This window comes from Vibrio sp. MarTm2, from assembly GCF_027587055.1.
GTDB lineage: Bacteria > Pseudomonadota > Gammaproteobacteria > Enterobacterales > Vibrionaceae > Vibrio > Vibrio sinaloensis_D.
The window spans coordinates 115,344-173,014 of sequence record NZ_JAPPTK010000009.1; the positions used below are offsets into that span (position 1 = coordinate 115,344).

General features: G+C 46.9%; 55 protein-coding genes (2 of these 55 cut by a window edge). 20 read left to right on the forward strand and 35 right to left on the reverse strand.

The features are described from left to right. The 10 genes from OH458_RS16340 to queA form a co-directional block, all read right to left on the reverse strand. On the reverse strand, nt 1–857 hold the 5' portion of the coding sequence (locus OH458_RS16340) for a cytochrome d ubiquinol oxidase subunit II (RefSeq protein ID WP_038139902.1). 136 nt of this gene lie to the left of the window's left edge; only the first 857 of its 993 coding nucleotides appear in the window; its start codon is at nt 855–857; the stop codon falls past the left edge of the window. A 2-nt stretch (nt 858–859) separates the two neighbouring features. Next, entirely contained in the window at nt 860–2,191 is a 1,332-nt protein-coding gene (locus OH458_RS16345; RefSeq protein WP_269979136.1) for a cytochrome ubiquinol oxidase subunit I, read from the reverse strand. Nucleotides 2,192–2,513: 322 nt separating this feature from the next. Beyond that, entirely contained in the window at nt 2,514–3,371 is an 858-nt protein-coding gene (gene mepA, locus OH458_RS16350; RefSeq protein WP_269979137.1) for a penicillin-insensitive murein endopeptidase, read from the reverse strand. Nucleotides 3,372–3,419: 48 nt separating this feature from the next. Beyond that, nucleotides 3,420–3,752, reverse strand: a complete 333-nt coding sequence (locus OH458_RS16355; protein WP_269979138.1) for a DUF1904 domain-containing protein — start codon at nt 3,750–3,752, stop codon at nt 3,420–3,422. A 106-nt stretch (nt 3,753–3,858) separates the two neighbouring features. Next, on the reverse strand, nt 3,859–4,350 hold the full coding sequence (locus OH458_RS16360) for a hypothetical protein (protein ID WP_269979139.1): 492 nt from the start codon (nt 4,348–4,350) through the stop codon (nt 3,859–3,861). A gap of 65 nt (nt 4,351–4,415) precedes the next feature. Continuing rightward, entirely contained in the window at nt 4,416–5,363 is a 948-nt protein-coding gene (gene secF / locus OH458_RS16365; RefSeq protein WP_269979140.1) for a protein translocase subunit SecF, read from the reverse strand. 14 nt (nt 5,364–5,377) lie between these two features. Beyond that, nucleotides 5,378–7,234, reverse strand: coding sequence for a protein translocase subunit SecD (gene secD / locus OH458_RS16370; protein ID WP_269979141.1), 1,857 nt, complete (start codon nt 7,232–7,234; stop codon nt 5,378–5,380). A gap of 20 nt (nt 7,235–7,254) precedes the next feature. Next, nucleotides 7,255–7,584: a preprotein translocase subunit YajC gene (gene yajC / locus OH458_RS16375; protein ID WP_004747918.1), complete on the reverse strand. Its 330-nt coding sequence runs from the start codon at nt 7,582–7,584 to the stop codon at nt 7,255–7,257. A gap of 175 nt (nt 7,585–7,759) precedes the next feature. Beyond that, nucleotides 7,760–8,896, reverse strand: a complete 1,137-nt coding sequence (gene tgt / locus OH458_RS16380) for a tRNA guanosine(34) transglycosylase Tgt (protein ID WP_005471490.1) — start codon at nt 8,894–8,896, stop codon at nt 7,760–7,762. Nucleotides 8,897–9,062: 166 nt separating this feature from the next. Next, complete coding sequence (gene queA, locus OH458_RS16385; protein WP_269979142.1) at nt 9,063–10,115, reverse strand: tRNA preQ1(34) S-adenosylmethionine ribosyltransferase-isomerase QueA; 1,053 nt, start codon at nt 10,113–10,115, stop codon at nt 9,063–9,065. A gap of 308 nt (nt 10,116–10,423) precedes the next feature. Between queA and OH458_RS16390 the strand changes: the two genes are divergently transcribed. Together OH458_RS16390 and OH458_RS16395 are read left to right on the forward strand one after the other, a co-directional pair. Next, the gene (locus OH458_RS16390) at nt 10,424–10,864 is read left to right on the forward strand and encodes a CBS domain-containing protein (protein WP_005471529.1); all 441 of its coding nucleotides are present in this window, start codon (nt 10,424–10,426) and stop codon (nt 10,862–10,864) included. Between the two features lie 316 nt (nt 10,865–11,180). Continuing rightward, nucleotides 11,181–13,121, forward strand: a complete 1,941-nt coding sequence (locus OH458_RS16395) for a HAMP domain-containing methyl-accepting chemotaxis protein (protein WP_269979143.1) — start codon at nt 11,181–11,183, stop codon at nt 13,119–13,121. A gap of 133 nt (nt 13,122–13,254) precedes the next feature. Here OH458_RS16395 and aceA read toward each other — a convergent pair whose 3' ends face one another. From aceA to OH458_RS16410, 3 genes are all read right to left on the reverse strand, one after another. Continuing rightward, nucleotides 13,255–14,568, reverse strand: a complete 1,314-nt coding sequence (aceA, locus tag OH458_RS16400; protein WP_005471528.1) for an isocitrate lyase — start codon at nt 14,566–14,568, stop codon at nt 13,255–13,257. 120 nt (nt 14,569–14,688) lie between these two features. Continuing rightward, the gene (gene aceB / locus OH458_RS16405; protein WP_039624071.1) at nt 14,689–16,335 is read right to left on the reverse strand and encodes a malate synthase A; all 1,647 of its coding nucleotides are present in this window, start codon (nt 16,333–16,335) and stop codon (nt 14,689–14,691) included. Nucleotides 16,336–16,955: 620 nt separating this feature from the next. Then, nucleotides 16,956–17,861, reverse strand: a complete 906-nt coding sequence (locus tag OH458_RS16410) for a hydrogen peroxide-inducible genes activator (protein WP_005471575.1) — start codon at nt 17,859–17,861, stop codon at nt 16,956–16,958. Nucleotides 17,862–18,060: 199 nt separating this feature from the next. Here OH458_RS16410 and OH458_RS16415 point away from each other — a divergent pair, with 199 nt between their 5' ends. Together OH458_RS16415 and dapD are read left to right on the forward strand one after the other, a co-directional pair. Beyond that, nucleotides 18,061–18,669 (forward strand): peroxiredoxin C, encoded by a 609-nt coding sequence (locus OH458_RS16415; protein ID WP_004413049.1) that lies wholly within the window; start codon nt 18,061–18,063, stop codon nt 18,667–18,669. A gap of 330 nt (nt 18,670–18,999) precedes the next feature. Further along, a complete protein-coding gene (gene dapD / locus OH458_RS16420) occupies nt 19,000–20,031 on the forward strand; it encodes a 2,3,4,5-tetrahydropyridine-2,6-dicarboxylate N-succinyltransferase (RefSeq protein ID WP_005471438.1) in 1,032 nt (343 codons plus the stop codon). 114 nt (nt 20,032–20,145) lie between these two features. Here dapD and glpT read toward each other — a convergent pair whose 3' ends face one another. Both glpT and OH458_RS16430 read right to left on the reverse strand, forming a co-directional pair. Then, complete coding sequence (gene glpT / locus OH458_RS16425; protein ID WP_269979144.1) at nt 20,146–21,510, reverse strand: glycerol-3-phosphate transporter; 1,365 nt, start codon at nt 21,508–21,510, stop codon at nt 20,146–20,148. A gap of 357 nt (nt 21,511–21,867) precedes the next feature. Next, nucleotides 21,868–22,377 carry a DUF2867 domain-containing protein gene (locus tag OH458_RS16430; RefSeq protein ID WP_269979145.1) on the reverse strand — a complete coding sequence of 170 codons (510 nt, stop codon included), beginning with the start codon at nt 22,375–22,377 and terminating at the stop codon, nt 21,868–21,870. A gap of 308 nt (nt 22,378–22,685) precedes the next feature. Here OH458_RS16430 and OH458_RS16440 point away from each other — a divergent pair, with 308 nt between their 5' ends. The 5 genes from OH458_RS16440 to glpD all read left to right on the forward strand — a co-directional run bounded on the left by OH458_RS16440 (nt 22,686) and on the right by glpD (nt 28,735). Further along, on the forward strand, nt 22,686–23,210 hold the full coding sequence (locus tag OH458_RS16440; RefSeq protein WP_038215435.1) for a TetR/AcrR family transcriptional regulator: 525 nt from the start codon (nt 22,686–22,688) through the stop codon (nt 23,208–23,210). A gap of 424 nt (nt 23,211–23,634) precedes the next feature. Beyond that, nucleotides 23,635–24,486 (forward strand): MIP/aquaporin family protein, encoded by an 852-nt coding sequence (locus OH458_RS16445; RefSeq protein WP_269979146.1) that lies wholly within the window; start codon nt 23,635–23,637, stop codon nt 24,484–24,486. A gap of 56 nt (nt 24,487–24,542) precedes the next feature. After that, nucleotides 24,543–26,063 (forward strand): glycerol kinase GlpK, encoded by a 1,521-nt coding sequence (glpK, locus tag OH458_RS16450; protein ID WP_269979147.1) that lies wholly within the window; start codon nt 24,543–24,545, stop codon nt 26,061–26,063. 164 nt (nt 26,064–26,227) lie between these two features. Next, a complete protein-coding gene (locus tag OH458_RS16455; protein ID WP_269979148.1) occupies nt 26,228–26,995 on the forward strand; it encodes a DeoR/GlpR family transcriptional regulator in 768 nt (255 codons plus the stop codon). 186 nt (nt 26,996–27,181) lie between these two features. Continuing rightward, nucleotides 27,182–28,735 carry a glycerol-3-phosphate dehydrogenase gene (glpD, locus tag OH458_RS16460; RefSeq protein WP_269979149.1) on the forward strand — a complete coding sequence of 518 codons (1,554 nt, stop codon included), beginning with the start codon at nt 27,182–27,184 and terminating at the stop codon, nt 28,733–28,735. 70 nt (nt 28,736–28,805) lie between these two features. On the opposite strand, the gene OH458_RS16465 is transcribed toward glpD, so the two are convergent. Next, complete coding sequence (locus OH458_RS16465; RefSeq protein ID WP_269979150.1) at nt 28,806–29,990, reverse strand: NnrS family protein; 1,185 nt, start codon at nt 29,988–29,990, stop codon at nt 28,806–28,808. A gap of 251 nt (nt 29,991–30,241) precedes the next feature. Here OH458_RS16465 and OH458_RS16470 point away from each other — a divergent pair, with 251 nt between their 5' ends. Further along, nucleotides 30,242–30,802 (forward strand): gamma-glutamylcyclotransferase family protein, encoded by a 561-nt coding sequence (locus OH458_RS16470; protein WP_269979151.1) that lies wholly within the window; start codon nt 30,242–30,244, stop codon nt 30,800–30,802. 88 nt (nt 30,803–30,890) lie between these two features. Here OH458_RS16470 and OH458_RS16475 read toward each other — a convergent pair whose 3' ends face one another. After that, entirely contained in the window at nt 30,891–31,772 is an 882-nt protein-coding gene (locus tag OH458_RS16475) for an aldo/keto reductase (protein ID WP_269979152.1), read from the reverse strand. A gap of 193 nt (nt 31,773–31,965) precedes the next feature. Here OH458_RS16475 and OH458_RS16480 point away from each other — a divergent pair, with 193 nt between their 5' ends. From OH458_RS16480 to OH458_RS16500, 5 genes are all read left to right on the forward strand, one after another. Continuing rightward, nucleotides 31,966–32,904, forward strand: coding sequence for a LysR family transcriptional regulator (locus tag OH458_RS16480; RefSeq protein WP_269979153.1), 939 nt, complete (start codon nt 31,966–31,968; stop codon nt 32,902–32,904). Nucleotides 32,905–32,907: 3 nt separating this feature from the next. Beyond that, nucleotides 32,908–33,252, forward strand: coding sequence for a ribosome recycling factor family protein (locus OH458_RS16485; protein ID WP_269979154.1), 345 nt, complete (start codon nt 32,908–32,910; stop codon nt 33,250–33,252). Nucleotides 33,253–33,320: 68 nt separating this feature from the next. Beyond that, nucleotides 33,321–34,163, forward strand: a complete 843-nt coding sequence (locus tag OH458_RS16490) for an SGNH/GDSL hydrolase family protein (RefSeq protein WP_269979155.1) — start codon at nt 33,321–33,323, stop codon at nt 34,161–34,163. A gap of 254 nt (nt 34,164–34,417) precedes the next feature. After that, nucleotides 34,418–35,761, forward strand: coding sequence for an MATE family efflux transporter (locus tag OH458_RS16495; RefSeq protein WP_038215244.1), 1,344 nt, complete (start codon nt 34,418–34,420; stop codon nt 35,759–35,761). Between the two features lie 79 nt (nt 35,762–35,840). Continuing rightward, nucleotides 35,841–36,923 carry a phosphatase PAP2 family protein gene (locus OH458_RS16500; RefSeq protein WP_269979156.1) on the forward strand — a complete coding sequence of 361 codons (1,083 nt, stop codon included), beginning with the start codon at nt 35,841–35,843 and terminating at the stop codon, nt 36,921–36,923. On the opposite strand, the gene OH458_RS16505 is transcribed toward OH458_RS16500, so the two are convergent. Continuing rightward, nucleotides 36,920–37,828, reverse strand: a complete 909-nt coding sequence (locus tag OH458_RS16505) for a LysR family transcriptional regulator (RefSeq protein ID WP_269979157.1) — start codon at nt 37,826–37,828, stop codon at nt 36,920–36,922. The two genes, OH458_RS16500 and OH458_RS16505, sit on opposite strands and share 4 nt — an antisense overlap. Nucleotides 37,829–37,932: 104 nt before the next feature. Here OH458_RS16505 and chrA point away from each other — a divergent pair, with 104 nt between their 5' ends. Beyond that, nucleotides 37,933–39,078: a chromate efflux transporter gene (gene chrA / locus OH458_RS16510; RefSeq protein ID WP_269979158.1), complete on the forward strand. Its 1,146-nt coding sequence runs from the start codon at nt 37,933–37,935 to the stop codon at nt 39,076–39,078. Between the two features lie 38 nt (nt 39,079–39,116). Here the strand turns inward: chrA and OH458_RS16515 are convergent, their stop codons facing one another. From OH458_RS16515 to OH458_RS16585, 15 genes are all read right to left on the reverse strand, one after another. Further along, complete coding sequence (locus OH458_RS16515) at nt 39,117–40,127, reverse strand: tetratricopeptide repeat protein (protein ID WP_269979159.1); 1,011 nt, start codon at nt 40,125–40,127, stop codon at nt 39,117–39,119. Nucleotides 40,128–40,129: 2 nt separating this feature from the next. After that, nucleotides 40,130–41,074 carry a type II secretion system F family protein gene (locus OH458_RS16520; RefSeq protein WP_038189687.1) on the reverse strand — a complete coding sequence of 315 codons (945 nt, stop codon included), beginning with the start codon at nt 41,072–41,074 and terminating at the stop codon, nt 40,130–40,132. Nucleotide 41,075: 1 nt separating this feature from the next. After that, the gene (locus tag OH458_RS16525) at nt 41,076–42,044 is read right to left on the reverse strand and encodes a type II secretion system F family protein (RefSeq protein WP_269979160.1); all 969 of its coding nucleotides are present in this window, start codon (nt 42,042–42,044) and stop codon (nt 41,076–41,078) included. A 12-nt stretch (nt 42,045–42,056) separates the two neighbouring features. Beyond that, entirely contained in the window at nt 42,057–43,526 is a 1,470-nt protein-coding gene (locus tag OH458_RS16530) for a CpaF family protein (protein ID WP_269979161.1), read from the reverse strand. Between the two features lie 26 nt (nt 43,527–43,552). Next, nucleotides 43,553–44,779, reverse strand: coding sequence for an AAA family ATPase (locus OH458_RS16535; RefSeq protein ID WP_269979162.1), 1,227 nt, complete (start codon nt 44,777–44,779; stop codon nt 43,553–43,555). Nucleotides 44,780–44,788: 9 nt separating this feature from the next. Then, nucleotides 44,789–45,274, reverse strand: a complete 486-nt coding sequence (locus tag OH458_RS16540) for a TadE/TadG family type IV pilus assembly protein (RefSeq protein ID WP_269979163.1) — start codon at nt 45,272–45,274, stop codon at nt 44,789–44,791. Further along, a complete protein-coding gene (locus tag OH458_RS16545; protein ID WP_039482788.1) occupies nt 45,271–45,702 on the reverse strand; it encodes a TadE/TadG family type IV pilus assembly protein in 432 nt (143 codons plus the stop codon). The genes OH458_RS16540 and OH458_RS16545 overlap by 4 nt, the downstream gene beginning before the upstream one ends. Further along, complete coding sequence (locus OH458_RS16550; protein WP_269979164.1) at nt 45,699–46,916, reverse strand: Tad domain-containing protein; 1,218 nt, start codon at nt 46,914–46,916, stop codon at nt 45,699–45,701. Before OH458_RS16550 ends, OH458_RS16545 begins: the two co-directional genes overlap by 4 nt. A 16-nt stretch (nt 46,917–46,932) precedes the next feature. Further along, on the reverse strand, nt 46,933–47,199 hold the full coding sequence (locus OH458_RS16555) for a hypothetical protein (RefSeq protein ID WP_038189673.1): 267 nt from the start codon (nt 47,197–47,199) through the stop codon (nt 46,933–46,935). Nucleotides 47,200–47,207: 8 nt separating this feature from the next. Further along, on the reverse strand, nt 47,208–48,671 hold the full coding sequence (locus OH458_RS16560; RefSeq protein ID WP_269979165.1) for a type II and III secretion system protein family protein: 1,464 nt from the start codon (nt 48,669–48,671) through the stop codon (nt 47,208–47,210). Between the two features lie 8 nt (nt 48,672–48,679). Continuing rightward, nucleotides 48,680–49,423 carry a Flp pilus assembly protein CpaB gene (gene cpaB, locus OH458_RS16565; protein ID WP_038189671.1) on the reverse strand — a complete coding sequence of 248 codons (744 nt, stop codon included), beginning with the start codon at nt 49,421–49,423 and terminating at the stop codon, nt 48,680–48,682. Beyond that, a complete protein-coding gene (locus OH458_RS16570; protein WP_038139864.1) occupies nt 49,420–50,766 on the reverse strand; it encodes an ATP-binding protein in 1,347 nt (448 codons plus the stop codon). The genes cpaB and OH458_RS16570 overlap by 4 nt, the downstream gene beginning before the upstream one ends. Before the next feature lie 25 nt (nt 50,767–50,791). Then, nucleotides 50,792–51,298 (reverse strand): A24 family peptidase, encoded by a 507-nt coding sequence (locus OH458_RS16575; protein ID WP_269979166.1) that lies wholly within the window; start codon nt 51,296–51,298, stop codon nt 50,792–50,794. A 22-nt stretch (nt 51,299–51,320) separates the two neighbouring features. After that, complete coding sequence (locus tag OH458_RS16580) at nt 51,321–51,485, reverse strand: Flp family type IVb pilin (protein ID WP_179944629.1); 165 nt, start codon at nt 51,483–51,485, stop codon at nt 51,321–51,323. A gap of 121 nt (nt 51,486–51,606) precedes the next feature. Continuing rightward, nucleotides 51,607–51,771, reverse strand: a complete 165-nt coding sequence (locus OH458_RS16585) for a Flp family type IVb pilin (protein WP_005471504.1) — start codon at nt 51,769–51,771, stop codon at nt 51,607–51,609. Nucleotides 51,772–52,241: 470 nt separating this feature from the next. Between OH458_RS16585 and OH458_RS16590 the strand changes: the two genes are divergently transcribed. From OH458_RS16590 to OH458_RS16600, 3 genes are all read left to right on the forward strand, one after another. Continuing rightward, nucleotides 52,242–52,979: a helix-turn-helix domain-containing protein gene (locus tag OH458_RS16590; RefSeq protein ID WP_269979167.1), complete on the forward strand. Its 738-nt coding sequence runs from the start codon at nt 52,242–52,244 to the stop codon at nt 52,977–52,979. 128 nt (nt 52,980–53,107) lie between these two features. Continuing rightward, nucleotides 53,108–54,793, forward strand: a complete 1,686-nt coding sequence (locus tag OH458_RS16595; RefSeq protein ID WP_269979168.1) for an AMP-binding protein — start codon at nt 53,108–53,110, stop codon at nt 54,791–54,793. 94 nt (nt 54,794–54,887) lie between these two features. Further along, the gene (locus OH458_RS16600) at nt 54,888–55,787 is read left to right on the forward strand and encodes a LysR substrate-binding domain-containing protein (protein WP_269979169.1); all 900 of its coding nucleotides are present in this window, start codon (nt 54,888–54,890) and stop codon (nt 55,785–55,787) included. Nucleotides 55,788–55,805: 18 nt separating this feature from the next. Here the strand turns inward: OH458_RS16600 and OH458_RS16605 are convergent, their stop codons facing one another. Continuing rightward, nucleotides 55,806–56,009 (reverse strand): DUF1127 domain-containing protein, encoded by a 204-nt coding sequence (locus OH458_RS16605; RefSeq protein WP_269979170.1) that lies wholly within the window; start codon nt 56,007–56,009, stop codon nt 55,806–55,808. A 97-nt stretch (nt 56,010–56,106) separates the two neighbouring features. Between OH458_RS16605 and OH458_RS16610 the strand changes: the two genes are divergently transcribed. Next, nucleotides 56,107–57,039, forward strand: coding sequence for a LysR substrate-binding domain-containing protein (locus tag OH458_RS16610; RefSeq protein ID WP_269979171.1), 933 nt, complete (start codon nt 56,107–56,109; stop codon nt 57,037–57,039). A 163-nt stretch (nt 57,040–57,202) separates the two neighbouring features. On the opposite strand, the gene fusA is transcribed toward OH458_RS16610, so the two are convergent. Continuing rightward, nucleotides 57,203–57,671, reverse strand: partial view of an elongation factor G gene (gene fusA, locus OH458_RS16615; RefSeq protein ID WP_269979172.1) — the final stretch only. 1,619 nt of this gene lie beyond the right edge of the window; only the last 469 of its 2,088 coding nucleotides appear in the window; its start codon lies off the right edge, out of view; the stop codon is at nt 57,203–57,205.

The following is a 57,671-nucleotide window of genomic DNA, read 5'->3' on the forward strand; positions in this document are numbered from 1 at the left end:
TTTGCTGACATGGTGCCCGGTACCACCTCAGGGAAAAAACTGTACGCTAAGCCAAGGAAGCTGAGCGCAAAAATCAGAGTAACGCCAAAGAATGGCCAGCGGACACCGAGGTCATTGACCATAGGGACTTGACGCAAATAACGGTCGACTAGAAATATCGTCGCCAGCACCACAAGTGGTACAGGGGTTAATAGCAAGATTTCTGGGAAGCTGAACCAGCGAAGAGCAACCTGCTCGTTGACGATAGGGTTAATCACACTCACAGCCAGAATGCCCAAAGCAGCAAGCCAACCCGCACGCCTTGACCATCGCGCTGAACGGACCTGTAAATCCCCTTCCGTTTTGAGTACCAGCCAAGCACCACCAATGTAGACATACGCAGCAGCAACACATAAAGCACTTAACCAAGCAAAACCAAACGCCTCACTGCTGTGCTCAAAGCCCATGATGTATCGGCCAACCATGTAACCTTGAGTCAGCGCGGTCACCAAGGATCCAATCCTAAAACACCAATCCCAGCGCGGTTTGTGGTCAGCGTTTGCTTTGGCTCGGAAATCAAACGCAACCCCACGCATGATCAGCGCAATCAGCATAATCGCCGTTGGCAAATAAAGCTCGGTAAGGATCAAACTGTGTGCGGTAGGAAAAGCGATTAACAAAATACCCACTGCGAGTACCAACCAGGTTTCATTGGCATCCCAAAATGGTCCGATCGAGGCAATCATCCTATCGCGTTGAACTTCATTATCACTAGGCAACAAGATCCCCACGCCCAAATCGTAGCCGTCAAGTACTGCATACATAAAGACCGAAAAGCCAAGCAGCAAAAGATAAATTTCTGGTAAATAGTCGAGCATGATTAGGCCTCTTGTTGCTCTAGAGTAACTTGATGCGCTACCACGTCTTTACGTGCCAAATAGAACAGTGTGTGAATGTACGCCACCAGCAAAATCGCATAGATCACTAAATACATAACCAGCGAAATCATGACTTGGCTGCTCGCAACTGGGGTCACGGCTTCAGAGGTTCTCAGAACTCCACTCACAAGCCACGGCTGCCTACCTATCTCTGTCACGTACCATCCCGCCAATGTTGCTACCCAGCCGGAAAACGTCATCGCCAACACGGTATAAAGATATGGCTTCGGCAGTGCTTTTTTGCGAGCCAACCTAACCGCCCCAAACCAACTGACTAGTAACATCAACACACCGACCCCAACCATGACTCTGAAACCAAAGAAAAGCGGCTTAACCGGAGGGTGATCCGGCGCAAACTCATTTAACCCCGCAATCTCCCCGTTAAGGTCATGCGTCAATATCAGACTCGCGAGCTTAGGAATACCAACAGCAAAATCGTTGCTTCGCGTCTCTTCGTTCGGCATTGCAAACAACAGCAAAGGTGCTCCTTGCTCCGTTTCCCAAACCCCTTCCATCGCAGCGATTTTGGCAGGTTGATGCTCTAGGGTATTCAATCCATGCAAATCTCCAACTAATATCTGCAGCGGTATAAATCCTGCCGCCGCAAATAGAGAGACTTTCAAGCCCAATTTAGCGGCTCGATGATTCGGCTGCTTGATCACTTGATAAGCTGAGATACCGGCGATTAAGAAACTTGCCGTCAAGGCGGAGGCGAGCAAAGTATGAGCAAAGCGGTAAGGCAGCGATGGGTTGAGAATCACTTCTTTCCAACTGGTGACGTGCACGATGCCATCGACCACTTCGTAGCCACTTGGGGTATGCATCCAACTGTTGAGTACTAAGATCCAAAACGCTGACATGGTTGTCCCCACCGCAACCAACACAGTCGCAAGGGTATGAAACCAATCAGGGACGCGGCCTCGACCAAACAACATCACCCCAAGGAAAGTCGCTTCCATAAAGAATGCGGTCATCACCTCATAGCCCAATAGCGGTCCTGCGACATTGCCGACTCGTTCCATAAAACCAGGCCAATTGGTACCAAATTGAAAACTCATCGTAATGCCCGACACGACGCCCAAAGCAAATGTCAGGGCGAAAATTTTAACCCAGAAATAATAAACATCGAGCCACACAGGTGCTTGAGTGCGATTGTAGCGCCACTTAAAAAAGACCAGCATCCAAGCCAAAGCGATGGTGATGGTCGGAAAAAGAATGTGAAAGCTGATATTGGCCGCGAACTGAATCCGCGACAGCATGAGGGTATCTAACATCTCGGTTCCTCAATAACGTGTCGTGCTTAAAACGTAGTTAACTGTAATTTATTTACGAAAAAAGAGACCGTTTGGATTTATGGTCAGAGAAAATCAGGTGATCTGGTTCTCTACAGCCATGATTTATATCAACTCAAGTGATAAAAAGAGCCGCAAAAATCGTCACAAAAGACGTGAAAGCGTAGCTAAAATTAAAAAAGAGAAAAGAAATGTAACTAGATAGAGACGAAAAATCAGAGTTCGAATTATTCGTACTTAGAGTTCGGAATATATGAAATTAAATTACAAAAACAAGAGTAACTGTGTGGCTATTATGCATTTATCAACGACCATTTACAGCCAGAAGTTGTCGACACTGTTCGGGCATCACTTTTGGTGATTTCTTCTTCGCTTTTACAGAAGCAGCTTTTGGGGCTGCAGGCTTAGGCTGTGGTTTCCAACTCGCCAACTCAGCACCACAACCATCACCTTGCGGTGGCGCTGCTTGTGGCTTACAGTGACGGCTATCTTGCGGGCACTTTAACCTCACGTGCATATGGTAGTGATGACCCCACCACGGACGCACTTTGCGTAACCAAGCCCGATCACTCGCTTGTTCACTGGCACATAACTTCTCTTTAATCACAGGGTGAACAAAAATTCGCGCCACCTGTTCATCGCTTGCGGCCAGTTTAACCAGCTCAAAATGTCGCGGGTTCCAATTGTTTTTCAGCAGTTGGTATTGCTCGATGTTAACGACACTAAGCGGTTTAGGCTCTGCCAACTGAGCCTGTGACAACGGCTCATCGGCCAGTTTTAACCAAATATCAATATCTAAGCCGGTTTGATGGCTGGAATGCCCAGAAGAGAATCGCCCGCCTTGAGGCAGTGACATATCGCCAATCAAAATATGTGTAGAGAGCTGCTGCTGAGACAAGGCACCAAGACGCTGGATAAAGCCAATTGCGTCAGGGTGACCATAGTAACGAGCCCGCTGACTTCGAATCACTTGATAACCATCGCCACTTAACGGTAGAGAGGCACCACCAGCAAGACACCCATTAGCATAACTGCCGATTGACTGAGGCGCTTGTGATGAAGGCTGTGTGACTTGCTCCCAAGGGCTGGCGTGTGCTGGTGAGAATACTAAAATAAGCAACAGAGCCCAAAAGCCTTTTCGATAACCGAACGTGATTTTCATTCCCTTGAGCTCCCTTGCTTGCGCCGATTGCAACCGCTCTTATCGGCTCTAGTAGTGTGATCCGTTGTCGTAATAACCTTGTGCATTCAACGCCGTAAAGATAACCGCAACATCGACATCTTCACCGATAATCCCACGAACTTGAGAAGTAATGATCTTAGCCACGGCATCTTGCGTCTCTTGGCCGCGGTCAAACCAAAGCACTTCGACAAATGGGTATGCTGCGCTAACTTCCCCTTCATGGAAAAAGGTACTGTAGATATACTCAAAGGTAAAATCCTCTCTTGGGCAATCCATATGAGGCTGCAACCCGTCAATGAGAGATTGAGAAAGAGCTTGAACCGTTTGTGGTTCGACTGCACGAAAACGTAAATGTGGCATGACTTGCTTCCTATTTATTATTTTCAACCATCATAACAAGTTATGACTTAAAGTTTGTAGCCAATAAGAAAAGTGTGCGGCATCTAGAGAAGTTTATTTTTGCGTTTCACCGCGGAATTAAACTCAGCGAAATGAGCTCGCCATCACTCACCAACTTGGCTTTCCATAATCGGCTTTGCCAAGTTAAAACTCTTGGCTGCGCAGCTGGAAAAGCATTAATGAACTCAATGAGCGCTTTATCGGCCTCTTCAGCCCCTTTAACGATTAACTGCTGGTTCACATCAAACTGTTCCCCAGCGATATCAACGTGGATCAAGGAAAACCCATCACTACGCAGATTCAATTGAAGATCTGAGAATCGATGGTTCGAATACTCACTGAACAACTCCAGCACCCACTGCTCATGAATGCGTTCAGCTTGCCCATAGTAGTCATGGCGATAATAAGTTAACGCGTCCTGACACCAGACTTGCTCCTCACATTGCACCCAAGACGATTGCACGTCAGAGACAAACTCTTGGATAGGTGTTTTGAGCAGCAAAGTCGTCGCCGATGCGTGACATGACAGCAAACCAAGCCATAAGACGAGTATGCGCATTCTCTGCCCTCCAAAAACAACAAAGCCGCTGACAAGCAGCGGCTTTACACTCTTAATCGAGATGATTATGGCATCTCGTCGAACTCTGCGCCCTCTTTTTCTACTTGAGGAGGCATTAGGTGTTCTTTGGTAATCCCCAGTTTCAATGCTAGTGCTGATGCTACATAGATTGATGAGTAAGTACCGACCGTGATACCCAGTAGAAGTGCGGTTGCGAAGCCATGAATCATAGCCCCGCCCTGCGTAAACAGTGCAATAACTACAAACAAGGTAGTACCAGAAGTAATCAAAGTACGGCTCAATGTTTGAGTGATTGAGCTGTTCATGATGTCTGCTGGTTCGCCTTTACGCATCTTACGGAAGTTCTCACGGATACGGTCGAAGACAACGATGGTATCGTTGAGCGAGTAACCGACCACCGTCAATAACGCCGCTACGATAGTCAGGTCCACTTCAATTTGCATCAAAGAGAAGATACCAAGCGTAATGATAACGTCGTGAGCAAGCGCCAATACCGCACCCGCTGCCAAACGCCATTCGAATCGCACCGATACGTAGATCAAGATACAGATAAGCGAAACAAGGATCGCAAGACCACCCGCTTCTGTTAGCTCGTCACCCACGTTGGGGCCTACGAACTCGATTCGACGCATTTCTACGCTTTCACCTGTACCATCTTTGATAGCGTTTAGGATCTGGTTGCCCAGCGTTTCACCCGCAACATCATCACGTGGACGAAGACGCACCATCACGTCACGAGCACTACCAAAGTTCTGTACCGTTGCATCGCCAAAGCCTTTTGCATCTAGCGCGCTACGAATGTCTTCAAGGTTTGCTGGCTGCTCGAAACCCACTTCGATTAGCGTACCGCCTGTAAAATCTAGACCCCAGTTCAACCACTTGGTTGAGAGAGTAAAGATAGACGCACCAATCATTAGGATTGAAAACACAAATGCCAGCTTCGACCAACGCATAAAGTCGATCGTATTTTCTGCTTTTAGAATCTGAAACATACTAATTCCTAGCCTTAGATCGACAGTTTGTTGATTCGCTTACCACCGTATGCAAGGTTCACGATACAACGTGTACCCACAATGGCTGTAAACATAGACGTTAAGATACCGATAGATAGCGTGACCGCGAAACCTTTGATCGCGCCCGTACCCACTGCAAACAGGATGATTGCTGTGATTAGGGTCGTGATGTTCGCATCGGCAATGGTACTGAATGCGTTCGCATAGCCTTGGTGAATCGCTTGCTGAGGGCTGCGGCCATCACGAAGCTCTTCACGAATACGCTCAAAGATCAGTACGTTCGCATCGACGGCCATACCGACGGTAAGAACGATACCCGCAATACCCGGTAGCGTCATGGTTGCACCAGGAATCATCGACATCACACCAATGATCAACACTAGGTTCGCCATTAGCGCGACGTTAGCAATCAAGCCAAACTTGCGGTAGTAAACCAAGGTAAACAGCATTACCGCAACCATACCCCAAATCATCGCTTGGATACCCATATCGATGTTTTGCTGACCCATAGATGGACCAATGGTACGCTCTTCAACAATCGAGATAGGCGCAATCAGAGCACCTGCGCGAAGTAGAAGTGCTAGGTTGTGGGCTTCTGCCGCAGAATCAATACCTGTAATACGGAAGTTACGACCTAGCGCAGATTGAATCGTTGCTTGGTTGATCACTTCTTCGTGCTTGTTCAGAATCACACGGCCTTCAGGAGTTCGGCGACCGCTGTCTTTGTACTCCGCAAACACGGTTGCCATTAGCTTGCCGATGTTTTGCTTAGAGAACGCCGACATCTTGTTACCACCCTCGCTGTCTAGCGAGATGTTCACTTGAGGGCGACCATATTCATCAACACTTGAACTTGCGTCAGTAATGCTTTGACCGCCTAGAATGACACGCTTCTTAAGCACAACTGGGCGACCATCACGGTCTTGCTTGATTTCGCTGCCAGCTGGCGCGCGGCCATTAGCAGCTGCAGCAAGATCCGCTTGAGAGTCCACTTCACGGAACTCAAGCGTAGCGGTTGCACCAAGAATTTCTTTCGCACGTGCGGTGTCTTGAACACCAGGTAACTCAACTACAATTCGGCTTGCACCTTGACGCTGAACAAGAGGCTCAGCAACACCCAGCTCGTTTACACGGTTACGCAGAATAGTAATGTTCTGCTCTACCGCATAGTTGCGAATTTCAGTGAGGCGTTGCTCAGTAAAGGTTGCGGTCAATGCAAAGCGACCATTGGAATCTGAATCAACAAAGATCATATCCGGATGGTTTTTCTCAAGTAGTGCTTCGGCCTCAGCGAGTTGCTCGGCGTTGCGAAGTAAAACTTCTACGCCGTCTTTACCTGCAGGGCGAATAGCACGGTAACGAAGTTTCGCTTCACGTAACTCACTGCGGAACGCTTCCTCTTGCTGACCAACCAGTTTTTCCATTGCAGCGTCCATGTCGACTTCCATCAGGAAGTGAACACCACCACGTAGGTCAAGACCAAGCTTCATTGGATTTGCACCAATAGACTCAAGCCAGTCAGGGGTTGCAGGAGCAAGGTTCAGAGCAACAATCTTGTCTTTGCCAAGCGCTTCATTGATCACGTCACGAGCACTAATTTGTGTATCAGTGTCGTTAAAACGTACGAGAATAGATCCATTTTCTAAAGCAATGGATTTATGAGATAAGCCCTGTTTATCAAGAGCTTGTGTGACAGAATCCAGCGTTGACATATCAACAGAGGCGCCACGCGCCCCTGTAACTTGAATAGCCGGATCTTCACCGTAAATATTTGGAAGTGCGTACAAGGCCGCAACGGCGATGGTTAACACCACCATCAGATACTTCCATAATGGATAGCGGTTTAGCACAGCGGAGATCCTTTAGCTGTTTATAGAGACTTAAGCGTACCTTTTGGTAGCACTGCAGTAACGAAATCTTTCTTGATAACAACTTCGTTATTGGTGTTTAGCTCGATTGAGATGTAGTCGTTGTCTTCTGCGATTTTAGTGATTTTACCCACTAGACCACCGCTTGTTAGCACTTCATCACCTTTACCCATCGAGCTCATTAGGCTCTTGTGCTCTTTTACACGCTTAGCTTGTGGACGGTAGATCATGAAGTAGAAGATCACCGCGAACATACCTAACATGATTAGCATTTCGAAACCGCCGCCTGCTGGTGCGCCTTCTGCTGCTGCGTGAGCTTGAGAAATAAACATTAAAACATCCTCTAGTATTTTTTATTAATGTCCAAGTTGGGCTTTCGCAATTTAGTTTCAAGTCTGAGAGTGACTAATAGAGATCGCTCTCTCAAAAATAGCTTGCGTTTGCCTACTTTATTAGCAGAAGCCTCTGGCAAAATGCCAAAGGCTTTGAATCTTTATATCGTGTCAATTACTGCTCTTTCGATAGTGGCGGTACTTCACGGCCACGACGCTCGTAAAACTCTTTCACGAACTCATCGAAACGATCTTCGTCAATCGCCGTACGGATACTTTCCATTAGGCGTTGGTAGTAACGAAGGTTATGGATCGTATTTAGACGAGCACCCAAGATTTCGTTACAACGCTCTAAGTGGTGCAAGTACGACTTCGAGTAGTTTTGACAAGTGTAACAGTCACAGTGCGGATCCAAAGGGCTTGTATCCGTTTTGTGTTTCGCATTACGGATCTTGATCACACCACCAGTCACAAACAGGTGACCATTACGAGCATTACGCGTTGGCATTACACAGTCAAACATGTCGATACCACGGCGAACGCCTTCAACCAAGTCTTCAGGTTTGCCCACACCCATTAGGTAACGAGGCTTGTCTTCTGGTAGCTGAGGACATGTGTGCTCAAGGATGCGGTGCATGTCTTCTTTAGGCTCACCCACTGCAAGACCACCGACAGCGTAGCCATCAAAACCGATTTCAGTTAGGCCTTTCACAGACACATCACGCAGGTCTTCGTAAACACCACCTTGAACAATACCAAAAAGGTTGTTCGGGTTTTCTAGCTTATCGAAGTGATCACGAGAACGCTGTGCCCAACGCAGTGACATTTCCATCGACTTCTTCGCTTCATCGTGCGTCGCTGGGTATGGCGTACACTCGTCGAAGATCATTACGATATCCGAACCTAGATCTTTCTGGATTTCCATCGACTTTTCAGCGTCCATGAAGATCTTGTCACCGTTTACAGGGTTGCGGAAATGTACGCCTTCCTCGGTGATAGTGCGCATTTTACCTAGGCTGAAAACTTGGAAGCCGCCTGAATCCGTAAGAATAGGACCGTGCCAGTTCATGAAATCGTGCAGGTCGCCGTGCATTTTCATGATTTCTTGACCAGGACGCAGCCATAGGTGGAATGTGTTACCAAGCAGGATTTCAGCACCAGTGCCTTTTACTTCTTCAGGAGTCATACCTTTAACGGTACCGTAAGTACCTACTGGCATGAATGCTGGCGTTTGAACTGTGCCACGTTCGAAGGTCAGTTGACCACGACGTGCAACACCGTCTTTTTTCTTAAGATCGAATTTTAACTTCACGAAGCCTCCGGTTGTCAGAGAAACAGTCTGACGATATTTTCGGGATTATCCCATTGTAGGAGCGGTCGCCTTCCGTGCGAGATACCAACCAGCCTTCTGGTCAGCCTCCTAGCATACTGCTAGCACTCGTAAATCATAAATGGTGAAAAAGCTAACTAGCGCAAGGCTAGTCAGTTTTTTTCTTGATGAACATCGAGTCACCATAAGAGAAGAAACGGTACTTGTTCTCTACAGCGTGTTTGTATGCGTTCATCGTGTTTTCATAACCTGCGAATGCGCTGACCAACATGATCAGTGTCGATTCTGGCAGGTGGAAGTTAGTGATTAGACAATCAACTAACTGATATTCGTAACCTGGGAAGATGAAGATCTCGGTATCACCAAAGAAAGGAGCCAACTCAGTGCCCTTTTTGATGGCATCTTGCGCAGCACTTTCTAGGGAGCGTACAGACGTAGTACCCACGGCAATAATACGGCCGCCACGTGCTTTGGTTGCGTTAATTGCATCCACCACTTTTTGTGGTACTTCAACGTACTCAGCATGCATGTGGTGTTCATTGATATTGTCGACTTTCACAGGTTGGAACGTACCTGCACCCACATGCAAGGTGACGTAGGCAAACTCAACGCCTTTTGCTTTGATCTTTTCAAGCAAAGGTTCATCAAAGTGAAGACCTGCCGTTGGCGCCGCAACCGCACCCGGTTTTTCATTGTACACCGTTTGGTAGCGCTCTTTATCTGAATCTTCATCAGGGCGGTCAATATACGGAGGAAGTGGCATGTGGCCGATTTCTTCCAATACCGCCAATACATTTTGTTCTGCGTTAAACTTCAGTTCAAACAGTGCATCATGACGTGCCACCATTTCCGCTGAGTATTCATCGTTTTCACCAATGAAAATCGTCGTTCCCGGCTTTGGAGATTTAGAGCAGCGAACATGCGCGAGAATGCTTTTCTCATCCAGCACACGTTCTACAAGCACTTCCAACTTACCGCCCGACTCTTTTCGACCGAACATACGTGCAGGAATCACTCGCGTGTTGTTAAACACCACCAAGTCGCCTGGCTGGACTTGCTCTAAAACATCGGTAAATGTGCCATCAACCAGTTCGCCGGTATTGCCATCCATTTGCAATAAACGGCTCGCAGTGCGTTCTGGCTGTGGGTAACGAGCAATAAGCTCATCCGGTAAGTCAAAATGAAAATCAGATACTTGCATGTTACTAAATCTTTTGTCGTGGTTTTTCATGTGAGTCGAACTGATTCTGTCACAAACAGACGACGAGTTTTTCGCAGCCGACTAGTATATTCTGCGTGCTCGCAATATCAAGGAAAGAGATGTGAATTATTGTAATCATTTGCCCCATTTAACCCTTCATTCACCTCCCACTCTCGCCGAGTGAACTCACCATTGATTTACCGCAAAAAAGTTACGGTTATCGAGACAAAAACGCGTTCAGCTCTCAAACTCAAGTGAAGAAAATCACTATATTTAAAGAGCAAAAAAGAATAAATCAGGAGGCAGCCATGATTAAGGTAGAAGATATGATGACGCGTAACCCGCATACGCTTCTTCGCTCCCACAATCTCGCCGATGCCAAAAACATGATGGAAGCGCTCGACATCCGTCATGTTCCTATCATCGATGCGGATAGAAAGTTATTGGGCGTCGTCTCACAGCGTGATGTACTCGCCGCTCAAGAATCAAGCCTACAAAAACTCCCCGAAAGTCAGTCCTATACTCTCAATACGCCGCTTTATGAAGTGATGAAAACCAGCATTATGTCCGTCGCGCCACAAGCAGGGTTAAAAGAGAGCGCAATCTACATGCAGAAACACAAAGTGGGCTGTTTACCTGTGGTAGATAAAGGCCATTTGGTTGGCATTATTACCGACAGCGACTTTGTTTCAATCGCCATCAATTTACTTGAACTGCAAGAAGAAGCTGAACCAGAAGAAATGGAGTAGATACGAACGTCTACATAGCAATGGAAGCGCGCGATATCGCTAGCGCTTCCATCACCCTCGACCTCGTAATTTGCAATGACACCGACAAGCTATTGTCGCCGCTAGAGAATATTACTCTCACCGTCGGATATATACCGATTCCCCTCTACAAAGCCACCAGCAACAAGGCATTTTTGCCTAAAGGTCACTCCATCAGATTATTTCTCTGAAAAATATCTAATCAGCCATTATAATTTAGTTACAAAACTATAAACAAAGATACATACCCACGTCAGTACACACCAATTGAAAAAGTCAGCTTAACAGGAACATTGGTATGAGCCTTAAAAAATTATTAACCCTTGGTTTCGGGGTAATCTTAGGCCTAATTTTGGTCATCTCCGTTGTCGCTTCATTTCGATTCTATCAATCCAGTGGTGGGTTCAATACATACCGTGGACTGGCATTGACCAGTGTCTCTACGGGGCGTGTTCAAGCCAATATTCTTGAGGCGCGCCTCGCGGCCTTAAAGTACATTCAGAACCACAATCCAGAAAACATCGCTGCGCTAAATGAGCGCATCAACACCGCTATCTCTCTGATAGAAGAGGTTCTCGACTCTCATATTAATGAAGGTCACAAGTCAGAGTTTGTCTCGATTGAAAATCAGCTAAAACAGTATAAGCAAGGCTTCAACCAAGTGATAGAACTGGTCAATCAGCGCAATCAGTTGGTCAAAGAGCAGTTAGATCCAGCCGGTCTCAATATGAGAAAGTCAGTAACAAATATCATGAATCAGGCAGCCACTGAGGATGATTTAGATGTGGCAGTCAGTGCGGGGACCCTCCAGCAACATTTATTGTTGTCACGCCTGTATGCTTCTAAATTCCTGACCAGTAACGCACAAAGTGATGCGCAGCGCGCTAACGAAGAGTTTGCCAAAGTGACGCAAATCGCAGAGCAGGTTGAATCTCAGTTGATGACATCAGAGCAAATTTCCCACCTCAATGCGTTTCAAGCGGCGTTTAAACAGTACCGCGAGGCGTTCGCAAACGTGGTGACAACGATCAATTCCCGTAACCAAGTGATTTCTGGCACGCTAGACGTCATGGGCGCGTCTGCAGCAAAAAACATTGAGGAAATAAAACTAACAACGCAAGAAAGCCAAGACAGCGTTGGCCCTGAAATGGTCGAGCGCTTTTCAAATGCTCAGTGGACCATTTTTGTACTTTCTGCAATCGTGATCATTATTGCGCTGGGCATTGCCATTGCGATTTATCGTAGCGTGCTAAAAGTGGTCGGTGGCGAACCAAGTGACATTGAAAAAATTGTTGCAGACGTATCCAAGGGCGACTTATCTAACCATATCCAAACGACAGGTAACGAAACCGGGATTTACGCCAACATCTTGCAAATGCGCACTGAGCTTCGCAGAATCATTGATGGCTTCCACCAGATCTCAGACAACGTCTCATCCGCTTCAGTTGAGCTGTCGGCGGTAATGGGTGAAACGGAAAACAATGCTCGCCAAGAGCTGAGTCAAATGGAGCAAATCGCAACGGCGATCAATGAACTTTCGAGCACCGCAAGTGAAGTGAGCCAAAATGCCGCGAACGCTGAAAACGCAGCATCTGAAGCGTCTACCAATGTGCAAAATGGCGGTAACTCTCTCGACTCTTCTGACCAAATTGCAAGCAAAGTGGACAGCTCGATTGGCGAAACGTCGAAAATTGTTAACCAACTTCAAGAGTACTCTGTCGAGATTGGCACGGTCGTGGAAGTGATTAACTCTATTTCAGAGCAAACTAATTTGCTGGCATTGAACGCAGCGATCGAGGCAGCTCGTGCTGGGGAGCAAGGACGTGGATTTGCTGTTGTTGCTGATGAAGTCCGCTCTCTTGCAGCGAAAACTCAGCAATCAACCGTCGATATTCAAGAAATCATCTCGCGCTTACAGGCTCAAGCAAAAGATGCCAATCAGTTTATGCAATCTAACTTAGCGCTCGCTGAAGAGTCACGTAAATACAGTGACGAACTCAGATCGGCATTTACCTCGATTACTGAGTCGGTTGGTTTGATTTCTGATATGAACACTCAGGTTGCAACCGCATCTGAAGAGCAGTCTGGCGTGACACAAGACATTTCACAAAACGTCTCTCTTACCTTCGACCTGGTTAACCAAAACGTGTCCGGTATTGAGCAAAGTAAGAGCGCCAGTGAAGAGCTTGCCTCTTTGGCGGTTAAACAAAAAGACCTGTTAAGCTTTTTCAAACTTTAAGGCATAAAAAAAGAGCGGCCTGCGCCGCTCAAAGCATGTCAAAATTTATGCCTAAACAGAATATCTGTACCTAAAATCGAGAGAGTTAACGCCTGACTATTAACTCTCTCGAGCGGTACGAATGGCTAAGGGATTAAAATTGGTCCTCTTCGGTAGAGCCAGTTAGCGCCGTCACTGAAGAGTTACCACCTTGAATGGTGTTGGTCATCTTATCGAAGTAACCGGTACCCACTTCTTGTTGGTGCGCAACGAATGTGTAGCCTTTCTCTGCCGCTTGGAACTCAGGGCGTTGTACTTTCTCAACGTAGTGACGCATACCCTCACCTTTCGCATAGTCATGCGCAAGTTCGAACATGTTGAACCACATATTGTGGATACCCGCCAGCGTGATGAACTGGTACTTGTAACCCATGTCAGAAAGCTCTTGTTGGAACTTCGCAATAGTTTCTGCGTCTAGGTTTTTCTCCCAGTTGAACGATGGAGAACAGTTGTAAGCAAGCAGTTGGTCTGGGTATTCCGCGTGAATCGCTTCTGCGAACTTACGCGCTTCCTCTAGACAAGGCGTTGCTGTCTCACACCAAATCAAATCAGCGTATGGTGCGTAAGCCAGACCGCGAGAGATTGCTTGGTCGATACCAGCACGTACACGGTAGAAACCTTCTTGAGTACGCTCACCAACGATGAAGTCTTTATCGTATGGGTCACAGTCTGATGTTAGTAGGTCAGCGGCGTTTGCATCCGTACGAGCAATTACCAGCGTTGTCGTACCTGCAACGTCTGCTGCTAGGCGCGCAGCAACCAATTTTTGCACCGCTTCTTGCGTAGGAACCAGTACTTTACCGCCCATGTGACCACATTTTTTCACTGAGGCAAGTTGGTCTTCGAAGTGAACACCCGCTGCGCCCGCGTCAATCATCGACTTCATTAGCTCGTAAGCGTTTAGTACACCACCAAAGCCTGCTTCCGCATCCGCAACGATAGGTAGGAAGTAATCAATGCCGCCTTCATCCGCTGGAGACTTACCCGCTGACCATTGAATTTGGTCGGCGCGACGGAATGAGTTGTTAATACGCTTAACCACAGACGGTACTGAATCAACTGGGTATAGCGATTGGTCAGGGTACATGGTTGACGCTGTGTTGTTATCAGCGGCTACTTGCCAACCTGAAAGGTAAATCGCTTCAATGCCTGCTTTTGCCTGCTGCACTGCTTGTCCACCCGTCAGCGCGCCCAGACAGTTTACGTAGCCTTTCTTTGCATCACCGTTGACTAGTGACCACAATTTATCCGCACCACGCTGTGCAATAGTGTTGGCAGGAACCATTGAACCACGAAGTTCAACAACTTCTTCAGCAGTATATGGACGCTTTACCTGTTTCCAACGTGGGTTGGTTGCCCAGTCTTTTTCCAGAGCTTCAATTTGTTGGCGGCGAGTTAAGTTAGTCATCGGTCTATCCCTCTTTGATGAGCGCTTCTATTTGTATCAACACGAGCGCTGTTATTGCATTTCGTTGGCGGTACTTCCTGCTCCGCCGCAGACATTCACGTTATTGTTTCGTTGTTTGTTCTAGTCCAAGTAGTCATAACCTGGAATAGTAAGGAAATTGGTAAGTTCATCACTGGTGGTCAGCTTCGCCATTAAATCAGCAGCTTCTTCAAAGCGCCCTGATTGATAACGTTCGTTGCCCACTTCTTGCTTCACAACCTCGATCTCTTCTGTCAGATATTGTTCAAATAGCGCTTTAGTCACGGTTTGCCCGTTGTCTAAAGATTTGCCATGTTGAATCCACTGCCAAATCGAAGCACGAGAGATTTCAGCGGTCGCCGCGTCTTCCATCAGGCCATAAATAGGTACACAGCCATTGCCTGAGATCCAAGCCTCGATGTATTGCAGCGCAACTCGAATGTTGTGGCGCATCCCCTGCTCTGTGATGCCTCCATCACACGGGGCGAGCAGGTCTTCTGCCGTCACAGGCGCATCTTGCTCACGAGAAACATTCAGCTGGTTGCTTCGCTGACCTAACGCTTGGTCAAACACAGCCAGTGCCGTATCGGCAAGTCCTGGATGCGCGACCCAAGTGCCGTCATGGCCGTTGCTTGCTTCGAGTGATTTGTCGTTGTAAACCTTATCAAGCACCTGTTGATTGGTTTGCGGGTCTTTCGCTGGGATAAAGGCGGCCATCCCTCCCATTGCGAAAGCGCCTCGCTTGTGACAAGTACGAACAAGTAAACGCGAATACGCATTTAGGAACGGCTTGTCCATTGTCACTACCTGGCGATCCGGCAGCACGCGATCGGGGTGTTTTTTCAAGGTTTTAATGTAGCTAAAGATGTAATCCCAGCGGCCACAGTTAAGACCAACGATGTGCTCTTTGAGTGAGAACAAAATCTCATCCATCTCAAACACTGCGGGCAAGGTTTCAATTAATACAGTGGCTTTGATGGTGCCAGTATCCAAGCCGAAATATTCTTCGGTGAAGTGGAATACCTGGCTCCACCACTGCGCTTCTTTGTGCGATTGCAGCTTCGGAATATAAAAGTAAGGGCCGCTGCCTTTTTTCAACAACGATTTGTGGTTGTTGTAAAAGTAAAGCGCAAAGTCAAACAGCGCCCCTGGAATGATCTGTCCGTTGAAAGTTACGTGTTTTTCTTTTAGATGTAAGCCACGCACGCGGCAGATCAAAACGGCTGGGTCGTCATCCAGCGCATAGTGCTTGCCATTGACCGGATTGGTGTAACTGATGGTGCCTTCAACCGCATCGCGCAAGTTGATTTGTCCATCGAGCACTTTATCCCAAGCGGGTGCCATCGAATCTTCAAAATCCGCCATGAATACTTTTACATTGGCATTCAATGCGTTGATAACCATTTTTCGGTCAGTTGGACCGGTAATCTCAACGCGGCGATCTTGTAGGTCGTGTGGTATCCCTTGGATCTTCCAGCTCCCTTCACGAATATCTTGCGTATCCTCTAGGAAGTCCGGCAACTCACCATCATCGATGCGCGCTTGCTTCTCTTCTCGAGCAGCAAGCAACTCATCGACCTGACTAGCGAATTTGTCACACAGCAGAGATAAAAAGGTTTGGGCTTCAACAGGGAAAATCGCTTGATGGTCTGGTGAAAGGGTACCAATCACATCAAGCATGCCTTCTTTACGTAGGGTTTCTTGGGCTTCTACTGTTGTTTTGTCTCTATCTGGTGTATTGGCAAGCATAATTCGTTCCTTCCAAAGCTCGTTTTATCCGGATTACATTTGTAACTATCAAACAACAAGACCACATCCTCACTCTTTGTTATTTGATTCCGGTTTTTCTGTTTTGTGGCTCTACTTTCGCCAACCTTGGATAGGTTTGCAATCTAGACATAAGTCTTACTAGGCCTGCATTTAAGCTATACCAACATGCGTTAGAGTAAAAGACCTAAAGTAAACAAAACGTTAAATTCAAAGTTTTGTTCCGCTCAATGCAAGTTGTTGATTTTGATCACCAAACCGCAACCAGTTACGTAATTTAATTACAGTAAAATTGGCAATGTAAAATCGTTTCAAACAAGCGTTTAACTTTAGAGAGGAGAGGAGTAAGCCTTATTGAGCAAGGCTGAAGGGCGATATGCAACCATTGGGTTAAACAGGCTGTTTTTTTACAGCTGTAAAATTCACATTGTGAAATTTCACAATTTAATGAAATCTTCATCAAAATTTCGTTGTGAAATTTTACAAGTCAAAGTTTACCAACAGAATAAAATGCTAAAAAGCACACTAAAACTAGTGTGCTTTTTGAGGTGATATTGGGGCTCTCGGCTAATACTAAGCGCTAAAACCGGATGAAATAAATATCAAAGCAGTTCAGAAACGACATCTGCAAGCTGATTAAAGGTACTGACTCGAGAAGAACTCGGACGCCAAACCAAGCCAATATGTCGATGTGCTTGCTGCCCAGGTGCATCAACAACCACTAGGTTTTGGTTATCAATCAAACCATGATCGATCGCCATTTGCGGAATAAAGGTGGTGCCCATCCCGTTCGCCACCATTTGCACTAAGGTATGAAGGCTCGTCGCTGAAAACGGATTGATCTTCTCTTTATCAGTCAATTGACAGGCAGAGACGGCATGTTCAGTCAAACAGTGCTCTTTCTCTAATAAGAAAACAAATTCATTCGGCAAGTCTGCATACTTTATGGGCGTTTGAATCGCGTCAGCTTGATTTTGACTGATGATCATTCGAAACGGGTCATTACCCACAATTCGACTGTCCATGCCATCGATATCAACCGGCAATGCCAATATAAGAACATCCAACTCACCATGACGCAGTGCTTCAAGAAGATTCGTTGTCGTGTCTTCTCTTAGTAGTAGGTTTAATTGAGGAAAGCGCTGATTCACCTCTTGTACGAGGTCACAGAGTAAGAAAGGCGCAATGGTCGGTATACAACCCACTCGCAACTGGCCTTCCATCTCGCCGCCTTGGCACAAACGGCCAAGCTCGACTAAGTCTTGACCTTTGGCCAATAAATCGCGACCGCTTTGGACAACGAGCTCGCCAGCTTGAGTAAATACCAGTGGGCTTTTCTTGTCTTTTTTCTCATAGAGAGGACAGCCAATCAGTTCTTCTAGATTTTGAATGCCTTTACTTAAGGTCGATTGACTCACGAAGCACTTTTCCGCCGCTTCGCTAAAATGACGCGTTTCATGCAGGGTGATCAGGTAATGTAACTGTTTAAGACTAGGCCACTTATTCATAGAACTATTTATAACTAACAGGTAGAAGTTGACCAAGTTAATGAATTCGAACTTATCGCTTTTTTCGATTAACTTAATCTATTTAATTCGCTTTTTCCCATACTACAATCTGTACTATAGTTTGTCGCGTACAAACACGGACTGAGTTGATAAAACTGACATCAATTCGGAACTAACCATACTTTTTAGGAGCAAAAAAATGGTACTAGTAGGTCGTCAAGCCCCAGATTTTACTGCTGCAGCTGTTCTAGGTAACGGTGAGATCGTTGATAACTTCAACTTCGCAGAGTTCACTAAAGGTAAGAAAGCAGTTGTTTTCTTCTACCCACTAGACTTCACTTTCGTTTGCCCATCAGAGCTAATCGCTTTTGACAACCGTCTAGCTGATTTCCAAGCTAAAGGCGTTGAAGTAATCGGTGTTTCTATCGATTCTCAATTCTCTCACAACGCATGGCGTAACACTGCTATCGAAGATGGCGGTATCGGTCAAGTTAAGTACCCACTAGTTGCTGACGTTAAGCACGAAATCTGTAAAGCATACGACGTTGAGCACCCAGAAGCAGGCGTTGCTTTCCGTGGTTCTTTTCTAATCGACGAAGACGGTCTAGTTCGTCACCAAGTAGTTAACGACCTACCACTAGGCCGTAACATCGACGAAATGCTACGCATGGTTGACGCTCTTAACTTCCACCAGAAGCACGGCGAAGTATGTCCTGCACAATGGGAAGAAGGTAAAGCAGGTATGGACGCATCGCCAAAAGGTGTTGCAGCGTTCCTATCTGAGCACGCAGAAGACCTAAGCAAGTAATTGCTTAAACACACCTAAGCTCAAAGGGTGTGATGGTTGGACGATATAAAGCTATAAGCACTAAGCGCGAAAAGCGCAACGCCAATCAGTTATAAGTAAAGTCTTAATCGAAAACCCGAAGCCATGCTTCGGGTTTTTTTATACCCATTTACGGGCCTATACCTATATAGGCAGAAAGACAACATATCGCTAAAGAGACAAAAAATATCGGCTTAAAGACTTTCTCGATTTCAGCCCTTTAAAGTCCCGATAGCTCTCTTTATGATGACTCTAACTTAATTTGAGAGAGCAACGACGCCCTCTAAGCAAATACAAACACGGAGATTCAACATGGCTTACTTTTCTCTTGCTTTTGGTACCGCGACTAAAAACCGCGACGGCAAAATCATTGAAGCATTTTTCCCAAACCCAGTACTAAACCCTGCAGATGCACTTGTTGACGCAGTAGCAAAAGTGGCAGGTTACGAGCAAGGCAACCAGGCGATCGAAATCTCTGCAGCGCAAAGTGCTGAACTTGCCGCAGCGTTTGAAGCAAATGGTGATAGCGCAAACGCGTCATTCGCAGCGAAAGCCGCAGAATCGGCTCAACCACTTGTGCTTGTGGTTCTTGCAACTGATGAAAAGCCAGCATCAGTTGCTGAAGGCTTCCTAAAACTACAACTTATTTCTAACCGTCTAGTGCAGCCACACGGCACAGTACTGGATGGTATTTTTGGTCTACTGCACAACATCGCATGGACGAACGAAGGCCCAATCGACTTACCTGAACTTGCTGATCGTCAAATCGAAGCTCGCCTAGCGGGTCGCGCACTGTCTGTAGACTGTGTCGACAAGTTCCCTAAAATGGTTGATTACGTGGTACCAGCTGGCGTTCGTATTGCGGACACGTCTCGCGTTCGTCTTGGCGCACATGTGGGTGAAGGTACAACGGTAATGCACGAAGGCTTCATCAACTTCAATGCGGGTACCACTGGCGTAAGCATGGTTGAAGGTCGTATTTCTGCGGGTGTTGTCGTTGGTAACGGCTCAGATATCGGTGGCGGCGCATCTATCATGGGCACACTATCTGGCGGTGGTACCGTGGTTGTGTCTATCGGAGAAAACTCACTGCTAGGCGCAAACGCAGGTCTTGGTTTCCCTCTAGGCGACCGTTGTACGGTTGAATCTGGTCTATACGTAACTGCAGGCTCAAAAGTGCGCATGCTAGACTCATCTGGCCAAGAAGTGGAAGTGGTTAAAGCGCGCGACCTAGCTGGCGTGTCTGATCTTCTATTCCGCCGCAACTCTGTGACGGGTCAAATTGAATGTCTTGCAAACAAATCAGCAGTTGAACTGAACAGTGAGCTTCACAGCAACAACTAATTCAGCATATCAGCTCTAAAAAATCCCCCTTCAGTGATCTGTTGGGGGATTTTTTGCTTAAGCCTCACGCTATGACGATAAGCGCAATTGCCGATGACATTGTTTTATCTTCCATTAGGCTAATGCGGCTTTCTCGCGAGCTTTTTGCTCATGGTGAGCACGCTCGCCTAAAAACGCATACGTCAGACACACAATCGAGGTAATACAAGAGCCGACTAGAATGATAAACCCACCATCCCAACCAAAGTGATCAACCGTGTAACCCAAAATGGCGTTCGCCGCTACCGCACCACCAAGATAACCAAACAGCCCCGTTAAACCTGCCGCTGTCCCAGCTGCTTTTTTCGGTGCAAGCTCAAGCGCATAAAGACCAATCAGCATCACTGGCCCATAAATTAAGAAACCAATCGCCACCAATGCCATCATATCAACAGCCGGGTTGCCTGCTGGGTTAAACCAGTAAACCAAGACAGCAAACGTCACTAACACCATAAACAAAATACCTGCAGGTGCACGACGGCCTTTGAATAGTTTGTCTGAGATCCAACCACAAAGAAGTGTGCCAGGAATCCCCGCCCATTCGTACAAGAAGTAGGCCCAAGATGATTTATCGACCGAGAAATCTTTCGCCTCTTTTAGGTAAACAGGCGCCCAGTCCAAGACACCGTAGCGAATCAAATAGACAAACGCATTGGCAATCGCGATCGACCACAGTAATTTGTTAGAGAATACGTATTTGAAGAAGATCTCTTTTGCCGTCATCTCCGTCTCATGTGACTTATCGTAGTCATCTGGATAATCATTTTTATGCTCTTCAATAGGAGGAAGTCCGCAAGACTGAGGTGTATCGCGAACCGTGAGCCAGATAAAGACGGCAACGAGAGTGGCAAAGAAGGCGGGAACATAGAAAGCAGTACGCCAATCATCGTTAAAGGCCCAAAGACCAAGAATAAACAGTGGACCAATCAAACCACCACCAACGTTATGAGCAACGTTCCAAACCGATACAATCTCGCCCCGCTCTTTACGTGACCACCAGTGAACCATGGTTCGTCCACATGCAGGCCACCCCATGCCTTGCACCCAGCCGTTGATAAAAAGCAGAATGAACATCGCAGTAATGCTGCCCGTCGCCCATGGCATAAAGCCAAAGCAGAACATAACCAAGGCCGACATTAACAAGCCACCACTCAAGAAGTAACGTGGATTCGAGCGATCAGACACGCTACCCATTAAGAATTTTGACAAGCCATAAGCAATAGAAACAGCCGCCAGAGCCACACCAAGATCGCCGCGGCTAAACCCTTGTTCAATAAGATACGGCATCGCCAAGCTAAAGTTCTTCCGTACTAGATAATAGCCTGCATAACCGACAAAAATGCCGATAAACAGTTGCCAACGTAGGCGCGAGTAAGCGCTATCGATCTTGTCAGCGGGCAAGCGATCGATATGCGCCTTAGGTCTAAAGATTCCAAACATAAAGGCCTCATTATAATTTTGAGCGATGGTAGGAGATTAAAACTCGAACGAGCAAAGAAAACTTTCGTTCGAAAACATGCGCATTCTATTTGAAAATCAATCGCTTTCTGTGACAAATGTTGCATAACAATTAAATTTAAGTAAAAACAGAATGTTAAGTACCTCTTTTAAGGGCAGCATTCCACTTCTAACAGAATTCGTTACTATCTTTACTCATCGAAAGCGAGCAAACGAATCCTTTCCCTGCGAATCATCATCAATAATGCGCATCCAAAGCACACGTAAGAAAGCAAGAAAGGCCTCATGATATTGAGACCTTTCACTTGCAGCTTGCGGTTTAATTCGCTTTATTGGGCGCTAATCTATCGATTCTAAACGTGAAAGCGCTCCTCTCACACTGGCTAAAGCTATCACCTTATGAAAGGGAATGATCGCCATTAAGTAGACGCGACCAACCAAACTGTTCGTGTTGACTAATGTAGTTAGGGTGAAGTGCCCAGCTTCAGTTTTCAGCAGCGATAGACTCACCTGCATATGTTTGTCTTCACTGGTGCAAATCACCTCCTCTTCAGACAACCACTCAACGCGGTGTAAGCCATTCGTGCATTGCTGCTCAAGCATCTCGACAGTGAGCGTTTCCGAGCGTGGTGAAACCGCAAAACCCAACGGCTTGACCAACTGGTTTCTTAACGCCATCAAGGTTTCAACAAATTGAGGAAGACGACCAAAAATATCGACATAAACCTCGGCAGGGCTGCGATCTTGGTCGGTGAGCGTAAAACTCAAACTATCGCTAAAGCCATGTTTTTTCCGCCGCCCGAAGAGACGACTTTTACTTGGAATATCTCCTGAAACGATACAACTCATACGCTGTCCTTAACCATTTTCATGATCGCAGATCGTACTTCTGGGCCACCAATAATGGCCAAAAACATCAGAGCCCCCGGAATCAGCACCAACATAAGTAAAGGACGTAAAAGATAAGAAAAACAAAAAAGCCCAGGGATAAAGATCAGCCACCGACACAACAAAATGGCAAACGTTCGAAGCATACTTTCCATGAATCACCTCAACAAAAAATGAGCACGCTCAATTTTATAAATGAGCGAGCTCAGTTTGTCAATAACCAGCACAAAGCGTATGATTCGAGCAAACGAATTAATCCTGAGATCATGATGAGCAAACGCGAGCAAACGAGACAAAAAATTCTTACATCAGCATGGCAACTGTTTGAGCAGCAAGGCTATCAGGAGACGTCTACCCGACAAATTGCTCGGCACGCAGGGGTGGCAGATGGCACTGTGTTCAGCCACTTTGAGACCAAATTGGCGATTTTACGTGAAGGGATGGTCAATCAACTTGCTGCCCTATCGCACCAAGCGCTACCTTTGCCGAGTCAAGATCCGATTGAGTTAGGAATGCAGTTTGCGAAAGCCTATTACAGCTACTATTTTGCCAACATTAATCTCAGCAAAGCACTGCTCAAAGAAGTGATTTGGGACATGGACTACTATCAATCATTTAATCAAGCGCTGTTTGACCAAGCAGAGCTTCCTGAATCTGTCCAAAGCAAGATCCCACTTATCCTCGATTGTTATTTTATGACCTTGATAAAGCACTTGAGTAAGCCAGCACCAAATGTGGAGATGGCACTCAACGAACTTCGCACTAAATATCAGCAGTTGATTGATTATCGCTAAGCCTCCTCCCCTTCGCTTTCTATTACGCTCGATTGCACTCTCTTTGGTATGACCAGTTATCACCACTTTCTGGTCAAACTTTTCCCAAACGGCTTTTGTTCTTGTAACCAAGGTCACAAGCAAGCAACAGTTTCTCCCACTTAAGGTTAGAAAAATGTAACATATACAGCATGTTACATCTAAACCACTCGTTAAGCGCACCCAAGCCAAAGCCTAACCGCATTGACTTACCGGTCAATTTACTGCTCGAACGTAAAATGTTCGAAAACACAAACTTCATTAACAAAAAAACCACTTTAATTTATCAAAATGATGTTCGAACGCTCATTTTTGAAGATTGTTTATTTTCGAATTGTTCTAAATGTGCAGAATGTGCGTTGTGCCAATCGATTACGCACACAAATGGAACAAAAGGACTCTTACTATGAATAATAAACAACCCTCTCTATTTGGAGAGTGCCTGTCCGAGTTTATCGGCACAGGATTACTGATCTTTTTTGGCGTTGGCTGTGTTGCTGCTCTGGTTCTAACCGGCGCACAATTCGGTCAATGGGAAATAAGCATTGTATGGGGCTTTGGTGTTGCCATTGCGATTTACTGTACAGCGGGCGTCTCTGGAGCTCATATCAACCCAGCGGTCACCATCGCACTTGCTGCCTTTCATGGCTTTGATAAGGCGAAAGTCGTGCCTTATATCATTTCACAACTGCTAGGCGCATTTTGCTCAGCGGCATTGGTCTACGCTCTCTACAGCAACCTGTTCACCGACTATGAAGTAGCGCATGGCTTCGCACGAAGCAGCCAAGAAGCGCTCTCTACCGCAGGCATTTTCTCGACATACCCACACGCTTCACTCTCTTTCTTTGGCGCTTTTGCTGTGGAATTTGTCATCACTGCTGTTCTTATGTTCGTGATTCTTGCGTTGGGCGACGAAAGCAATGGCGCTTCACGTGGTGCGATGAACCCGTTACTAATTGGTATCCTCATCGCGGTGATTGGCGGCTCGCTTGGTCCACTGACTGGCTTCGCCATGAACCCAGCTCGTGACTTTGCTCCGAAGTTATTTGCCTACTTCGCTGGTTGGGATTACGCACTATCAGGTGCGAAGGACATTCCATACTTTATTATCCCTATCCTTGCTCCTATCGCGGGTGCCTGTTTTGGTGGTTGGTTGTATCCAAAAGCAATCGCGGCGTACCTTCCTCAAGAAGGCCATGGCTGTACCATTCCAAACCAATGTGACACAGAAGAAGACGCACAAGAAGCTCGCGCGTAACCTATCTGCCCTGTATTAACTAAAATAGAAATAATGAAACAAAAAGGATTCTTACCATGACCGAGCAAAAGTACATTGTCGCCCTAGACCAAGGCACAACAAGCTCTCGCGCCGTAATCCTAGATCACGATGCGAACATTGTCAGCGTCGCGCAGCGTGAATTCACACAGATCTACCCAAAAGCAGGCTGGGTAGAACATGACCCTCTTGAGATTTGGGCAACCCAAAGCTCTACCTTAGTCGAAGCACTGGCTAAAACGGGCATCCGCTCAGATCAACTCGCAGGTATTGGTATTACTAACCAGCGTGAAACCACCATTGTCTGGAACAAAGAGACAGGCAAACCGGTTTACAACGCCATCGTATGGCAATGTCGACGCACAGCAGATATCTGTGAGTCACTCAAAGAGAAAGGGCTAGAAAGCTACGTTCGAGACAACACGGGCTTGGTGCTCGACCCGTACTTCTCTGGCACCAAAGTGAAATGGATTCTTGATAACGTTGAAGGCGCACGTGAAGATGCGCAAGCAGGCAAACTTCTGTTTGGTACTGTCGATACTTGGCTTGTCTGGAAAATGACCCAAGGCCGCGTGCACGTAACCGACTACACTAACGCATCGCGTACTATGCTGTTCAACATCAATGACTTGTGTTGGGATCAGAAAATGCTCGACGAGCTAGACATTCCAATGTCGATGATGCCAGAAGTGAAACGCTCGTCGGAAATTTACGGTCAAACGAACATTGGTGGTAAAGGAGGAACACGTATCCCTATCGCCGGTATTGCAGGTGACCAACAAGCTGCCTTGTATGGCCAAATGTGTGTTGAAGCTGGCCAAGCGAAAAACACCTACGGAACAGGTTGCTTCTTGTTAATGAATACAGGCCCAGAAAAAGTCACATCCAGCAATGGACTCCTTACCACCCTAGCTTGTGGCCCAACTGGTGAACCGGCTTATGCATTAGAAGGCGCGGTATTTATGGGTGGCGCATCCATCCAGTGGCTACGAGATGAAATGAAGCTGCTTGCCGATGCGAAAGACTCTGAGTATTTCGCGACAAAAGTAGACTCTTCTAACGGCGTGTATGTGGTACCTGCGTTTACAGGACTAGGCGCACCATACTGGGACGCGTATGCTCGCGGAACCATTGTTGGCCTAACTCGTGGAGTAAGCTCTAATCACATCATTCGTGCGACGCTAGAAGGCATTGCCTACCAAACCCGCGACGTACTAGATGCGATGCAAGCAGACTCTGGGATCAAGCTAGCTAACCTTCGCGTTGATGGCGGCGCAGTGGCCAACAACTTCTTAATGCAGTTCCAATCCGACGTGTTAGATACCGAAGTACACCGACCAGAAGTCACCGAAGTCACCGCACTGGGCGCTGCTTATCTAGCGGGCTTAGCAGTGGGCTACTGGAACAACATTGATGAGCTTAAAAACAAAGCGGTGTTAGATCGCACCTTTATCCCACACCACGATGAAGAGAAGCGAAACCGCCGCTATAAAGGTTGGAAGCGTGCTGTGAAATGTGCGCAAGTATGGTCAGAAATGCATAGCGAAGACGACGAGTAACCCTCCTTTTCATTCAGCAACAGCGACATTGGGCACCTTAAGGGTGCCCTTTTTTGCGTCCTCCCCCCGATTCCACTCACGCTTCGCTTCTCAGAACGAAAGAATTCGCGCACAATAGCGCGAGTTATTATTTTCGAATCAAGCTCGAACACAGGGAGCGACGAGTGAAGCAAATACCCAGGCATCAACAAATAATTGCCCTAGTTCAAAAACAAGGCTACGTGAGCACTGATGAACTCGTGGAAAAGTTCAATGTCAGTCCGCAAACCATTAGGCGAGATCTCAACGAACTTGCCGATGAGAACAAAATCCGCCGCTATCATGGCGGTGCGACCATTCCTTTGAGTTCAGAAAACACCTCTTATTCCGCGCGTAAGAACATGAACTTCAATGAAAAGGACGTGATCGCTGAAGAAGTGGTTAAGCACATTCCAGATGGCGCAACGCTGTTTATCGATATCGGTACCACACCTGAAGCCATCGCGCGTGCGCTGAGCAAAAGCCACAAACAGCTGCGTATCGTGACCAATAACCTTAACATCGCGACCATCCTACTGCCTAACCCAGAGTTTAAAGTCATCCTTGCCGGTGGCGAGGTTCGTAACCGTGACGGTGGCATCGTCGGTGAAGCGACACTCGACTTCATTAAGCAGTTTCGACTTGATTTCGGCATTCTCGGCATCAGTGGTATTGATTTCGATGGCTCACTGCTCGATTTCGACTACCACGAAGTGCGAGTCAAGCAGGCGATCATCGAAAACAGTCGCAGCGTATTTCTTGCGGTCGATCACACCAAATTTGGCCGCAACGCAATGGTCAAACTGGGCAATATTTCTCAGCTGCATATGCTCTTTACTAACAAGCAACCGCCAAAAGAGATCCTCACAATACTGCAGGAAAACGCAATCCCGCTTGAAGTGATCAGCGAGTAAGCACATTTCACACAGACTCATTACTTTTTAACCTTATTGAAACCTTTGTCGGCAGACGAAGGTTTTTTTTGTGTTTAAATCACACAAACGAACATAAACGAAAATAAAAGGTGATCAAAAACGAAAGCTAAGCTAAGATTCGTTTAGATTCAAAAATGCTCGTTCGCTCAACATAAGGTCATATTTATGAGTAACAATTCGAATGCGGCTAATTCGCAAAACATTTTAGATTTGATCGTTATTGGTGGTGGTATCAATGGCGCTGGTATTGCAGCTGATGCAGCAGGACGTGGTTTATCTGTTGGTCTGTATGAAGCAAACGACTTTGCTTCAGCCACTTCTTCAGCGAGCTCAAAACTCATTCACGGCGGGCTACGTTACCTCGAGCACTATGAGTTTCGATTAGTTTCGGAAGCGCTCGCAGAACGCGAGGTGATTCTGAACAAAGCACCGCATATCGCTCAGCCGATGCGTTTTCGTCTTCCTCATCGCCCTTTCCTGCGTCCAGCTTGGATGATCCGCTGCGGTCTGTTTTTGTACGACAACTTAGGAAAGCGTACCACTTTGCCTGCAAGTAAAGGTGTCGATTTAGCCAAATCAGGGATCCTCAAGCCTGAAATGAAAAAAGGCTTCGAGTACTCAGATTGCTGGGTCGATGATGCGCGTTTAGTGCTACTCAATGTTCTGGCTGCAAAAGAAAACCAAGCGGAAATCCGTAATTATTGCCGAGTTGAAAGCGCGCAGCGTGAAGGGGCAATGTGGAACGTCACCATTCGCGATGAATTAACAGGGCAAACCTTTGAGCGTAAATCGAAAGCCTTGGTCAATGCCGCAGGTCCTTGGGTGAAACAGTTCTTTGATGATGGGTTAGAGCAAGTCTCTCCAAGAAACATTCGTTTGATCAAAGGCTCGCATATTGTGGTTCCAAGAATCCATGATGAACCTCAAGCGTACATCCTACAAAACAAAGACAATCGCATTGTGTTTATGATCCCTTATTTGGATAAGTTCTCGATCATTGGCACAACGGATGTCGAATACAAAGGTGATCCGCGTGAAGTGGCGATCTCGGAAGATGAAGTCGACTACCTCATCGATATTGTTAATCAGCATTTCGTTCATCAACTAACACGTGATGACGTCGTTTGGACCTACAGTGGCGTTCGTCCATTGTGTGATGATGAATCAGACTCTCCACAAGCGATCACTCGCGACTACACGTTAGAACTCGACGCTGAATACGATCAAGCGCCATTGCTTTCAGTGTTTGGCGGCAAACTCACCACTTACCGTAAATTAGGTGAAGCCGCGCTCGAAAAACTGAAACCCTACTTGCCAGAGATGGGGACAGGATGGACAGCCAATCATGCGTTGCCAGGTGGTAACTTTAGCTGCTCACGGGAGCAACTCGCGCACAAAATCCACGCTGCGTATCCATGGATCCGTGAGTCTTTGCTACTGCGTTACGTCACTCAGTTTGGTACCTACACTTGGAAGCTGCTTGACGGTGTAGAAAGCATCGAAGATCTCGGCATGCAATTTTCTGAGGCTGCGGAAGGTGTCTACCAACGTGAAATCGATTATTTGATTCAGCAGGAGATGTCGGTCACCGAGGAAGATATCCTGTGGCGCAGAACCAAGCTCGGGCTCTATCTAAATAGCGAAGAACAGTCGGCGCTAAGTGATTATCTAAAGCGTCAACAGCCTTCTGAAGTGGTGACCCTTTCTAGAGCAAGCTAAGGTAGGTTATCCCCCATTTTCCTACCCTACAAAAAGGCTTGGCGAATATGCCAAGCCTTTACTTTTCCCTCTACCCCGGATGCCCGTCAACTCTGGTTTTTGTCAGCATCGCGCCAAATTTAAAGACGAATAAGCCAAACGCCACTGTCCAGAGCGCTGCACTCACATTGATCCAAAGCATCATGTTCGCAGGGTCAAATGCGACCCCAAGACTGCGTACCAGCGCAGCACCAATGATGGCAACAAACGCTACAACCATGTTGGGTCCTTGGTAGATTGCACGCCCTGTGTGGCCCATAGTCACACGAGCAATCATCGCAAGAATCACTCCGCCTATCGCGCCAATGGCAAACAGATGCAGCATGTTATGAGTCGCAAATGGATTATCAATCAAACCACGAAGGAGCAGGCTAATGGGAATGCACAGATAGGTCGCATGTAGAGACCAAACAAGGGGTTCGCTCAAGGTTTTCCACGGTTTCCAGCGCATCACTCTTATCAAATGCGCCATACCCGAAATCACCATAAGAGGCGCACCGAGCTGAGCAAATGTCATCGGAAAGAAACTTAAAATGAACAATCCAACCAATGGAAGGTTTGCTGCCCAATCAAGCCAAACAATAGGTTGCGGCTTGTCGAACTGAAAGCGACGCGCCGTAAAGAAGGGGATCACCCGACTCCCCATGATCGACAACAGCAAGGTGAACCACCAAAGCATCGCTTGCCAAACAGCAGAAGCCGGAAAAGGAGGCATTCCTTTAATCGCCGCATAGCTGGCAAAGTTGGCCACGACCGCGAGAACAAATAGAGGGACAAAAAATAGATTTCGCCATCCCTTCGCTTTAACCACTCGAGAGCCGACTTCGTAAGTTGTCATCAGAAGAAACAGCGCCTCAATGCTCGAAATGAGCCACAGTGGTGTCGGTGTCCAAAACAATACTCTTGGTAGCAACCACAGCAAGACCAGCAGCCCAAGGCGATAGCGCTTAGTACCGTTGATGCCCGTCCAGTTTTGTACCGCCGTCAGCACAAACCCCACCACAATCGCCATCGCAAAGCCAAACAACATTTCGTGGACGTGCCACCACAACGCAGGCACTTGCAGCGCAGAAGGTTGACCCGCTTGAAACATCCATACCCAGACAACAATTGAAACAACGGCGTACAGTGCGCCAAGCAAAAAGAAAGGTCTAAACCCTAGTCGCAACAAAGGCACAATCGCCTCTTCGACTTTTTTGTCGGTAATATTGAGCACAGAGTGACTCCTAAGTCATTCACATTGAAATACCCCCAAGACATCGCAAGAAACATTCCAAGTTGTAAAACCCCGTCATCGCTTGTTTTCAAGCAATTCTCGCGACAAAAGAACGTCAAAAAGACACAAATTAAAGATGTCATTTAGACTCACTAGAGTCATTTATTTATCTTTCAATTGCGGTTGAAACTCGGTAGTTTTAGAAGAATAAAAAAGGCCATACACTCAAGAGCCAAACAGAGGAGAGACGGATGACCCACTACATTTTCGGCTATGGCAGCTTAATGAACTCGGCTTCACGTCAATTAACGGGCCAAACATCAGCGGCGATCCCTGCGACTGCCCATGGGTTTAAACGCTATTGGGGGAAAGTGGATGACAGCTACATCTTATCGCCACTTGTGGTCGACCGTGGTGAAGGCAGCGTCAATGGCGTTGTTCTTCAAGTCAGCGCTTCCGGGTTGGCAGAATTTGATCGCAGAGAAAGAGGCTACCACCGCGTGAGTATCGCCCCTGAGAAACTGGACTGTGAACAGACATTCACGTCGCAAGATACGGTGTGGGTCTACATCAAAGATGCGCCCGAGCCACCATGTTCACTCAGCCCAATCATGCAAACTTATGTCGATACCGTACTCGCCGGCTGTTTAGAAATTTCTGAACAATTTGCCAAGCAGTTTGTTGAACAAACGGTTGGATGGCATTTCCCATTAGAGAATGATCGCCACCAGCCGAAATACGGCAATTTGGCGGGAGTAAAGCCAGAGCACCACAACACGATTGATGCTCTGGTGGCTGAAGCGAGAGCCTGAGAAGCCCAGCCGAAGATAGACCAACATTTTCACGTTGGCGTGTTCAAATAGAAAAGGCGAGACTCACAGCTCGCCTTTTTTGCATCGATTACGCGACGCCATGACCTTTAGAGGCAGTCCAGATGCGATACCACTGCTCTTTGGTTAGGGTGAGATCCATTGCCGCAACGGCGGTTTTTACACGCTCAATTTTGCCACTACCTACAATCGGCACGGGTCTCGATGGTAAGCGCATAACCCAAGCGTAGACCACTTGATCAATCGAGCTTGCTCCCACCTCTTGTGCAACTTCATCAAGAGTGGCACGTAGACGCGTCAACTGCTCACTCTGCCCATTAAACAGCTCTCCTTGCGCCAAGCAAGACCACGCCATTGGGCGAACACGCGCCTGTTGAAGCTGCTCGAGCGTGCCATCTTCTGTCACATGCAAGTTCACTGGGTTAATTTCAACTTGGTTGGTGATCAGCGCTGTATCCAAACGAGACTGCAACAGCGCAAACTGAGCTGGGGTAAAGTTCGACACGCCAAAATGCTTCACTTTGCCCGCCGCTTTTAGCTCGGCAAACGCTTCTGCTGCCTCATCCGCATCCATCAATAAGTCTGGACGGTGAAGTAAGAGTACATCCAAGTGGTCGGTGTTTAGACGCATAAGTGACTCATCCACCGATTTTACGATCGCCGCCTTGCCGCTGTCGTAGTGATTAACTTGGTTGCCATACCCACGATAAATACCACACTTGGAGACAATCTGGATTTGCTCACGTAACTGGCTATCTAACGCCAAGACTTCACCAAACAGTCGTTCACACGCTGAATCTGGTCCGTAAACAGGGGCGTGATCTACCGTGGTAATTCCTAATTCAACATGCTGTTTAACAAAAGCGTGTTGCTCTTGAGTGGTCATTCCCCACTCAGCCATTCGCCAATAGCCTTGGATCAGCGGCGAAAACACAGGGTGATCGTTTTGCATGGTTAATTTCCTATTTCAAAAGGCCTTGGTGCGTTGGCCAATAATTTCACTGCCTTCACTATACGCCCGACCTATGGCCTGATTAACCCCAACTTTGAGAAAATATAATTCGATATAACAAACAATCATCAAGTTTTCATTTTCTATATTGAATTATAATTCGCGCTCTAGGATGACGATTGGGTAATGAACCATGCACAAAATGCATAAAAGATTTGAGCGCTACGCCCTGTTTAGTGAAGTTGCTAAGCAGCTCAGCTTTTCAAAAGCCGCCGACCAGCTCGGTATTTCACGAAGTTACCTCTCCTCCCAGATCCAAGAGCTCGAACAAGAGTTAGAAACCAGCTTACTGATTCGCTCCACTCGCAGCGTGCGTTTGACCTCTGCGGGAGAAAAAATCCTCACCAAGATGCAAGGCGTCAACGAATCAATCTTGCAGTTAGAAAAAGAGCTCGACCACACCAAAAGTGAAGTCACTGGCGCTTTGAGGATCACAGCCCCAACGATTTTTAGCCACCGATTTTTGATCAATATTTGCCGAGAGTTTCAAGCGCTTCATCCGCAAATCGAGTTTGATCTCGACATCGGTTACACCCGTGAAGATCTGACCAAAAGCAACTTTGACCTCGCTATTCGCGCAACCAACTCACCTCCCGAAAACATGGTGGCGAAAAGGTTGATGTCTTATCAGCACATTTGCTGCGCTTCTCCCGCTTACCTTGAGCAAAATGGCCGCCCGCAACATCCCGAAGATCTTAAGCAACACAACTGCTTGTCTGATCCACATTTGACTCACTGGTCGTTTTCCAACGGCAATAACACCTTCGTCATCGACACTGATGGCGATATGTTTATCAACGATAATTTGTTATTGCTTGAAGCGGCCAAACAAGGCAAAGGGGTCATAAAAATGCCGGACTATTTGGTTCAGCCGGCAATTGATAATGGCGAGCTGATTCGCATCCTTGATGACTATTTTATTGTCGAGAGTGGCATCTATTTAATCTACCCACCAGAGCTTCGTGGTAGCACCAAACTCTCTGCCTTTACTGAGTTTGTCGTGCATTGGTTTAGCCGCAAGCACACTAACGAGCGCTCCTCTGTTGGTGCCTTAAATCAAGGGATTGCCTAAGCCATGCTTTCTATTACTCTGAACAGTTTTGTCCATCGAGTCGACGACAAATCCGCAGTGCTTGCACTCGCTTGTCGGCTCAACTGCCAACTCAAACGCATTCGGCGCTCTCGACACTGGCAACTGACGGGGGAAGAAGACGCGTTACGCACACTGATGACCCAGCTCGACTCAGAGGCAAACCTTTGGATTATCAAAGCGATTGAAAAACACCTTCCGGCTCCGAGCATCACGCCAGAGCAGCTATTGGAAAACAATCCAACCATAAGCGTCAGTCAATTGGTGAGCGAGAGCGGTTGTTCGTTAGCTCAAGCACGTGAAGCCATTGATAAATTTGAAGGGTTCTAGACATGTTGACCACCAGCGAACTGAGAAATCCAATCCACACCACCAGAATACGATAGAGAACACATTCGATGACCCAAGAACAACTCCTGCAAGCTCTCAAAGAGAATCAATGCCTCGACTTATTCGAGCTGTACTACGCCAATCAGCACCGCTCTTTCTACCAGTTGGTTGACGATCTCTACCAATTACGCGATGAACACGGCCTTTCTACTCGCATCTCTGCATTGCGTTCAGAAATTGAAGCACTCACCGAGCATCTAGACGCAGAATCCATAACCCCTGAGCAATTCGCACAAATCTGCCGAAACCTAGACCTAAATCAACGAGCACACAAAATGAGCCGATTCATCCTGACCCAAGACAATCACTCCGCCTTTGCGACAACAGTCGACCTTGTGATGTTTGGTGATTCAATCACGGAATGGGGCCCGTGGCATGACGCTCTCTCCAACATAAAACTGGCCAATCGCGGCCTTGCAGGTGACACCACATCAGGCATGGTTCGTCGCATGAGTACAACCACCGCCTGCCAGCCAAAACTGGTCTGTGTCATGGCGGGGATCAACGATCTCTCGCAAGGTTACTCAGTTCAAGAGGTTTTGGGTAACTATCGTCAAATGCTCGAACACTGGGAAAGCCACAATATTGAAGTTTGGGTTCAGTCTACGCTCTACGTCGGTGAGCGAATCGCGTCACTCAATCCACAGGTGACAGAACTCAACCAAAAGCTAGAGCAGCTCTGCGGCGAGAAGAACATGCGCTTCATCGACTTAAACACGTCACTCTCACCAGAAGGATTTCTGCCGTTGACCCACAGTTGCGATGACCTGCATCTAAACTCGAACGCCTATCGACTCTGGGTAGACACATTAGCCCCACAACTGGACGCGTTCTTCCAGCATCAAGATTGATCCCACCTCTATTCGGCAGCCTTTAGATACAATATTAGGCTGCCATCTTTGCAAGTTTTCACCTCGCTCTAACATGAGTGAGCGCACTGCGTCACGCGCAGCAGCGACGCTAAGTGGCTCACTCAATAACTTAACAACTAGCCCTACAAACTGAGATCTTGTCGCCTTTTTTCTCACTCAATAAGAATACCTTTACCCTTACTATTGGTGCGCTTATATAATTACTCACTTATCTCTCTCTTTTTTCATTCGCTATGCCAAACCCAACTTCTTCCATCGACAAAAGAATGAGCATTGTCGCGCTGACTTGGCCTCTATTTGTCGAGATCTTGCTGCGAACCGCGCTCAATACCAGCGATGTATTCATGCTAAGCGGCTACTCTGATAAAGCGGTATCTGCGGTTGGGGTGATTTCTCAGTTGTCGTTCTTTCTGATCATTGTCTCTTCAATGGTCAGCAGTGGCACTGGCATACTTATCGCTCAGTACAATGGCGCCAATCGACATCAAGATTCTGCCTATGTGGGCGTAGCCAGTATTGCACTGTCGTTTGTGGTTGGCTTAGCGCTGAGCGTTATCGCGCTCATTGGTGCGTATCAGTTCTTGCCACTCTATGGTTTGGAAGCACAGGTCGAGCAATATGCGCATGAATATCTAGTGATCAGTGGCGCCCTCACCTTTAATGTCACCATGGGCATCGTCTTAACCACCATTTTGCGCAGCAACGGCTACTCTCGCTCTCCGATGGTGGTCAACCTTATCAGCGGCGTGATCAATATCGTCGGCAACTACATTGCGCTCTACCAGCCTTTTGGCCTGCCCGTTTACGGTGTTGAAGGCGTCGCGATCGCAACCGTAATTAGCCAAGTCATCGGCACACTGATTCTTTGCGTCGTCGTCAAACGTTCCGATATCGCCCTTCCATTCGCCGAATTTGGTCAAATTCCGAAACTCATCTACTCACGTATTGTGAAAATTGGCGTGATGAATGCAGGAGAAGTGCTTTCATACAACATGGCGCAAATTTGCATTACCTTTTTTATTGTCCAAATGGGGACGGCCTCTCTCGCAGCGTTTACTTATGCGCAAAACATTGCTCGCCTCTCGTTTGCTTTTGCGCTTGCACTTGGGCAAGGCAGCCAGATTCAAGCAGGCTACTACATCGGACGCGGCTGGATTGACTCCATTCTGCAACTGGTTCAAAAGTACTTTGTGATCGGTTTTATCGTCTCCACCATAGTGACGGTTTCCATCTACTTGCTCCGAGATAGCATCATCGCGATTTTTACCACCCAACCAGAAATTGCGGCGTTAACTGCAAGTTTGATCGCGGGTTCCATCATTTTGGAAGCGGGACGGGTCTTTAACCTGATTTTTATCTCCGCTCTGAAAGCGGCTGGAGACATCCAATTCCCTGTCAAAATGGGGATTCTCAGCATGTGGGGATGGGGCGTTGGAATGAGTTACCTATTCGGCGTTCACTGGGGGGCGGGCGTATTAGGCGCTTGGATGGCCATCGCCCTCGATGAGTGGTTTCGTGGTTTGATTATGGCTCACCGTTGGCGATCTAAAGTTTGGACTCGATACACACTCAACTAGCTGATTCAAAATCATAAATCCCCCAAGAATAGTTTGGTGTTCTACACTTTTAAAAAGTATGGAGAAGACCAAACTGGCTATGGATACCCCAAGCGCCTCACCAACGCAGTGGCAACGAGTAAAGCAAGATATCTTTGATGACAGGCTTTTGTATGGCTATGTCATTGTGACGAGCGCTTTGCTTTATCTCGCCTCACAATGGTTTGTTGAGCAGTCACAACTCAAGTATGACCTCACAACCTACCTGCGGGCACTGTTTACCATTTGCTACATTACGTTTCTTGCTTGGAGCTCGGGCTATTACCTCTACTTGGCCTATCACAAAACGCCTCACCCTTTGTTGGTCTATTTAAAAACCATTACCGGCTTCTTTCACCCCATCGCTAAGCCGATCAGCTTTGTATTGCTGGTCTTATCGCTCAACTTAACGTTTTCTTGCTACACCTATCTCAAATCGATCATTCCGGATATCAACCCATTTCAATATGATTTGCTCTTCTATCAGCTCGATCAGTGGCTCCACTTTGGCAATGATCCTTGGCGACTCACCCACCAATGGTTCTCTTCCATCTACAGCTCTTTTGTGATCAACTTTCTCTACAATCTGTGGTTTTTATTGATGTGGGGCAGCGTCTTATTCTTTATTGTCCGCCGAGATATGGCCATTTTGCGCAATCAGTATTTGATTACCTTTATGGCTAGCTGGTTGGTGATTGGTGGAGTGACCGCAACGCTAATGTCGTCCGCAGGGCCTTGTTACGCCCACTTGGTAGACGTCAATCAAACCCAATATCTGCCATTAATGGACAGGCTTACTACCCAAAGCCTAGCGTTAGAGAAACTGGGATTCCCCCCACTGTGGGCGCTCGATGTTCAAGACCTACTGTGGTTAAAATACCTAGGCAGAGAAAGCGGCATTGGCACGGGGATCTCGGCAATGCCTAGCATGCATGTCTCTATTGCTGTGTTGATGGCATTGGGCGCTTATAGATTGAATAAGCGACTCGGGTATCTGATGTGGGGATATATGGTCGCGATTCAAATTGGCTCGGTGCATCTCGCGTGGCACTACGCTATTGACGGGTACTTAAGCGCGTTCTTAACGCTACTACTTTGGAAGCTAAGTGGTCTTATTGTACGCAAGCTGCACCCCGAACATTAATTCACAACCTCGCTCACCACATCACGAATACAGATATTCTTCTCTTCATACTGATTGGCTTTTAAGTAAATCAAACGTATATCGAAATCAGGCACGTCAATAGGGGGCGGAGCGGCCATCAAACCATGACTCACGCTTTCCATTTCAGCAAAACGCTTGGGCACAATACAAACCAGCTCTCGACCAAGCAGTAAACGACGTACGGTAAGAAAATGACGCGATGCGACACCGACTCGCCGTTCATAACCGAGTTTGGCTAAGCGCTTATCAACTTGGGTGTGCAAGCTGCCATCTGGACTCACCAATGCGTGCTCCAGTGAGACAAACTGCTCCAGCGTCAAAGGCAAATCGACATCAACGCTCTGTGGGTCATACATACACAAGTGCTGCTCAGTATAAAGATGCTGGGACAGAAAACGGCGATTGAGATTATCAATACTGCCGATGACCACATCCAGATCTTCACTGTCCGCGATATCGAGATAATTGCTGCGATTGACGTTGTAAAAACTGACCTGAGATTGAGGCGACACCGCTTTGAGCGCATCGTAAAGTTGTGGGGCAAAGAGTTGCTCTGCGTAATCCGTCAACCCGATACGCCACGCTCCTTGGTAGTCTTGCGCAGAAAAGTGCTTTTTGCTGAGTAGATCGTTTTTGATGCTGGCGAGCAGCTTATCGATCAAAGGGGCAACCTCATGAGCACGAAGTGTCGGCTCCATTCGAATCCCGACGCGTTCGAATAAAGGATCCTCAAACAGCCCACGCATCCTTTGCAGGGTATGGCTCATTGCTGACTGGCTCACAAAACATTGCTCTGCGGCTAAACTGACACTTTTGGTTTGGTACACCGCTTGAAACGCCACCAGCAAATTGAGATCGACCTCTTTCCAGTTAAACTCTTTCATTGCCTCATCCTGTTTTATTCATAATCTCTATTAAAACTATCAATTTGAGTCATTTTAGTCGATTTTGTACATTATCGGCACTATTTACCCAACGAGTATTTGTCATGCTGTCGATTTTTAAGACCTTTTTCTGGTTAGGCTGGATTAGCTTTGGTGGCCCCGCGGCTCATATCGGCTACTTCCGAAATACCTTTGTTGAGAAACTCAAATGGCTAGATGACAAAGAGTATGGCCAGATCGTCGCCTTAAGCCAGTTCTTACCTGGCCCAGGGTCAAGCCAAGTCGGTTTTGCGCTCGGTTATAAGCGTGGTGGATTAGGCGGCGCCTGTATGGCGTTTCTTGGCTTTACCTTGCCATCTGTGCTGATCATGTTGGTTTTGGCGGTGTTAAGTAGCCAACTGACTGAAACAAGCGCGTTTCAAAACATTGTTCATGGACTCAAGCTACTCGCGGTTGTGGTAGTTGCTGATGCCACTTGGGGCATGTATAAAAACTTTTGCAAAGGCAAGCTTTCTGTCGCTTTGTGTTTAGCGACAGCTATTGCGCTCTTGGTGTTCCCCGGAATTGCCACACAGATATTGGTGCTCATACTTGCCGGTCTCATCGGGATGCGCTTTTTGGGCGTTCAATCACCAAGCGAGCCAACCTCATTTAAACCCTCAGTGCTGCCTTTGGTGCTGTTCGTCGTGCTACTCGTCGGCTTACCTGTTGCCGCCAATGTGATACCTGCGCTTGGTCTATTTAATGACTTTTTCCAAGCGGGGAGCTTGGTGTTTGGTGGTGGTCATGTGGTTCTTCCTCTTTTGCAGAACATTGTTGGCGATCAACTGACTCAAGATGCCTTCTTAACCGGTTATGCAGCCGCACAAGCTGTTCCTGGTCCCATGTTTACCTTTGCCACCTACATTGGCTATGAGTTGATGCCACAAGCGCCAATCTCTGGGGCGCTGATTGCGACACTTGGGGTTTTCTTACCGGGGTTCTTGCTGCTACTGGGCGTGTTGAAAAACTGGCAATCACTGGCACAAAACAGCAAAGTTTCAGGCGCGGTTAATGGCGTGAACGCCTCTGTTGTAGGTTTATTGTTGGCGGCACTCTATCAGCCCGTATTTACTAGCGCGGTATTAAGCCCTATCGACCTATCGCTGGTGCTAGTTGGCTTCTATCTGCTCAAACAGTTATCGCTACCGATTGTCTGGATGGTCGCCTTCTTTATGACCGCAGGGCTTGTCTCCGGTTACATTGCCTAACCGACAAAAAGGAGAGCCCAGGCTCTCCTTTTTGATTGTCACTGCTCCGATTTCCTTTCTTCTTCTCTGACCAAAGCCAGCGCGCGCTCTAGGTTCTCATTGGCAACTTTGTAATAGGTAGGCTTACTGTCTATCGCCTGTTGAAGGTACGGGATTGCCTTGTCTGGCTTACCTTGCAATATCAAGAAGTATCCAACGTTATTCAGCGCTTCCGGCTTCTCCATATGCCGCGTAAACACATTCAGCGCGCGGTTAATTTCACCTTTTCCCAAGTAGATAAGCGCAAGGTTATTGAGTGCCTTTTCATCGTTTGGATCTTGATCCAACGCCTGTAAACTAAGTCTCTGAGCCTGAAGGTAGTCCCCAGACATGTAGTATGAGTAGCCGCTGTTCGTCAGCGTTTTAACCGAATCTGGCTTAATACGCAAAGCATGCTGATAGTAGGCCTGAGCTTGCTCATGTTTTGCCTCGAGGTCTGCTAGAACGCCCATCCCCATGTACGCGTAGTCTGGCGAGCTGACATCCGTTTTTAGCGCAGCTATGGCTTCGACGGTCAGCAAATCTTGATCGGACAATGGCTTCTTGCTGCCAAAACGAAGTTGATCGGCGTTGATCGCCTTCAAGAAGTAGCTCTCTCCCTGCTTGGGATCCCCTGAACGACTGTAAAGAATGCCTAGCTGTTCTAGGGATTGAATGTTGTTTGGATTGCGGTCAACCGACAAGGTGTAGGCTCGCTCAGCCAATGCTAAGTTGCTGCGGCTTTGGTGAATGCGGCCGATATTGTACAAAGAGCGATCTTGGTATTGACCATTTTCAAACGAAAGCGAGCGTATGTACTCATAAAGAGCAAGATCGACATTGCCTTGACTCAATGCCATATCGCCCCGTGTGATGGCCTCTTTTTCCGTCTTGGGTGGCTCTTCTAAGGAGAGAGTATCAATGGGTTTACCATCATAAAGAGAAGCATCAAAGGTATTGTCATCACTCGTGGCGCAGCCCACCAGCAATGAAAGCGGCAATAACCAGACGGCGAGTTGTTGTTTGTTCATAGTTAGTTCCCCAGCGTCGAGGTAATGGAAAGCATTGATGGCCCGATCGCCACAATAAAGAAGCACGGCCAAATAAATAACAGCAATGGAAAGATCATTTTGGTCGGAATTTTCGCGGCAATCTCTTCGATCTCTTGGTTGCGCTTATCTCGGAAATCTTCCGTATACTCACGCAATGTTTGAGATAAACTGCCACCAATTCGCGATGCATGGGACAGCATGGTCACCAACCCAGCAAGCTCCTTGATACCGGTTCGTTCCACCAAATCTTCGAACGCATCCGACATCTCGACCCCTGCTTTAATTTTTACACACACGGTATCCAATTCGTCAGCAAAGTCGGGGTGAGAGATCATCAGCTCATCAGCGACTCGGCGCAGCGCGGCACTAAAGCCCAAACCCGATTCGGTACACACCACCAAAAGATCGAGCGCATCTGGCACACCGCCACGAATTCGAGACTGACGTTTATTCACAAAATAGTTCAAACCGATATTGGGCGTGTAAAGCCCCACCGCAACACTGGCGACCATCGCCAACTTAAGATTCGACATATCAGGGACAAAGAAGTAGAGCATTGCTGCAATACCAACGCCAACCAAAATAGCCATCCCTTTAATGGCGTAAAATACGGTGAGAGCATTGGCATCATGGTAGCCAGCATGCATCAATTGTTGACGCAAACTCTGGCTCTCTTTTGAGTTTGACGGCGTTAACGTCGGCGCAATCGAATCAAGGGTATTACCAAGCCGACGACCTTTTTTGAGTTTTTCTCCGGGCGCTGTTTTCTTTAGCTCTTCGAGTCGAACCTTCATAGGCGCCCGCGTCCCCAACACCACCAAGAAAAGAGTAAACATCACCAACACCGTCGCAATCAAAATGACGCTGAGAAAGAATGTCTGCTCATTGATTTGAAAGCTGTCTAGAAACTGCAATAAGGTCTCCATATTACACCTCGAAGTTGATGATGTTTCGGATCCATATCGAGCCAATAAACAGACTGATAATACCCCCACTTACGAGCGTCATCCCTCTTGGATCGGTATAGAGCGGCTCAACGTAGCTGGGATTGATAAAGGTGAGAAATAGAAACAGTAGAAACGGCGACAATACCAAGATCCACGCAGATAAGCGGCTCTCTGCAGACAACGTTTTGATTTTTCGCTGCAATTTAAATCTTGATCGCAGAACTTTGCTCACTTTCTCTAAGTTCTCAGACAGGTTTCCCCCCGTCTCTTTTTGCAGTAGCACGGCACTGGAAAACGCCAACATTGATACCGTTGGGGTGCGCTCTGCCATTTGCATGATGGCCATGCGCATGTCGTAACCAAAGTTGAGCAAGTTAAAGGTGTTTTTAAACTCGGTGCCGATGGGATCGGGCATCTCGTTGCCAACCTCATTGAACGCCTGAGTGACGGGTTGTCCGGCTTGAAGCATACGACGCATAATGTCCAGCGCCTCAGGCAATTGCTCTTCAAAACTCGCTAAACGATCAGAAATGCGCTTATTGAGCCAAAAGTACAGAATGAACCAAATCCCCACCGACGCGGCTAATCCGATATAGAAAGGTTGCCCTAACAGCAGCACAATAAGAAAAGCACACACAGATAAAATCAGCGTCACCGCCAGCGTTTGACCAAGACTCCAGTCGTAACCAGAAAGCTCGATGGTTTTCTTTAGCGAAGAGAAGAGAGGGACTTTCACCAAACGCCTATCCATCGGCGTCAAACTTTTCATGTAGTGCTCTTGAAGGAGTGAACGAGCCTCGTCATCGAGCTTGGCTTGAGATTCTTTCAGTCGTTGCGACAGTTGCTTGTGCTTCGCCTTGCTACCCGCCGCAGGCAAAATCAACGCTTGTGAAATAAACACCACAGCGAAAAAAAGTAAAATATAGAAAAGCGTCGCATCCTGTTGCATGACATCCCCCTTCTACGAATAAGATTCGTTAAATATATCGAAAGGAAGGTGCAGACCTTTTTTAGACAATTGGTCGTGACATTGTGGGACTACCCCCGTTGCCGTGTAGTAACCCAGCACATTCCCTTCTTCGTCCATCCCTTGACGATGGAACTTAAAGATTTCCGACATGGTGATGATTTCTCCTTCCATGCCGTTGATTTCGCAAATACTCACCATACGACGCTTACCATCCTCTTGGCGCTCCATTTGCACCACAAGATGAATCGCCGAAGCAATTTGCGAGCGAAGATTTTTAGCGCTCATGTTCCACCCCGCCATGGCAAACATGTTCTCAACCCTCGACAGTGCATCTCGGGGAGTATTGGCGTGAATGGTGGCAAGCGAGCCATCGTGACCTGTGTTCATTGCCGCCAACATATCGACCGCCTCGGCACCACGCACCTCCCCAAGAACGATGCGATCAGGGCGCATCCGCAGTGAGTTTTTCACCAGATCTCGCTGAGTAATTTCCCCTTTCCCTTCCAAGTTTGCAGGGCGGGTTTCCAAGCGAACGACGTGGGTTTGTTGCAGTTGCAGCTCCGCCGAGTCTTCAATGGTGACAATACGATCATCGTGAGGAATAAAGTTGGAGAAGATATTCAGTGTGGTGGTTTTGCCTGAACCAGTACCGCCAGAGATTAGAACGTTGAGCGCCCCTTGCACCGCCGCTTCAACAAATTGTGCCATCTGCGGAGAAAGTGAATTAAAGGCGAGTAAATTATCCATATTGAGCTTTTCGACCGCGAATCGACGAATCGACACCGAGGAGCCATCAAGCGCAAGCGGTGGAATAATTGCGTTAACACGTGAACCGTCTGCCAAGCGCGCATCCACCATCGGGGAGGCTTCATCAATACGTCGACCCACCTGACTCACAATTCGGTCAATGATGTTTCTTAAATGACGCTCATCAAGAAAGGTGTAGGGCGTTTGCTGCAACTTACCGCGTCGTTCTACAAATACATGCTTTGGACCATTGACCAAAATATCGGAGACCGATGCATCGTGCAGCAAAGGCTCTAATGGCCCAAGACCAAACACTTCGTCTTCGATTTGCTGTATCACCCGTTTGCGCCCTTCCGCACTCAAGGCGTGCGTTTGGTCGTCTGCCATCAACTGGACAATGGCATCGTGCAGATCATTTTTGGCTCTTTCGGGCTCCAAGCTCGCCAAAAGTCCTAAGTCGAGAGTTTCTAACAAGCGTTGATGGTAGTAGTGCTTCACTTCTTGTTCTTGCTCAAGCTGCTTTCTGGCGTCACCCACCGCTTTGTCGTTGGCTGCCTGTTCTTTTTTCTTCTGCTCTTTCAACAAGCTAGCAGACTCTTCACCAGAAGATTTGGCGTCAGATTGACCACTTTCTTCGGCGTGCTGTTGATGCTTGTCCGCCTCCATCACTTTTTTTTGCAGCTCAGGATTGATATTTTTTCGTTTAAAAAACATAGCAATATCCCTATCAGTTCACCTAGCTAGGAGAAAAGCTTACTTAGCCAGCTTTGTTTCTTTTTCTTTTCTGGTAGCAGCGCGGTTGCAAATTTACCGACCGATTTTGAGAGAGCACTGCCTTTGCGCGATTCCACAAACGGACGCCCTAAATTGGCACTTTCGAGCGCGACTTTGAAATCATTAGGGAAGGTATGAACCGCCATATCTCCCACGGCTTCTTTGATGTCTTTAAGTTTGATTGACTGACGTTTCTCGTAGCGATTGACGATGATCTCAACCTGATCGCGATTAATGCCAAACTCAAACGACAAGGTTTTGATAATTTGATTACAGCTTTTAATCGAAACGAGGCTTTGCTGCGTCACCATATAAAGCTTAGTCGCAGGCGAGATAACCGGAGCGAACATGCGATCCAATCCTCGTGATAAATCAACAATTACGTACGGATACTGCTCTCGTAGAAACGGCAGCAGCTTATTGAGATAAATCGCTTTTTCATGGTTTTCATGGCTGTTCTCGCGTTTAAAGGCGAGGATATGCAACCCTGATACATGCTTGGTCACTAAGCTTCCTAATGACACTTCATCCAAGTCAGAGACGTTTGCCAGCGCATCCACTAGGCTGTACGTCGGTTGGATGTTTAGATAATCATTGATCACCCCAAACTGAATATCGAGGTCAAGCAACATCACTTGTTCTGGGTGAGACTGAGCCATCTTGATCGCGGTGTTGAGCGCTAACATGGAGGCTCCACACCCACCTTTGGAGTTCATAAATACCAACAACTCACCAAGGTTTCGGTTCGCGACTTTCTCTTCCGCCATGTTGTTTAGCAGAGGAGCGAGCTCTTGAATTTCAGCTTTGTCCGAAACAAAATCTGCCGCCCCAATACGTAGGGCGATCTTAAGCGCTCCACTATCATGCTCGTTACCAAACACAATCAGTGACGCTTCATGGCCATCATTGGTTTCATGGGGAGATTCAAATTGCTGCAGTTCGACGATTTTCTGCGCCCAATTAGGGCCAGTTTCCACAAAAATAAGATCAGGCGGCGTAAATTGAGCGAGATTGGCGATCACCAGCCCATGAAATGAGATCATCTCGTAGCTGATGCTCTGACATTTCGACAACTCATGGCTAATGTGCAAATGAAAGGCGTCCGACGAGTAAAACACCCAAACGCTTAAATTTGTTTTTAGTCGAATTGGAGGACTACTGCCCCCTGGTGCAATTTGCACAGCTTCGCCCATTCATTCCTCCTAGCAGTCAGTGCTGTTGTCACCGCTTGTGTCCGTCCAGCGATGGTGTCCCAAGTTTTCCCTCGGTCGAATCGTTTCAAACTCGGGGACTTGTAAGAGCCCAGTTAAGTTCACAAAGGTCAATAACCCTGTGAATTGATAGCTAAAGTTCACCACTCGCGCTCTTACATATCTAATTGTAGAAAACACATCGTCATCTGTCAGAGTTCCTGTTATGACATTCCCAGATTGATCAAGATAATCAATCACGAGATTCCCAGTAGTCATACCTCCAGGTGCATAATCAGGCATCGCCAATGCGGGAATATCATTTCTATCTTCGACACGGCACACAACCGCTAAACGCGCCGCGACACGTGTAATGTCATTAATAACCTGTAAGGAATAAACATACCTTCCGACTTCGATCACCGAGAAAATCACCAGCAACAAGGCTGTTGAGATGATGGTAAATTCAATCACAGACACACCGCTTTGCTTTTTCATGGCGCTGTCCTCATCATCGCAGAGGCATTCAGCGGGAAACTGAAATTCATCCCACTTCGAAACGATCCCATCATGGGCGTGTAAGTATGATTAATCGTCACCGTCACATAACCACCAGCGTGATTCACATTCACATCGGACGTCGTCAGCCCATCTACCATGGCTTTAGCCCCATCACCGACAGTTGAGGAGCCATAAACGACGATATTCTTAATCGCATTCACATCCGCGATTTGATCGTAACTTGCGGTGCCCGTGATTTCTGTGGTGGCATAGCGAATACCATTTTGGGCCATTTTATTGAGCGTGTTGTAACGGATAAACGCGTTTCCCACTTCCGTAATGGCCATTAAAATCAATAGCAAAACGGGGATAGTGATGATCATCTCTACCGCCGCTAGCCCTTTCTGCTTACGACAAGTTTTCATGATTCTTCTCCGTGTGGGTCCCGATACAACACAATTCGGTAAGGTCCGTCATTACTGGAGTTTTGCCCCGGGACTCCGCCAGAAACGGTGCAATCTTCAATAAATTCGCCAAACACCGCTTCTTTGCCGCTGTTGTTTGTTGGAGCTTGTTGAAGCATAAAAAAGCACGCTAGCGCAGTGACGTTAAAATTACTCGTACCACCAGATGCTCCCGTACAGTCGACCACTGGAATCACTAAGATACGGCGATTTTCCTGTCCGCCAGAGTTAATGCGACACGCTGAATCACCAGTACAATCAGGCAGCGCCGCCAAATAATCTTCGTAACCCCAAGGTTGGCCACTGGCACCACTGGTGTCGCTATAATCCACGTTTCCGTCGTTATCGAGTTTGGCGCTTTTAACCGGTTCTTTAACGTAAACATCAGGTGGGTAGTCGGTCGATGAAACGCCACCGCCTGAGTATTCATCAAAACGTGTGTTTAGCCCTTGTCCAACCGGTCCTATGGTGTTGCCAGGTTTTGTGGTTACAGGTTTGCTAATATCAATGGCCCCTTTGTATCCACCAGCTAGCGCTTCACGCACCGTGGAGGCACCTGAGCCAAAATCCAACAACTGATAGTTGCCCGGCCCCATTTGACTTTGATTCTGATCGGCGATTTTCAATGCGTAGATGCTGCCTTGATCGTAGCCATTGGTCCCAACATCTTCTCCTTCACAGACGGCAATAGGCACCACATTGGTCACCAAGGTATTACTCGGACTTGGCCCAGCAACGGCCGTTGATGCTAGGTTTTTATCGACACTGAACATATGCGCGAAAAAGTTACTCAACGCAAAGTTGCTCACCGCAACTCGCGCGTAGCTGTCTTCGTCTGGGTCAAAACCAGAAAATGGAAACGTGGCCGGATCGTTAGAGAACTGCACCACAACTTGCGCCGATGTGAAATCCATCTCTGTATTGCCAGTGGCATTGGCAACATTGGTCAATGTCGTTTTGGCGGCTGCGGTGGCCTGAGCTTCGCTACCGCCATTATCGAGCACGATCGCAGCAGCCAGTGCCGCGGCATCAACACTATTTTGCAGTCGGGTTTTGTTCAACATCGCGTGGTTCACATCTATCGAGAGCGCCGCGACGCCGATCAAAGCCAGCATGGCTGCGGTGACTAATACCAACGTCATACCGCGTTGTTTAAGCTGATTACCCTTTGTCATAGTGTTGTCCTTAAGGCTACTTCGAAAAGCCTTCCAAGAATTGACTGTCAATGCCGCCCAAATCGGTATCTTGTTTACCGGTGTAGACTTGGTAGGCACCTTCCATTCGTTCACCACTACCTTCAGGCACTACCCCCAAATTTTCATTTGTTGCATTCGGGTTGTAGACCTGTTCTGTTTTAAGTTTCGCCACATGTTGACCTAAACGCTCAGCGTTGTTCACGCAGCCAAGCAGTAGAGCTTGTGTACACAACAGCGCGACTATGATTCGTTTGTTTTCCATATTGCCCCCTATAAGCTGTGCCCGAACGTGCCTTCGGTGCCACCTTTGGAGTAATCCACAAAGTTGGTGTCTTGCACATCTTGAGGTCGAGATTGGTTTGAGGGCGCGATATAAGCGCCGCGGCCGAGTAAGTAGTATTCAAAGTCATTCGGCTCAACGAACGAGTCTGTAGGCAGTGACACTCGATTTCGGTCAATCGGCTTAGCCAACCTTGGCGTCACTAAAATCACCAGCTCAGTTTCACCAGAAATGTACTCTTGGCTGTTGAACATCTGGCCAAGGACCGGAATATCACTAAACCCGGGCATACCACTCACCACATCGCGCACGTTTTCACTCAGTAGCCCCGCAATACCGATGGTTTGCCCATCCGCTAGCTCTAAAGTAGATGAGGCGCTGCGACGCGTGATGGGTGGAATCACATAGGTGCTGTTGGTGCCACCAGGAGATAAGGTTAACGAGGACGTATTGGCAATTTCACTGACATCCACCGCCAGATTGAGGTTGATGTTTTTATCGCTCAACACAGTGGGAATGAACTTGAGTCCGACACCATATTCCTTGTACTCGATGGTAATGCCGTTTTCATCGGGAACAGGAATTGGAAATTCACCACCCGCTAAGAATTCGGCCTTCGCTCCGCTCAATGCGGTGAGATTTGGCTCAGCCAAGACTTTCGCTGTGCCGTTTTGTTTCGCGATATCGAGAGCAAACGTGAATAAGGTATCGCCATCAATAAAGGTGCCTAGCAAGCCCGTACTGTCGATGCCTGGCGCATTGAAAATTGGCCCAATACCGCCGCCAACGTCATCAATAATAGCCCCTGCCGAAGTACCGCCCCATGAGAAACTTCCGTTGCTCTCAAAGAAGTGAAAGTTCGAGTCAAATTTTCTGACTAAACTGCGCTGCACTTCCGCAACCGTGACTTCAAGCATCACTTGTTGGGCGCCACCGATGGTCATCAAATTGATCACGCCAGTTTTTTGCACTTGTTCACTGAGCGATTTATTTTCTTTGTCGACCTCTTGCCCTGCTGAGTAGGTTTCAGCCACTCGCAACGCAATATTCATTGCTGATTGGCTGCTAATCTGGCCACTCAAAATCAGACGATTCTGCGCGCTATGAACCTTGATCTCTTCATTGGGCAAGAACTCATACAACTTCGCTTTCAAGCTGTTGAGATCGTGGGTCACCTCGATATTGATCGATTCGATTAACTGCCCTCGACGGTCCCAAGCCATCAAATTTGTCGAGCCGAGTTTCTTACCAATCAGAAACACTTCATCCGATTTCAACATCACAATATCAAGCACTTCAGGGTCACCAAGCGAGACCCGTTTTGCCTTCCCTGCCAATGTGACATGGGTGGATTTGTGGTGCGGTACTTTGACAATTTTTCCAGATTGAGTGGCTGCCGTGGCGCTCCACGCAAAACTTAGACTGACTAATATAACTAAAATCCGTTTCAACATAGCTCACCTCAATCCCTGACTCTGATATTGCTCGACTCGGTGCCTTTCAAAATCGTGACACTTGGTGCGACGTATTTTTTAACCACTTTTTCTTCTTCATGAGGGTTTCGAAGTGTTAATTGAATCTCCCCTTTACTTCTTGCGGTTAACAGCTTTTCCGCATCTTTTGGCGAGACTTCAAGGGTCACCGCACGAACAATGATCGGTTTGTTTTCTTTGGTTCTTGCCGTTTGGTCAACCGCCAGTACTTTGATGTCTTTAAGTACGGTGACCGTATTGGCAGAGGTTGCGCTGTATTTAATGGTATTGAGAACATCGACGCGGTTTCCCGGCAATAGGAAGCCTGCCACACCAATCACATCATTGACGCGAATGGTGACTGCGCGTTTGTTTTCAGGAATTAATGACGCCAGCGTCGACCCTTCTCCCGGAACAGTAAGTCTGTTTTGATGCAAGACTTCACCGGGGAATATGGTGGTCGCGACAACTTGCCCAAGAATGGCATTTTGATCGGTAAACTGCCCCTCGTTGCGCCACTCAACTTCCAGTAATTTGGTGGTGATGTGCTGCTCTTCGATGGGCGTGCCCGCTGGAATTTCTTGGCTGGCGATGATCACCGGCTCACGCTCAACAACCTCCAGCTCGGTTTGGGGTTGCAGTTGTCTGTCCATCCACTGCTTAGCAAAAAACACAGCTCCTAAGCCAAACACTATGGATAGCAAGAATAGTAATATGACTTGATTTCGGCTCATCGTTCTCCTCCTCCTTTTCCGTCAGCGGTGAAATACACTTCCCAGGCGCGGGTGACTATTTCAGGGGAGATAACTGGCTCTACTTCTTCAAAAACAATGATATCTCGGCTGATACCGACAATATCCTTTGGAATACAAGGATAAAAACCAACGCTATGCTGACTATGCAAATCGAACAGTTGTTGATAACTTTCTGCACTCACCGTTAGGTTTTTAGACTGGGCGAAGGTGTCCCAAAGTGAGTGGTACTCTTCTTTTAGTAGTGGGCCAAATTGAATCTTGTAGCCCAAGCGACGCAAAAATGCAGGGTCACTGATCTTTTCCGGATCTAAGTTCGTAGAAAAGGCCAGAGTCAAAATAAAGGGAATCGTGATCTGTTGACCATTCGGCAGGTTGAGATAGTCATAGAAGTACTCCATTGGCACAATCCAGCGATTGAGTAAGGTATCGACGGGCATAGGTTGTCTGCCCAAATCGTCAATGATGAAGATACCGTTATTGGCCATCATTTGCAGAGGAGCCATCCACACTCGGTTATGCTCTGAGTGATTGACCTCTAGCATTTCCATCGTGAGTTCGCCGCCCACTTGAATACTTGGGCGCTCACACAACGCCCAACGACGGTCAAACTGCTCTTTAAACGTAATGGACTTAATCTCTGAGCTGGCCACTTTTTTGTGGTGCTGAGGCGAAAACACTTTAATGATGTTACCCGCGGCATAAACCGCATATGGGATGTAGACCGATGTATTGAGAGAATTAAGAAGCCGTGTTGCGACGAAGGTTTTACCCGTACCCGCATCTCCATACAACAATAGCGCTCGTCCAGAGTTGATGGCAGGGCCAAGTACAGAAATCATTCTTTCAGCACCTAACACTTCGGAAAGCGCGAAACTTACATCTCGACGGTTCACCATGTGTGCTCGAACGTCCTGCGCTTTTACCATGCTTTCATAGTCGGGTAGTGAGACAGGTGCCGGACCTAGATAAGCATCTTTCGCAAACGCATCATCCGCTTCTTGCATTCCCATTTCTGATAAGCCGTAACGCACATTCCCGGTCGAAACAGAGCCAAACCCCGACGCCGGCGCTTGAAACACCTCGACGTGTGATTTAGCCCTGAGATCGGCGAGCATATCCTCAATCATGTGGCTATTGATGCACATAAGTTCGGTTAGCTTTAATATGTCAGATTTTGGATAAGCCGCGAGATGCTTAAGCAATAAGTTTTCAAGGACGGCTCTTGGGATTTTTAAAGCATCAAAAGAGGTGGGCACCGGAGGGGCGTCTGCTTGAGGGGTGAGTTCGACTCTGTGTTTCACTGCATTGTTTGATTGCACCATAAACACTCCTTTGTTTACGTCATCACTAGAAGTAGTGATGTAATGCCACGCCGATTACGACTATGGGAGCGAAAGGCATTCTCAATTTTTCGGTTGAATTCTCTTCTAAAGCCTTAGTGCCTGCCCGGCCATATGCAAACAATAATTTGTAACGTGAGAGTTGCTCTCTCATCTTGTGTTCTTTTCCTGCGACACGGACCAACGCGTAAGTGAGCCCGACCATAATGCTGGTTGCCGCAATCCATAGAGTGGCATCAAAAAGTTGCCCCCAACCAAGCCAAAAACCGATAACCGCTAACAACTTAACATCACCCGGCGCCATCACTCTCAGCAAATGGAGCATGAGAGATCCTGCAAACATAACCGCAAACCCTGTTGCAGCCGCACTCCAGCTCGGCGTGAGATCCGGTTCAACGATCATTCTTGCAGTACAAGCGATTAAGGTGAGAAGAAGTAGTGCATTAGGAATCCGATGCTCTTTAGCATCTGAGACCGCCACGATAAACAGAATGAACCAGATAACATACTCCACAGTAGCCTACCTCATGTTCATTTTAGTCGCTGAACAACGAATCAAACTCTTCAGAAAGTACGTCTCTAAAAGCGGCAAAAAGACCCGAAAGTCCAACTAACATTACGCTCGCCCCAACCACGTATTCAACGACGGTCAAGCCTGATTCATCTAAAAAAAAGTTTCGTGCTTTATGATGTAGTGACATGGTTAACTCCTACTTGTTGCATAGGCTTGGTTCTTTCGTTGAATCAAACCTATACAACTATATTAGTAGGAATTGGGAATAATGCCTGTTTTCTATAAGGGTATAAATTACGCCTGTTCGACTAGCTAAACACGCTATTAAGTTCTGCTTCCAATACTGAGCTGAATGCCCCGAAAATACCGGACAAGCCAAGTACCAGAAGGCCTGCGCCTACTACGTATTCAACCACTGTCAAACCTTCTTCGTCCTTTAGAAATGCTTTGATGTTATTTAGTACCTTGCTCATAATCTGTCTCCTTTCTAACAAGTACCCTGCGTCTTGCTTACTTATAAGTTAGGAGTTTTCCATCGGTACCAGTTAGGACTTTCTTAGCTATTTTTGGTACTTTTTTGCCATGCTTAATCTAGCACTTTTGGTTATTTTTAAACCCGAAAGCCATTTATTTGAGTATTACCAAGCGCTATACAAACAAGAAAACCTCACAACAGACAACATAAGAGATTGATTAAATTGAATTATACTTTCCAGACAAAAAATGCAAACTTTATATAAATTAGAGATGAGCACCTGTATCACTTTTGATACTTGACAAGATTAAAAATCAAATAAAAACAGATCTTACTCCCAAAAATCAATCGAACAATCAACAGTAATATCAAAAGCAAATCCACTGGCACTCAGACAAAAGTTGAGGTTCACAGAAGCCTAACCTAACCTTATGTATAAAAATTAAAACTAAATTAGGGTTAACTTATTTGAATGTACTCCACAGTGGTTACTGGCTTGGTCAATCGACCTCGTTTATTCCCAAAGACATTCTTCGCGATCTAGGCGAATTTTTTGATATAAAAGATTACGGCTACGACGTATCTGTATTGAGTGAGCCCAACATTCACTTTTGCTTTTTCCACTACCAACCCTCTTTCGATGCCTTGTTCGTGACAGCAGCCAAGCTATGCCAAAACCTCGATAAAAGCTTAGTGGTATTGCACAACGGCCCCTTAAGGGACGAGATCGCTTCCCTCGACGTGGTGATAAAAACGTACGATGTATCAGCTTCCCTTGAAAACCAATGGGCTAAAAACCTCAGCCAACAAATCCACTATCAATTTACTAAACACCAAGAAATACTCGAAATACATAAATTGACTTCAATGATCAAAAAGCAGAATGTGAGTAAAGATCTTATCGAAATTTTGCGCTATATCGATAAGAACCTATCACGCACTATTCGAGAGGAAGATATTGCAGAATACTGCCACTATTCAGTGACTTACTTTTCAAAATTTTTTCACAAAAACATCGGGGTTAGCTTTCGAGACTACTTGGTACTAAAGAGAATTAATCTTGCAAAACAATTACTTACAAAAGAAAGGAAAGAAAAAATTTCGTTCATCGCTTTTCAGTGCGGCTACCATGACGTTTCGTACTTTTCGCGAATCTTTAAAAAGAAAACAGGGTTAAGTCCCGCAGTGTATCGTCAGCTACACTAATATCAGCGTCACACCTTGGGTATATTCTTATCGCAATGCTTCACTCTCTTTCTTCTTCCATGCTAAAGTTAACAAGCTGTTAACAATAAAAATAAATCATTATTTTGCCAATAACATGGAGTTAGAGAATGATTCAGCCTAACGAGTTAAGCAAACCAACTTGTGCTCTCCCACCACCGAACGAAATGATCTTGAAATGGGCCGAGGAACGTCCCAATGAGATCTACCTAAAACAGATTATTAATCGTCAGTTTGTCGAATACACATACGCAGAGGTTGCCGATAAAGCCCTAAGGCTGGCAGCAGCGTTAAAAGAGTTTGGCTTACAACCCGGCGATAAGGTCGCGCTTGTATCAAAGAACTGTGCGGAATGGTTTATTTGTGACTTAGCCATGATGCTTGGTGACTTTGTCAGTGTGCCGATCTTTCCCACAGCTGGTGCCGACACCATCGAATACTGTGTCACCCACAGTGAAAGCAAAGTGCTGATTGGCGGTAAACTCGATGATGCCGCGGCAACACAGCAGGTCATTGATTCTCAGGAAAATCTGATCACGGTGTCATTACCTTATGACAGCGCGCCTAAGTGTCAGCACAGCTTCAATGATTTGATTGAAAAGTTTGAGCCCAGCCAAGACAGACCTCAACACCATGACGACAAACTCATGTCACTGGTGTACACCTCTGGAACCTCTGGCTTGCCAAAAGGAGCGATGCTCACTTACGGCGCATTTAGCTGGTCAGTACAACAGTTGATCAATCACATCGGAATTCAAGAGAACGATCGATTATTCTCCTATTTGCCGCTGGCCCATATCACCGAGCGCGTTTATATCTTTGGTTCTTCCATTCAAGGAGGCGTTCAAACAGCCTTCCCAGAATCTCTAGACACCTTTATTGAAGATGTAAAAATGCAGCGCCCAACGTTGTTCATCTCTGTCCCTCGTTTATGGACCCTGTTCCAGCAACGCATTCAAGACAAGCTGCCACAGAAAAAACTCAACATCTTACTTAAGATTCCGTTTGTGAACTCCTTAATCAAGAAGAAGCTCGCAGATGGCCTAGGTTTAGATCAAGCGCGTGTGCTAGGTTGTGGCTCAGCCCCAGTTTCACCCGCACTACTCGAATGGTATCGTAGCGTTGGCCTCAATATTACTGAAGCATGGGGGATGACCGAGTCGTTCGCGTACAGCACATTGAACTACCCATTCCGCGCAGACAAGATTGGTAGTGTGGGTAACGCAGGCCCAGGGATTGAACTCAAAATCGCTGAAGATGACGAGATTATGGTTCGCGGTAAAGGACTTTTCTCGGGTTACTACAAAAATGACATCGCCACACAAGAGTCGTTTGATGCTGAAGGCTGGTTGCACACCGGTGATATCGGCTCTCTCGATAGTGACGGTTACTTAACCATTCAAGGGCGTAAGAAGGACAACTTCAAGACGGCAAAAGGCAAATTCGTTGCACCAGTTCCTATAGAGAAGAAGCTCTTTGAGTACAGCCGTGTCGAGATGATGTGCCTGATTGGGCTCGGATTACCTGCCCCTATCTTACTGGTTGTTCCTCATGATTTTCCGAACTTTGATCGTGCTCGTTATGAGCGTACCACCAAGAAAGTTATCACTAGGATGAACCAAGAACTGGAGTCACACGAGCAGATTAAAGGGGTGTTGATGATCAAAGACCCTTGGAGTATTGAGAATGGTATCTTAACGCCAACGTTGAAGATAAAGCGGCATATGTTGGAACAGAAGTACCACGATATGGGGCAAAACTGGCCAAAAGGTCAGTTGGTCGTATGGGAAGAGTAGTTAACACATCAAAGGAGAGCACCCGCTCTCCTTTTGCTTTTTAATCAAAGCCATTATGATTGCACTCCCCTTCTAGTTTATACAGGATGTATTTATGGATGCTAGGCTGCATCACCTACCAGGACTGCGCTACTTTGAAGTAGCTGCACGGCTAAACAGTTACAGCCGCGCCGCAGAAGAGCTATTCATCAGCCAAGCAGCTGTCAGCCAGAAGATTCGCCAGTTAGAAGATGGACTTGGTTGCAAACTTTTTGTCCGTGAAGGTCGGGAAATGCGTTTAACCGAACAAGGAAAAATCTTGTTTAAACATGTTTCACAAGGTTTCGAAAGCATCATCAGTGGCCTTAATCAAATCCAGAGCGAACCTGTTGAAGGATTGCTTTGCGTCAGCTCTACACCGTCTTTTGCATCTCGCTGGTTGCTTCCAAGGCTATGGAAATTTTCAACTCAACATCCGAATATCCCAATTCGTATTTTGACCAGTTGCAATGCTCCCAATTTAAAACAAGGGGATGCCGACTTAGCAATTTGGCAAGGAGACGAGTTGGACATCAATAGCGACAGTAAACTGCACAAAGAATTTCTGTTTGAAGAGACCATTTACCCGTTCTGCTCCCCTCATCTGGCCAAGAGCATTGACCTTTCCAACCCCGAACAGCTACTCAATACTTGGTTGATTCACTACGAGTCCGGCGGCTACCCTTGGCAAAACTGGTTTGCCCAAGCGGGGGTGAGAATGAACAAAGAATCGGTTCAGTGGATGGACGTCAGTACCTTTGATCACGCCATGAATGCCGTTATGGCGGGCCATGGAGCCTGTCTTGCGTCAGACTCATTGGCCAGTGACTATGTGGAACGAGGGCTACTTACCAAGCCTTTCGATATTGGTATGACGCCCGGCATTCAGTTTAACCTCTTTTATGATAGTGAGTCCCCTCGTAGGCAACGGATCGCGGCTTTCACTCATTGGCTACACAGCGAAATCACTGAGTAACCATCAGTAGAAAAACGACTAGTTCCAAAAACGGCGAATACTCTCTTGATGAGCTTGCTCATTCGTTAGTCCAAGATCATCGAGTAGATGCTCTGGCAAGTTTTCTAACTGCTTGCGAGTACGATAATTACGCCACCAGCACTGAACTAGAGTTAAGATTTTTTTATCCCAAACTAAAGTGTCAGATAGTTTCTGTTTGTAGCCAAACTCTGAAGTTTCCATGATTACTTACCCCTCTTGCATTTAGTGGGTTAATAATCGACCATAGGACGACAACACTCAAACGATACAAATTGCCCTTCGGTTAAGGAAAACTAAAGTGAAAGAACGGTTACCACCTCTCCAGGGAATCTATTACTTTTATACTGCAGCGAGGCTAGGCAGCTTTAAACTCGCAGCTCAAGAACTCTATGTCACTGCCGCAGCCATTAGCCAACAAATACGTCAGCTTGAAGACTTCTTAGGCGCAGAACTGTTTTTGAGGCAGCATCGTAAAGTCACGCTAACCATGGAAGGGGAGATTTTGTTCGAGCAAGCTCAACGAGGCTTTGATCATCTTCATCGTGGTATTAGACAAATCAACCAAGATCCCAATCCTAACCAGCTCTCCATTTCGACATTACCTTCCTTTGCTCAGCACTGGTTAGTACCAAGGATTGGTCACTTCAGACAAGAGAATCCAGATCTAGAACTCATGATTGAGCCAACCAGCGAACTGGCTGATTTTCAAAAATCTAATCTCGATTTATGCATTCGATATGGACCTGGAGACTACCCGAACATCACTTCAGAGCTTCTGTTCGAAGAGCTTCTCTACCCTGTTTGCCACCCGATATACCAAGAACAACATGAGATCTACGATCTCAAAGACTTAACTGGAGCTGACTTGATCGAAGACTATTGGCGAGATATAGATTGGGGGATTTGGCTAAACAACGTGGGTCACAAGGCTTCGAAACCCACTTTAAAATACAATGGCTCTCATTTTGTTTTAGAGGGCGCACTGGCGGTTCAAGGCGTCGCTTTGGCAAAACACACCCTAGCCCAGCGCTACATTGATGAAGGTAAATTAGTGAGGATAGGTAACCTCGCTCAAAGAACCGACTACAATTATTTTCTTTGCGCACCACGGGCTTATTTCAAACGAGCCAAAATCAAACGTTTCTGCGAATGGATTTTCACGCAAGCTGAAGAGTGCAAAAACCTGCAACATTTGGGGCTAGAGATTATCGATAGCCGCAATCCCAAATAAAGTGGCAACCTGAGAAAACTGCAGGTAAAGACTCGCAACGTCGCTAGTAGCAAATTGCCAACCCACCACTGATACGCTCGCTGAACATCCCTTCTTTTTCATAGATAAAAAAAGCCCCGGTCTTTAGATCGGGGCTTTCAAAGCTATCTAGCTAAAGCAAGAATTACTTCTTAGCTTCGCGCTCTTTAACTTCTGCGATAACTTGCTCAGCAACGTTTGCTGGACAAGGTGCGTATTGACCGAACTCCATAGAGAACTGACCACGACCAGAAGTGATAGTACGTAGGTGACCGATGTAGCCAAACATTTCTGATAGAGGAACGTCTGCTTTAATACGAACGCCTGTAGTACCAGCTTGTTGGTCTTTGATCATACCACGACGACGGTTAAGGTCACCGATTACATCACCAACGTTGTCTTCTGGAGTGAATACGTCAACGTTCATGATTGGCTCAAGAAGTTGTGCACCCGCTTTAGGCATAGACTGACGGAATGCGCCTTTAGCAGCGATTTCGTAAGCGATAGCTGAAGAGTCAACTGCGTGGAAACCACCGTCGAATAGTTCAACTTCTACGTCTAGAGTTGGGAAGCCAGCTAGAACACCAGTTTGCATCATAGACGCGAAACCTTTC

Coding starts and splice junctions, on each gene's coding strand:
- OH458_RS16345 (WP_269979136.1), bottom strand. CDS start 2,191: ATGTTAGATACCCTCATGCTGTCGCGGATTCAGTTCGCGGCCAATATC.
- mepA (WP_269979137.1), bottom strand. CDS start 3,371: ATGAAAATCACGTTCGGTTATCGAAAAGGCTTTTGGGCTCTGTTGCTT.
- OH458_RS16355 (WP_269979138.1), bottom strand. CDS start 3,752: ATGCCACATTTACGTTTTCGTGCAGTCGAACCACAAACGGTTCAAGCT.
- OH458_RS16360 (WP_269979139.1), bottom strand. CDS start 4,350: ATGCGCATACTCGTCTTATGGCTTGGTTTGCTGTCATGTCACGCATCG.
- secF (WP_269979140.1), bottom strand. CDS start 5,363: ATGTTTCAGATTCTAAAAGCAGAAAATACGATCGACTTTATGCGTTGG.
- yajC (WP_004747918.1), bottom strand. CDS start 7,584: ATGTTTATTTCTCAAGCTCACGCAGCAGCAGAAGGCGCACCAGCAGGC.
- queA (WP_269979142.1), bottom strand. CDS start 10,115: ATGCAAGTATCTGATTTTCATTTTGACTTACCGGATGAGCTTATTGCT.
- OH458_RS16390 (WP_005471529.1), top strand. CDS start 10,424: ATGATTAAGGTAGAAGATATGATGACGCGTAACCCGCATACGCTTCTT.
- OH458_RS16395 (WP_269979143.1), top strand. CDS start 11,181: ATGAGCCTTAAAAAATTATTAACCCTTGGTTTCGGGGTAATCTTAGGC.
- aceA (WP_005471528.1), bottom strand. CDS start 14,568: ATGACTAACTTAACTCGCCGCCAACAAATTGAAGCTCTGGAAAAAGAC.
- aceB (WP_039624071.1), bottom strand. CDS start 16,335: ATGCTTGCCAATACACCAGATAGAGACAAAACAACAGTAGAAGCCCAA.
- OH458_RS16410 (WP_005471575.1), bottom strand. CDS start 17,861: ATGAATAAGTGGCCTAGTCTTAAACAGTTACATTACCTGATCACCCTG.
- OH458_RS16415 (WP_004413049.1), top strand. CDS start 18,061: ATGGTACTAGTAGGTCGTCAAGCCCCAGATTTTACTGCTGCAGCTGTT.
- dapD (WP_005471438.1), top strand. CDS start 19,000: ATGGCTTACTTTTCTCTTGCTTTTGGTACCGCGACTAAAAACCGCGAC.
- glpT (WP_269979144.1), bottom strand. CDS start 21,510: ATGTTTGGAATCTTTAGACCTAAGGCGCATATCGATCGCTTGCCCGCT.
- OH458_RS16430 (WP_269979145.1), bottom strand. CDS start 22,377: ATGAGTTGTATCGTTTCAGGAGATATTCCAAGTAAAAGTCGTCTCTTC.
- OH458_RS16440 (WP_038215435.1), top strand. CDS start 22,686: ATGAGCAAACGCGAGCAAACGAGACAAAAAATTCTTACATCAGCATGG.
- OH458_RS16445 (WP_269979146.1), top strand. CDS start 23,635: ATGAATAATAAACAACCCTCTCTATTTGGAGAGTGCCTGTCCGAGTTT.
- glpK (WP_269979147.1), top strand. CDS start 24,543: ATGACCGAGCAAAAGTACATTGTCGCCCTAGACCAAGGCACAACAAGC.
- glpD (WP_269979149.1), top strand. CDS start 27,182: ATGAGTAACAATTCGAATGCGGCTAATTCGCAAAACATTTTAGATTTG.
- OH458_RS16470 (WP_269979151.1), top strand. CDS start 30,242: ATGACCCACTACATTTTCGGCTATGGCAGCTTAATGAACTCGGCTTCA.
- OH458_RS16475 (WP_269979152.1), bottom strand. CDS start 31,772: ATGCAAAACGATCACCCTGTGTTTTCGCCGCTGATCCAAGGCTATTGG.
- OH458_RS16480 (WP_269979153.1), top strand. CDS start 31,966: ATGCACAAAATGCATAAAAGATTTGAGCGCTACGCCCTGTTTAGTGAA.
- OH458_RS16485 (WP_269979154.1), top strand. CDS start 32,908: ATGCTTTCTATTACTCTGAACAGTTTTGTCCATCGAGTCGACGACAAA.
- OH458_RS16490 (WP_269979155.1), top strand. CDS start 33,321: ATGACCCAAGAACAACTCCTGCAAGCTCTCAAAGAGAATCAATGCCTC.
- OH458_RS16495 (WP_038215244.1), top strand. CDS start 34,418: ATGCCAAACCCAACTTCTTCCATCGACAAAAGAATGAGCATTGTCGCG.
- OH458_RS16500 (WP_269979156.1), top strand. CDS start 35,841: ATGGATACCCCAAGCGCCTCACCAACGCAGTGGCAACGAGTAAAGCAA.
- OH458_RS16505 (WP_269979157.1), bottom strand. CDS start 37,828: ATGAAAGAGTTTAACTGGAAAGAGGTCGATCTCAATTTGCTGGTGGCG.
- chrA (WP_269979158.1), top strand. CDS start 37,933: ATGCTGTCGATTTTTAAGACCTTTTTCTGGTTAGGCTGGATTAGCTTT.
- OH458_RS16515 (WP_269979159.1), bottom strand. CDS start 40,127: ATGAACAAACAACAACTCGCCGTCTGGTTATTGCCGCTTTCATTGCTG.
- OH458_RS16520 (WP_038189687.1), bottom strand. CDS start 41,074: ATGGAGACCTTATTGCAGTTTCTAGACAGCTTTCAAATCAATGAGCAG.
- OH458_RS16525 (WP_269979160.1), bottom strand. CDS start 42,044: ATGCAACAGGATGCGACGCTTTTCTATATTTTACTTTTTTTCGCTGTG.
- OH458_RS16530 (WP_269979161.1), bottom strand. CDS start 43,526: ATGTTTTTTAAACGAAAAAATATCAATCCTGAGCTGCAAAAAAAAGTG.
- OH458_RS16535 (WP_269979162.1), bottom strand. CDS start 44,779: ATGGGCGAAGCTGTGCAAATTGCACCAGGGGGCAGTAGTCCTCCAATT.
- OH458_RS16540 (WP_269979163.1), bottom strand. CDS start 45,274: ATGAAAAAGCAAAGCGGTGTGTCTGTGATTGAATTTACCATCATCTCA.
- OH458_RS16545 (WP_039482788.1), bottom strand. CDS start 45,702: ATGAAAACTTGTCGTAAGCAGAAAGGGCTAGCGGCGGTAGAGATGATC.
- OH458_RS16550 (WP_269979164.1), bottom strand. CDS start 46,916: ATGACAAAGGGTAATCAGCTTAAACAACGCGGTATGACGTTGGTATTA.
- OH458_RS16555 (WP_038189673.1), bottom strand. CDS start 47,199: ATGGAAAACAAACGAATCATAGTCGCGCTGTTGTGTACACAAGCTCTA.
- OH458_RS16560 (WP_269979165.1), bottom strand. CDS start 48,671: ATGTTGAAACGGATTTTAGTTATATTAGTCAGTCTAAGTTTTGCGTGG.
- cpaB (WP_038189671.1), bottom strand. CDS start 49,423: ATGAGCCGAAATCAAGTCATATTACTATTCTTGCTATCCATAGTGTTT.
- OH458_RS16570 (WP_038139864.1), bottom strand. CDS start 50,766: ATGGTGCAATCAAACAATGCAGTGAAACACAGAGTCGAACTCACCCCT.
- OH458_RS16580 (WP_179944629.1), bottom strand. CDS start 51,485: ATGTCACTACATCATAAAGCACGAAACTTTTTTTTAGATGAATCAGGC.
- OH458_RS16585 (WP_005471504.1), bottom strand. CDS start 51,771: ATGAGCAAGGTACTAAATAACATCAAAGCATTTCTAAAGGACGAAGAA.
- OH458_RS16595 (WP_269979168.1), top strand. CDS start 53,108: ATGATTCAGCCTAACGAGTTAAGCAAACCAACTTGTGCTCTCCCACCA.
- OH458_RS16600 (WP_269979169.1), top strand. CDS start 54,888: ATGGATGCTAGGCTGCATCACCTACCAGGACTGCGCTACTTTGAAGTA.
- OH458_RS16605 (WP_269979170.1), bottom strand. CDS start 56,009: ATGGAAACTTCAGAGTTTGGCTACAAACAGAAACTATCTGACACTTTA.